This window comes from Prevotella sp. P3-122 (assembly GCF_002251365.1).
GTDB lineage: Bacteria > Bacteroidota > Bacteroidia > Bacteroidales > Bacteroidaceae > Prevotella.
On record NZ_NPJH01000079.1, the window covers coordinates 173,015 to 225,185 of the forward strand.

Below are 52,171 nucleotides of genomic sequence, written 5' to 3' on the forward strand. Positions count from 1 at the left end.
TTTCTTTCCCTTGAGGTCGAGGAGGTTTGGCGTCATCACAATCTGGTCGAAGAGGTTGTACGAGCCATTATACACCAAAGTACCCGTACCCTGTTTCGCCAAGAGGTTATACCACGGGTTGTACATGTCGCCATCCTTAACCTTCGCTATCTCTGGCTTTGCCGACAGGTCGCTGACCATGCTCTTGTTGTTCGGGTCATCGTTCATGTCACCCATGACGAATATCTTCCTCTCTGGATTTTCGGCCAGCAACTTGTCCTTGATGACCCTTACCTGCCTTGCAGCCGACTCTCTGTAGAACGAACCGCTGAAACGGCTTGGCCAGTGGCATACTATGATGACAACCGGCTCGTCGGCTATCTTGCCCTCCACGGTAAGAAATCCTCTTGTCTTGAACGCGCTGTCCTTCTCCAGTTCCTGTACATACTGGTACAAGGTGTCGCGCTCATACTTGAACAGGCTGGGATTGTAGAGCAGTGCGCAGTCCACACCACGCTTGTCCGGTCCCTCAATGTGTGCGAACTTGAAGTTGCGCGCCTTCAGCTCGGGCTGGTTGACGAGGTCGGTGAGAGCCTTGGCATTCTCTACCTCGCTTACTCCTATGACAGCGCACCCCACTCCGGGCAGCACGTCAGTGCCCATATCGGACAACGCACGGGCCATATTGTGCAACTTGTGCGAATACCTTATACCATCCCACCGGTAAGAGCCTGTTGGCAGGAACTCATAATCGTTCTTGCCCTCGTCATGGCATGTGTCGAAGAGGTTCTCAAGATTGTAGAACCCTACAGCATACACGGAATACTTCTTTTGCGCCTCAGCAAAGAAAGTCATCAGCAGCATGGCCGCTGTCAGCATTAGTACTTTTTTCATTCTTTATTTGTTTTACGCTGCAAATATCGGAATTAAATTTGAATAATGAGCAAGATTAACAAAAAAATAATATAAAAAGCTTTTCATTATCAAAATATTTTCGTTACTTTGCACCAAACATATAATACTACCAATTCCAATTTATAATTTATGAAAGAAAAGCTAACATTGGCTGTGATTGCTCTCAGCTACATCCCTTTGGCCTCTGCCCAAACCGACTCTATCGGCTCAGTGGGGGCTACCATGAGCGAGCAGGCTTTCACATTCACGGAGGCACAATTGGGAGAAGAGGACAACTTCGCACAGAACGTGACGATTATCAACTCCAACTCCAATATCTACGCCTCCGAGGTCGGTTACCTGTTCTCGCCCGTGAGGTTCAGGTACCGCGCGTTCAATCAGAAGTACAACGATGTCTACATCAACAGTGTGCCGATGAATGACATGGAGACCGGACAGTTCCGCTATTCTCTTGTCGGCGGACTCAACCAGCAGACACGTAACCTTGATTCGGCAATGCCATTCGAGGCCAACTCGTTCTCTATGTCCAACATGGGCGGAAGCAACAACTACGACTTCCGGCCTGCCAACATGGCTATCGGCCATAGGGTGACACTCAGTGGAGCTAACCGCAACTACACCCTCAGAGGCATGTACACGTACAACAGCGGACTCAACTCAAAAGGATGGGCAGTGAGCGCAAACGTCACCTACCGCTGGGCAAGCGAGGGATATGTGGAAGGCACATTCTACAATGCCCTGTCCTACTACCTTGGCGTACAAAAGCTCTTCGGCGACAACAACAACCACTCACTGACATTCGCTACATGGGGCAACCCTACGGAGAGAGCATCGCAGGGTGCGTCAACAGACGAGATGTACTGGATAGCAAACGACACACAGTACAACCCATACTGGGGCTACCAGAACGGAAAGAAGCGCAACTCACGCATAGTCAACGACTTCGCACCTACAGCCGTGCTGACTTGGGACTGGAACATCGATGACGACATGAAGCTCACTACATCACTCGGCGGCAAGTACGGATGGTACAGCTCTACAAAGCTCAACTACAACAACTCCGACAACCCACATCCGGACTACTGGAAAATGCTTCCCTCAAGCTTCTACGACGTATGGGGCGAGAACGAGCAGTTCATGACCGACCAGAGCCTGGCAGACTGGCAGACAGCCTACGACTATCTGACAGCGAGCAAGGCCAACAGGCAGATCAACTGGGACCGTCTGTACCACTCCAACCAGATGGCATCGCAGCAGGGCGCAGACGCCATGTACTATGTACAGAAGCGCCACAGCGACCAGAGCATGCTCACCCTGTCGTCGGTACTCAACGCACACCTTGACGAGCAGAGCAAATGGAACGTTGGAGTGGTGCTGGCAACAAGCAACACCAAGCACTACCAGACAATGGACGACCTGCTCGGAGCTACAACGTTCCACAACATCAATACATACGCCATAGGCACATACGCACCAGGTTCTGACGAGGTGCAGTACGACCTGAACAACCGCGATGCCCTTGTCGGAGAGGGTGACAAGTTTGGCTACGACTACAACGTCAATGTCAACAAGGCATTCGCCTGGACAAGCTACAGCCGCAACCTTGGACAAGTAAACGTCCTCGTTGCAGGCAGGATTGGCGGCACGTCAATGGAGCGCGACGGCAAGATGCGCAACGGTCTGTTCCCCAACAACTCCTTCGGCAAGAGCGGCAAGGCACGCTTCGGCGAGGGTGGCGGCAAGGCAGCCCTTACCTATTCACCGGGCAGAGGCCACACTATATCCATTGGTGCGGGCTACCAGTGGAACGCTCCTACGGCATCGGTGGCTTTCCAGGCTGCCGAAATGAACAACGACTTCGTCAACAACCTGAAGAACGAGCGCGTGTTCAGCAGCGAGTTCGGGTATCAGTACCAAGGGTCATGGCTCCACGCAAATGTCAACGCATACTACAGCCGTCTTGACGACGTTACGGAATGGACATGCTTCTATTTCGATGACATCAACTCGTTCTCGTATGTCTCTACAACAGACAACGCCAAGGAGTATTACGGCGTGGAGGCAGGTCTTGACTTCAAGGTGACATCTTTCCTTAATCTGAAGTTCATCGGAACCATCAGCGAGGCAAAATATGTCAACGATGCTACTGTGAGATACCTCAATTCTACACAGGGAACTTACAACGATGACATACTGCGCTGTACAGGCATGCGCGAGAGCGGCACACCTCTTACAGCCCTCAGCGGAGCTATCAGCTACCATCAGGGCGGATGGTTCATCGACCTCAACGGCAACTACTATGACCGCATATACCTCAGCTACTCTCCTTACTACAGAATGGACGGACCGTTGAGCAAGCTCAACGAGGAGCCTTCTCCACAGGATAAGGGCAACGGAGGCTTCATGCTCGACGGAAGCATCGGCAAGAGCATCCGACTGAAGAAAGGACAGCTGAGCATCAACTTCATGGTGACGAACATTCTGAACAACACACGCATCTGCACAGGCGGTTACGAACAGAGCCGCTCGGACTTCACATCGTCTGGCAACGCCCGCTCATACAGGTTCTCCAAGAACCCGAAGAAGTACTATGCTTACGGTACCAACGGAATGATTAACCTATCATACAGATTCTAAATCACTCTACGGCAATGAAAAATATCAAATATATACTGGTGGCTTTCGCCTGCTGCCTGTTCACGGGCTGCATGGACGAGGACTGGGACACTCCCGACACCACCGATGCCTTCGGCAACAAGAATATCGTCGAGACCAACGTCGTTACTATCAAAAGCCTGAAAGACAAGTACACCAGCGTCATCAACGCCTCGTCAAACTCATACCAGGAGATTACTGACGACATACAGATAAAGGGACGCGTTGTCGGCAACGACATACAGGGCAACATCTACAACGAGATTGCTCTCGACGACGGCACAAGCTCCATACTCATCTGCATCTCGCAGGGTGGCCTGTTCGCCTACCTGCCAGTGGGTCAGGAGATAATCGTTGACCTTAAGGGACTTTACATAGGCGGCTATGGTAAGCAGGCCGAGATAGGCACTCCATACACCAACGCACGCGGCAGCAGCTACGTTAGCCGTATGAGCAGAATCGTATGGAACCAGCACTTCAGGCTCCTTGGCACCGCAGACCCATCTTTGGTAAGCCCCGAGATTTTCGACGCCAGCAAGGTGAAGGACGCTACTTATCTCATAGAGAACAGCGGCAAACTGATGACTCTCAAGAATGTACAGTTCAAAAATGGTGACGGCATCACGACATACGCTCCCGAAGAGCTCAAGGATGCCGCAAACTGCGTAAGCCGAGAGATAACAGGCTTCTCGTCAAGCAACCTCGTGGTACGCACCAGCACATACGCTGACTTTGCCGCCAAGCCATTGCCTACAGGCAAATGCAACATCACAGGCATCTTCACCAGATACAACAACATCTGGCAGATACTCATACGAGAGGAAAGCGACGTGGAGGAGCTGTAACACCTTATTATATATATAAGCGAATACTATAACGATAACGAAAACAATAACGAAAACAATAACGAAAACAAAACAAAACAAATATGAAAAAACTGACATTATCATTGTTTGCCCTTGCCATGACGGCAATGACATTCACAAGCTGTGAAGATGTACCCGCTCCTTATGACTATCCTGGAACAGGCGGCAACGAAGGTGGTGGGGAACTTGCTGAAGGCGTTTATCTCGACCAGAACTTCAGTACAAGCCTTGGAGATTTCCAGTCTGTTGGTTCCAATCCCAATATTGCATGGGCTATCGACTATTCAAGTGCATGCATCACAGGTTACAAAGACTACAACGGTGATGGTACCAAGAGTAATGAAGCAGGCGTGACCTACCTTGTCAGCCCGGAAATTGACCTCACAGCAGCAACAAAGGCTCATGTAGAAATGAACCATGCCATGAGATATGAGCGTGCAGACATAAACACGAACAACAGTCTCCTCATTTGCAAGGATTATGCCGGCGACCCGACAACAGCAAATTGGGTTTCCATACCATATTCTACAGACGGCATAAACGGCACATCATTCGACTTCGTAGATGTATCGGCCAATATTCCAGACGAGTTCATCGGAAGCAAGGTAAGACTGGCTCTCCGCCACACATGTTCAGATGCACAATCTTCAACATGGGAGGTTAAGTCGTTGAGCGTCAAGGAAGGTGAAGCAGAAATCTCCGGCGGTGGTGAAGACACTCCTAACCCACCGGTAGAAGGGGAATACATAAACGAAACATTCGCCACATCGTTTGGCTCATTCACAGAAAAGACCGTCAAGGGAACTCCTTGGGTAATTGACTACAGCTGTGCAAAAGCCACGGGATATGACAACAGCAGCAAGACTACTACACCTTCAGAAAGCTATCTCGTTTCAAAAGCAATAGACCTTTCAGCTTCTAAGGGAGCAGTTGTCAACTTCGAATATATTTTACGCTATTACACCAACTACGGCGCAGCAAAGCCAGGTGTAGCAGACAAGGTGCTTATCACAGACAACTATACAGGAGATGTGACAACAACAAACTGGACAGACATCACAGGAAAACTTACAGAAGGTAGCGACTGGAATACATGGTATAAGTATTCCGTAAACATCCCTGCTAAACTGTTGGGCAAAAAGGCTGTGGTAATAGCCCTCTACTATGCTTGCCAAGACAACTCCGCTACATGGGAAGTCAAGAACTTCGTAGTAAAAGATGGAGAGGCGTCAAACGAAGGTGGAAACGAAGGCGGCAATGAAGGCGGCAATGAAGGCGGCAATGTTGCTCCTGCTGGTGATGGCATGACAATATCAAGCATAGAGGTTGGTCGCCAGGGTACAGTCGAACTGACATCTAACAATTACGGTACACAGGCAGTTGCCGACGCTTCTACATGGCTCACTTGGAACTACGACAACATCATCTTCAAGGGAGCGAAGGTTTGTGCTGCCACTGGTGACTTCACTGGTTGCATACAGGTTCAGGGCAATGCCTCTGATGTCGCAAAGCAGGGCTTCATCTTCAACGAGACAGCGTTCAGCAAAGATATAAAGAGCATTGTACTTGTTGTAAAGGGATTAGCAAAATATGAGACTCCAACCGTATTCAGCGTGTATGCCGGTTCTGAAGCTCATCCTGTAACCAATGCTATAGAGGCTACCACAAAGACGGAAACAGGCGCCACCCTCAACACTTTCACCATGACCTACGACTTCAGCAAAGGTAACTACAAGCACTTCACAATATGGAATAACGCCATAGGCGCATTGTATATAGAGAAGATTGTTATCAATCTGAAGTAAACGGAAAAGATAGAGAAGATAGATGAGATAGAAAAAATAGAGCAGATAGAGAAAATAGAGCAGATAGATGGAAAACCCTATCTCATCTATCACATCTATCTGCTCTATCTCATCTATCACATCTATCTCATCTATCTGCTCTATCTCATCTATCTTTAACCTTAAGAAAAAAACATTACCTATGGAAAAGAAATACGAATTCCTAAGAAAGAGCGCCAACTGGAAGAATCTGTATTTCTACCAGAAAGCAGAAACTCTCTACCAGCTCACTTTCGTATTTTGTGAACGTTTCTTGAATAAACATATAGACCGCACGGTAGACCAGATGGTACAGTCGGCACGCTCTGGCAAGCAGAATATCGTAGAAGGAAGTGAAGACGGCAAGACATCCACTGAGATGGAAGTCAGTTTGCTGAATGTCGCCCGAAGCAGTATAGGTGAGTTAAAGGAAGACTACAAAGATTTCATCACCTCACGCAAGATAACTTTATGGAATGAAAATCATCCTCGTTTTGCCAACATGCAGGAGTTCACCAAAAAGAACAACAGCCTTGAGCAATACGAGGATTACTTTTATAAGTGGACTGCTGAGGAAATGGCAAACATCGGCCTTACCCTCTGCTATCAGGTTGATGCCATGATGTTCAGCTACCTTAAGAAACTCGAGAGCGAGTTTGTTAGCCAAGGCGGCATAAAGGAAAGGATGCATGCCGCGCGTACCGGATATAGACAAGAACAGGATGACAAGATGAAAGCCCTTGAGAAGAAAGTGGCCGAACAGGAAAAAACGATAAACGACTATCAAGAAGCCAATGCCCAATGGCAAGCAAAATACGAGGAACTTCGCCAAAAAGCCACCGAGGCATATTCAGACTTGAGAAAACAGCTGGCAGAAGCAAAGAAAAGACTTGGAGAGGAATAGAGGGGATAGAGGAATAGAGGAGATAGAGAAGATAGAGAAGATAGAGAAGATAGAGAAGATAGAAGAAATAGAGAAGATAGCTGCTATTTTCCTATCTGCTCTATCACATCTATCTCCTCTATCTGCTCTATCACATCTATCTGCTCTATCCCCTCTATCACCTCTATCACCTCTATCACCTCTATCTCCCCAAAATTATCCATAATTATTTGGCAGAAAGAAAAAATGTTTGTAACTTTGCAGCCCAAAGTGGAAACAACATTTTTATAACATAACATTTAACAACGAAATGAAAAAAGGTATTCATCCCGAAAACTATCGCCCCGTCGTATTCAAGGATATGTCCAACGGCGATATGTTCCTTACAAAGTCTACATGCAAGACTAATGACACAGTAGAATTTGAAGGTGAAACTTACCCAGTGGTAAAAGTCGAAATCTCAAGCACCTCTCACCCATTCTACACTGGTAAGAGCAAGCTTGTCGATACAGCCGGTCGCGTTGACCGCTTCATGAACCGTTACGGTAAGCTTAAGAAGTAAGAACGATATCTTTTACAGATACAGTACAACAGAACAAAGTGCGGTCGAACGTAGTTGCATATGCGTTTCGGTCGCACTTTTTTTCTCCAACAATTATCACTCATGTCCAAGAAATTATTACTAAGCCTTCTTGCCGTGCTGGCTTTCACAGCATGCTCTGACGACGAAGAGAAAACAACATCCAACTCTAACCGTAACCCCACCTACGAGCACAATGAATATGGCAGGTATGAGTTCCCGCGAATCAGCGACCCTTCGGAAAACCTTATCCTCATACACAAGACCGCTAACGGCGAGGTGAACTATTCCGTGGAGTGGGACATCGAGAAGAAGTCGCAGCGATGGTCGTGCTACCAGATGTACAAGAGCAACATGGCACAAAACACTGGCAGGTATTATGCAGGTCCGGGTGAAGACCAATATCCTCAAGACCCATTGCTACCTGTACAGTACCGCTGGACAACCGACCCGTTCTATGGCTCGGGCTACGACCATGGACATATATGTCCTTCTGCCGACCGGCTGAACAGCGAGGAGTCAAACTACCAGACTTTCTACCTCACCAATATGCAGCCACAGAAGAACGGCTTCAACGCCAAGGTATGGGCAAACATGGAAGCAAAGGTAAGGAACTGGGCAAAACAGAACAACTATACCTTCTGCGACACCATGTATGTATGCAAGGGCGGCACCATCGACAACAAGAGCCAGATTATGAAAACACTGTCCAATGGTCTCATCGTGCCAAAATACTATTATATGGCTATACTCATCTCCAAGAAACAGTCGAACGGCACCATGAAGTATGACGCCATGGCATTCTGGATTGAGCACAAGGAGAGTTCTGACAACGGCACTGCCCTGGCAAAATACGTCATCACCATTGACGAGCTTGAGAGCAAGACCGGCATCGACTTCTTCTGCAACCTGCCTGACGACATAGAACGTCAAGTAGAGTCTACAGTAAACATGAAACTCTGGGGTTACAATTAAGTGTCACCCCAGAGTTTCTTCTTTTCATTCCTTATCTGCCCTATTGTGCTCCGACAGTTCTTCCGAACATTCTTACGGGCTTGTCCTGTCCGCTGTCCCCAGCATCGCTGTTAGCTCTTGAGCCCAGGTTGTCCTTCTTCGAGTAGTAATAGTCCCATCCCCAATAGAAATCGTTCCAGTTTGGCGACGAGGTATGCCTCATCTTGAAGTTCACCCTTTGGTCTCCATAGTATATGTTCCCAACAAAATAGTTGTCACTCAGCCTGTAGTCGTGTATCTGAACGTATGTTCCTTCCTCTACGAGGTACACATTGATTACTCCTCCGCTGACATTCCATTGTATGTGGTTGGCAACATAATTCCTCCCCCAAGGCCCGTAGTTGTAATAGTCTATCCAGTAGCCGGAACCGGAAGAATACCTGTACGGGTCGCGCGAGAAACACAACTCGGTATACGTTGCATCATACACCATTCCGTCGTACATCATACTTACATACATATTTCCCTCCCAGGTGCCCTCAAGGGTATATGCTATTTCATCGTCCTCGTCGCAAGCGGAGAATGTCATTGCGCAAAGTGCCGTCATGGCCATTGCAAGCATTGTCTTAATCTTCTTCATAATCGTATGGTTTTTGTTTGTTATTGTAATTCTGCTGCAAATATAGATACTTATTCTGTTTAACACAAGGTAAATTCCATATAAATTATGGGGGAAATCCCTAATTCGTAGAGAAAAATCCCTAAAATAAACATAATTATCTTGATGTATTACTCAAATATCAATTAAAATTGGTATTTTTGCATTGGTAAAAAGTACGAATTTAAAACATGAGAAAACAAGATGAGAACAGTATATGAATTCTCGGTAAAGGACCGGAAAGGTAAAGACGTAGCACTAAAAGAGTATTCCGACGAGGTACTTCTTATTGTCAACACCGCCACTAAGTGCGGCTTCACCCCTCAGTATGAGGAACTGGAGAAGCTATACGAGAAATATCACAGTCAGGGTTTCGAGATACTCGACTTCCCCTGTAACCAGTTTGGCAGTCAGGCTCCTGGTACCGACGAGTCAATCCACAGCTTCTGCAAGCTTACCTACGGCACCGAGTTTCCCCGTTTCAAGAAAGTTAAGGTAAACGGCCCTGACGCCGATGCCCTGTTCAAGTTCCTGAAGGAAGAGAAAGGCTTCGCAGGCTGGGATGAGAGCCACCCCATCTACCCCATCCTCGATAAGATGCTCTCCGAGGCCGACCCCAACTACAAGGACAGCCCGGACATCAAGTGGAACTTTACAAAATTCCTCACCAACAAGCGCGGACAGGTGGTAGCTCGCTTTGAGCCTACAGAGCCTATAGCAAACATCGCCGCAAAGATTGAGGAACTGCTTTAGAGAAGACAAAGAATAATAGAAATATCGAGAAACAGAAACAACAACAGATATTGGTATGGAAAAGACAAGATGCCTTATCATAGGCAGCGGCCCGGCTGGCTATACAGCCGCCATCTATGCAGGAAGAGCAAATCTTAGCCCCGTTTTATACTGCGGACTCCAAACAGGCGGGCAGCTAACACAAACCACTGAGGTAGAGAACTTCCCCGGCTACCCCGAGGGAGTAGACGGCAACCAGATGATGACGGACATCAGGCAGCAGGCCGAGCGCTTCGGTGCCGACCTTCGCGACGGCATTATCACGAAGGTTGATTTTGGCAAACGTCCCTTCACGCTTACCACCGACAGCGGTGATATCATAGAGGCCGACAGCGTGATCATTGCTACCGGAGCATCAGCAAAATATCTTGGACTCGACGACGAGAAGAAATACAACGGGCAGGGCGTGAGCGCATGCGCCACATGCGACGGTTTCTTCTATCGCAAGAAGACCGTTGCCGTTGTTGGTGGCGGCGACACCGCGTGCGAGGAAGCATCCTATCTGGCCGGACTGTGCAAGAAGGTGTACATGATAGTGCGCAAGCCTTATCTCCGTGCCTCTGACGTGATGAAAAAGCGTGTTGAGGAGAACGAGAAGATAGAGATACTCTATGAGCACAACACCCTTGGCCTGTATGGCGAGAACGGTGTTGAAGGAGCACACGTGGTGAAGCGCAAGGGCGAGGCAGACGAGGAACGCTACGACTTGCCTATTGACGGTTTCTTCCTTGCCATAGGCCATAAGCCCAACACTGATGTGTTCAAGCCATGGATAGACGTCGACGAGACAGGCTACATCAAGACCGTTGATGGTACCCCACGTACTAATATCGAGGGCGTGTTTGCAGCCGGCGACTGTGCAGACCCTACTTACCGTCAGGCCATCGTAGCAGCAGGCTCAGGATGCAAGGCTGCCCTTGAGGCTGAACGCTATCTGGCAGCAAAAGGACTGTAAAAAGTTAATATTCCTTAGGGGTTATATCTCAACCCCATCATATTATCCCAGAAAGGGCAAAAGCATGTTGGTGATATTACAACAAACATGTTTTTGCCCTTTCCGATTTCATTCCACACAGCTGCTACGAGTAATCCTCTCCGGTTTTTCCTGCCTTCAGGCTGGTAGCCCATAGTCCGATAAAGGTAAGCAGGCCATTCAGCATCAGCAGCTCATAACCGAAACGGTAGGAGGTGTAGTGACTGGTCAGCCAGTCTGCGGCAAAGCATATCACAGGCGAGGCAACGGCAATGGCTGGTACCACCCTGTCGTTGACACCACGCTTGGTTATCAGTGCATAGGCGAAAAGACCAAGCAGCGGCCCATAGGTGTAGCCGCAAAGGGTGTAGATGGCATCCAGTACGCTCTGGCTGTTAACAAGCTCAAAGAGCAACACGCACAGGATGAACACCACCGCCATGCACACATGCACCCTCTTCCGCAGCCGCTCGTCATCGGGCTTGCCACACATATCCACGCAGAAGCTTGTAGTCATGGCGGTGAGCGCGCTGTCGGCACTTGAGAACGATGCCGCCACGATACCTATGGTGAACAGCACCACTACTCCATTGCCAAGCATACCCGAGGCGGCGAACATGGGCAACAGGTCATCGCCCTTGGCAGGCATCTGCATGCCATACCGGCCAAGCATCATCATAAGCAATACTCCCAGAGCCAGAAACAGCAGGTTGGCGGGCACGAAGGCAAAACCATAAGTACACATGTCTTTCTTGGCATCGGCAAGCGACTTGCAGGTAAGGTTTTTCTGCATCATGTCCTGGTCGAGTCCCGTCATCACGATGACGATGAATATTCCGCTAAGGAACTGTTTCCAGAAATTCTGCCTCGACATCCAGTCATCGAATACGAACATCCTCGAATGGCTGTCAGCCACTATCGCCCTCACGGCCTCTCCTACGCTCATTCCCATATCGTCGACCACATTATATATTATAAGTACCAATGCGGCAAACATGCAGAGTGTCTGCAAGGAGTCTGTCCATACCAGAGTTTTTATACCGCTGCGGCGGGTGTAAAGCCAAATGAGCGCAACCATCGCCACGGCAGTAAGGGCAAACGGCACTCCCATGTCCGCAAACACAAACCGATGAAGAATGAAGCACACCACATAGAACCTTGCCGCCGCTCCCGTCATCTTCGACAATAGGAAGAATGTCGCTCCAGTCCTGTACGACCTGTTGCCGAGCCGCTTCTGCAGGAAAGAGTATATCGTCGTGAGGTTGTGCTTGTAGTAGACGGGCAGCAGGATGAATGCCACGGCGAAATATCCGAGTATGAAGCCCAGGCAAGTCTGCATGTATGTCATGTCGGCATTGGCAACCATACCGGGCACCGACACGAACGTTATACCGGATATTGACGCGCCAATCATTCCAAACGCCACCACATACCATGGTGAATGTCGGTTGCCACGATAGAAAGCGTCGTTGTCAGAGCGGCGGGACGTAAGCCTGCTCACAAGCATGAGCAGGGCAAAATATACAAATACTGTCAGTAACATCATATAGCCTTTGATAAAAAACCTGCGCAAAGGTAGTACTTTTTTTAGAAATAATGTTAAAAGACAAAGAAATAAGAAAAAAGAAGCCCTTCGGAAGTTAAGTTCCTGAAAAGTCCACGTATATTATACAGATGACACAGAAAGAGTTCGAACAGCTGATACCTGAGCTTCGGCATCTGATGCTGAAAGTGGGTAGCGACTTCTTTGGCTCCACCATGGATGCCGAGGATGTTGCACAGGAGAGCCTTGCCCGTCTGTGGCTCAACCTTGAGCGTCTCGACTCTTCGCGCGACCTCAGTTCCTTGGCTATCAAGGTAGCAAAGAACGTGTGCATAGACATATACCGAAGGCACGTGCGGCCCAAAGGAAAAATCCCTGACTCCCTGTCAGCTCCATTGTCAGACAACGCTGATGCCGGCATAGCCGCCGAGGAGTGTCTGGCAGACATCGAGTTTGCGCTCAACCTGCTCACACCCAGTGAACGCAGCCTTCTCAACTCCCGTGTAAACCAAGGTAAGAGCTCCAGTGATATCTCCGCAGAGACAGGCATACCAAAGGCATCTGTGATGAGCATCATCTCTAAGGCAAAGAAGAAAGTGAAAACAATAATCCGTAACAGAACATGAGGCAACAACATAACCACCAAACAAACAACCGCTACGGGAAGTTCATAACAGAACTTGAGGACGGTGTCGCCGAGTACGACCATCTGATGAGAGCGGGCAAGGCACCAGGCCAAAAGATCAAGGCACGCATGCGCGCTATCAGATATGCCTCTGCAGCCGCCTGCATCATAGGATTCACCCTGTTCTTATGCCTTATGCAGCCTGCTGGATCTGACGAGTCAGCCGAGAGTGTAATTGCCGTTACATCCAACAATAAAAATAACAATAAAGGTGATGTTAGGCCATCGGCTGAGAAGACATCAGCCTACAAGTCTGAAGCCAACAACCAAGAGCGCAGCAGCGTGTCAGACAAGATGTTGGAAGACCGCAGCAGCAGAGCGTCAGACAAGATGGTGACACAGAGACAGGCGCGCCACAACCATACAAGGCAAAGGCACGGCAGCAGCCACAAGGCATACATGCTGCCCGAGATTGTCATAACAGACACCCCTGACATGACATTCTTTCAAGTATCTGAAGAACAACTGCGAGAAGACACTTATGCCGTGCACGCCTATCAGTTTCCTGATATAGACAGCGATGGCAACAACCAGTGGGCCGAGAACACCCAGGAAAGACCTGTAGAGGTATTCGCCTATTCCCAGCCATACGGGAAAGACGTTTAAGGGCAGGTTCCATAAATTCCCACTTTAAGCAACAGATAATCACCAATAACTAAAACATAAACAACATGAAAAAAGCATTATTCACATCGTTATTGTTCCTCGTGTCTCTGCTGGCAGCAGCACATGACAAGGTATACGACGCGCCCGAGGTAGTGGCGGAATTTCCTGGTGGCACGTCTGCCTTGTGGAAGTTTATAGTCAACAACATCAAATACCCTGAAGACTGCCGCAAGGAAAACAAGGGTGGCCGTGTTGTCGTAATGTTCGTTATCGATGCACAGGGCAACGTCTCCGTTCCTGAGATAATAAAGTCACCCGACTCGCGACTTAGCAAGGAGGTTATGCGCGTGATACTCTTGATGCCCAGATGGAAGCCCGCCCAAGACAAGGGTGTCAACGTGAGCATGCGCTTCACCATACCCGTAACCTTCAATGCCAAGCAGACGCGCAGTGGAAAAGGTACTGGCAATATCTACAGCGAATATGCCAGACAGGACAACAATGGGACAGACAACCCCAGGGGACTGTTCCATCTGATGAGAACCCTCTATGAGGGCAACAGTTCCCATTACCAGGACTACAACCAGTACAAATACTGTACAGACAGTGCCACACTTCAGCTGAACATATATAAGGGATACAACGCTACTGACCCTATCCTCGACTACCATGTGATGTTATCCGACAACGACCATGCACCTTTCAACTATACAGGTATGAATGCAAATAAGGAAAAAAGGATATTCAACAGCAACAAGGACGGCTTTACCATGATGTGGTACCATCCAGACAGCGACCACTCGCCATACCCCGGTCAGCAATACATTACCGAGCTGTACGAGACATGCAACGACAGTATACCGCTTATGAGAAAAATCATCAGCATGATAAGCCGTAAGTCCGGTGGTAAGAACAAGTTTGCCGGATGCTGGTACCGCCTTGGAGTCTTAAAGGACATTGAGGGCATGGACATGCTGATTGAGGGACATCAGAAACTATACCAAATATTTGATGACACGCACTACCTGCACATCTACGACCTTGAGCGGAAACCGGATTCCCGGTTCTATTGCATCCTGCGCGACGTGACATACATCTCCGACAACGAAATATTACAATATGGCAGCAAAAACAAGATAACATGGGTTAGCGACAACTGCTTCAAGCTGACCTTCGACCGTGGCGACGGCATCATGGTGACAGAAGTGTGGCTCCGCTCCGGATTGCCAAGTGTCATACAGCATGCCGTTGGCACCCATGAGCCAATTGTAAGTATCAACAACCCACTTCCCAACTACTTCGGTCAATGACACAAGGTGAGGTCTAAAAAAATTCCCACCATAACATATATTAGGTTTTAGTAGTACACAACAATTGTCAAGCTAGACATTCCCGCCCGCCGCTCGTGAGAGCTGCAGGCGGGAACTTTCGTTATTCGGCCTCATTGCCGTCAGTAACAGAATTTAAGTTTCGCATGTGCTCCGCTCGGCTTTGCCGCTTCGCTTTGCGAAGAACTTTAGGAGTTAAAAGGAGTTATGAGAAGTTCTCTCTTAGGAGAGCGGCAGAGCCGAATCTCGCTCCCTTTAGTCGCTTATGTGTGGAGAAGAGAATGGAGACCTACAACCTGAAGCCCGACCGTGCCGACGTCATCGTGCCTGCGGCAAGCATATTCCTCATGGTTGCCGACCACTCCGGGGCACAACGCATCCTTGTGCCAAGCCTCGGCCTTGCCGACGGCATCATCAACGATCTGATGTAATGAGGCCGCGAGGCCATGCGGATAATAAATAAACGTTTTCTTCAATCTTCACGTCACCACTTCCGGTGACGTGAAGGTTGATTTTTTGTTGTATATACACATTATACAATAAAACAACACATGCTACGTTAATTTATGAAACAACATCATATCGAGATGCAGAAATGTAAAAAAAGAAGCCGCGAGGGAGAAATATATCATGTCACCATCATGGGAAGTCTCGTCAACGTGGCACTACTCATCATAAAGTTTGCGGCTGGCATCATAGGCAACTCCGCCGCCATGATAGCCGATGCCGTCCACTCTCTGTCCGACTTCGCCACTGACATCGTGGTACTGGTATTCGTGCGCATAGGAAACAAGCCCGAGGACGAGGACCATGACTATGGTCACGGCAAATACGAGACTCTTGCCTCAGCCATAATAGGCATGTCATTGCTCGTGGTCGGCGCCATGATCTGCTACAACGGCATCTACGACACATGCCTTGCCGTCATGGGCAAAGCTCTCCGCACACCCGGCTGGGTAGCCTTGGCGGCAGCCATGGCGAGCATACTGCTCAAGGAGTGGGCATACAGGTTTACCGTGGCTGTGGGCAAGCGTGTAGGCTCACAGGCCGTAGTGGCAAACGCCTGGCACCACCGTTCCGACTCGCTGTCGTCAGTAGGAACATTCCTTGGAGTCGGTGGAGCCATACTCCTTGGCAGCAACTGGGCCGTGCTCGACTCCATAGCCGCCATCATAGTGAGCTTCTTCATCATGGGGGCAGCACTGAAGCTCCTCAAACAGTCTACCGACGAGCTTATGGAAAAGAGCCTGCCACATGACATGGAAGAGGAAATAGAGAGCATCGTTGGCAAGGAGCCGTGCGTGAGCAGCATGCACCATCTGCGCACACGGCGCATAGGCAACAACATCGCCATATCAATGCACGTCAGGCTACCGGGCGAAACCACGCTATACCATGCCCATGAGCATGCGTCGAGCATAGAGCGCAAACTGCGCGAGCATTTCGGCGAAAGCACCTTCATAGCCCTGCATCTGGAACCTACCAAGGTAGACGGCAGATATGTAGAGCCGACGAAAACAAGATGTATGCTGCCCATACTGTTGATTGCCGCAGCTACGCTAACCATGACAACAGGATGCGGATGCTCAGACAACAATAAAGAGGAGGCAGACTCTGTAGTACATAGAAACAACATACCCGTAGACACCGCTCTGAGAAGCCGGCTGGCCGACTTTGCCAACAGCCCACGGCCACAAGGCGATTTCGCCTTCAAGGTATACGACCTTACAGCAGAGAAGACCGTCTACTCATACAACGAGAACATGGCTCTGCCCTCGGCGTCGTGCATGAAGCTGCTGTCGGGCATCGCTGGCCTGCACCTTCTGGGATGCGACTACCAATACGAGACCACGCTGGCTATGCGGGGAAATGTCGATGCCGAAGGTACGCTGAAGGGCGACATAGCCTTCAAGGCCGGACTGGATCCACAGCTTATGGAGGCCGACCTGCAGCCTTTTGCCAAAGCCCTGAAGGACAAGGGAGTGAAGGCCGTCTCCGGGAAGCTGATTGTCGACCTTGTTGTAGCTGAACCAGTGACAAGCGAGGAACACTGGTTTCCGTGGGACCTTACCTTCTCTAAGTACGGACTGCTGTACAAGGGTGACAAGAGGATTGTGAGGGCACTACGTGCTACTCTCCGTGGCCAAGGCATAGCCACCCGTGACAGCCAGATAGTGATGGCGCGCGTTCCCGAAGGTTTTACAACCGTATATACCTCCACACGCAGTATAGAGGACGTAGTGAAAAGAATGTGGAAAAACAGCTCTAACACCCAAGCCACAGCCATGCTCTATACCATAGGCCACCATTTCAGGCCTCAAAAGCATCCTGTTCCCTCAGGTGTGATATATCTAAAGAATTTCCTGCGCAGTAAACTTGGCCACCGCGACAGCCGTATTGTCATACACGACGGATGCGGCCTGTGCGTATACAACAGGTTGTCGCCAAACGCCCTTACGGCAATTCTGGAATATGGCTACAAGGACAAGGACATAAGAGGGATGCTCGAGCGCAACCTGTCCATAGCAGGCGTTGACGGCACCCTGGCACGCGAGATGTGCGGACAAAAAGTACGCGGCAAGGTCAAGGGCAAGACTGGCACCCTCTCCCACCCTTATGGCATCAGCTCGCTCGCCGGACTATGCGAGGGCTCCAACGGCCACATGCTTGCCTTCGCCATCATGGACAGCAGGATGTCGGTGCTCGACGCAAGGGTGCTGCAGCGGAAGCTGTGCGAGGCTATGGTGAAATAGGGCGGCCGAGGCACATTGCCCCGTAGCCTATGGTCAAGCAGACTTCATCGCCACGATGGCCTTCAGTATAGCCACGGCATCTGTCACTGACGCAACTTCTTTCACATGCATGAGCCTCTTGCCCCTTGTCTCCCTCAATTCGCAACGGCGTACGTTCATGGTGACATAGTTGATTATCTGCCCGAACGTGGAACTGCGGTAATACGGACTGTCGTTGTTCGACACGAACTGCATGTTCATTATTCCCTGCTTTAGAATAATCTTCTCGCATCCCAGCCTCTTGCCAAGCCTGCGGAGGAGCACCACCTGCATGAGTTCCTCTCCCTCCTTGGGCACTGGCCCGAAGCGGTCGACAAGCCGCTGCCTGTAGATGTCGAGATCGCGGTCCTCGACAATAGAGTCCAGCTCACGGTATAGGAGCATTCGCTCGGAGCTTCCCGGCACATAGGTCTCGGGGAAATACATCTCCAGGTCGCTCTCTATGGCACAGTCCTCTACGAAGTCCTCGCCGGAGAAGGCAGGAGCATTGCCGGCCGTAGCATCGTACAACTCAGCAAACTCGTCATTCCTCAGTTCGGTAACAGCCTGGCTGAGAATTTTCTGATAGGTCTCATATCCCAAGTCTTCCATAAATCCGCTCTGCTCTGCTCCAAGCAGGTTACCCGCACCACGTATGTCGAGGTCCTGCATGGCAAGGTTGAAGCCGCTGCCCAGCTCGGAGAAAGTCTCCAGAGCCTCGAGCCTGCGTCTTGCCTCGGGTCGAAGTACGCTCTTGGGCGGTGCGAGCAGATAGCAGAACGCCTTGCGGTTGCTGCGTCCCACGCGTCCGCGCATCTGATGCAAGTCGGAGAGTCCGAACTTATGCGCATCGTTGATGATGATGGTGTTGGCGTTGGGAATATCTATTCCGTTCTCGACAATAGTCGTCGAGAGCAGCACGTCATAGTCGTGGTTGACAAATCCCAATACGATATTCTCAAGTTGCTCTGGCGGCATCTGCCCGTGTCCGATGGCAATGCGGCAGTCAGGGACATATTTCAGAATAAGCCTTTCTATCTCCGTCAACGACGATATGCGGTCGTTGACAAAGAACACTTGTCCGTTGCGGCTCATCTCGAAGTTTATGGCATCGGCAATCACCTCATGTCCGTATGTGGAGAGCTGGGTATATATTGGATGGCGGTTGGGCGGCGGCGTGCGCATTATGCTCATGTCTCGCGCTCCCATAAGCGAGAACTGCAACGTCCTCGGTATCGGGGTTGCCGACATGGTGAGAGTGTCTATGTTTGATTTCAGCTTTCTGAGTTTTTCCTTTACAGCAACGCCGAATTTCTGCTCCTCGTCAATGATGAGCAGTCCTATGTCGTGCCATTTCACGTTCTTGCCAATAAGCTTGTGGGTACCCACGATGATGTCAATGCGCCCAGCCTCCAGGTCCTCGAGCACCTGCCGTGTCTGCTTGGCCGTGCGTGCCCTCGACAGATAGTCCACCCTGACGGGGAAGTCGCGCAGACGGTCGCGGAACGTCTGGTAATGCTGCAGCGCAAGCACCGTGGTAGGCACGAGGACCGCCACCTGCTTTGAGTCGCAGGCAGCCTTGAAGGCGGCCCTGACAGCCACCTCCGTCTTGCCAAATCCCACGTCACCACAGACAAGCCTGTCCATGGGTGCCGCCCGCTCCATGTCGGCCTTTACCTCCTGCGTAGCCTTCAGCTGGTCGGGAGTGTCCTCGTAGAGGAAGCTGGCCTCCAGCTCGTGCTGCATGAAGTTGTCCGCACTGAAGGCGAAGCCTTTCTCGTGACGGCGTTTGGCGTACAGTTTTATCAGGTCGCGGGCAATGTCCTTTATCCTGGTCTTGGCCTTTTGCTTGAGCCGTTCCCATGCGCCAGTGCCAAGAGTGCTCAGGCGTGGCGGCTCTCCGGTATCAGCCCGGCGGTACTTGGCAATCTTGTAGAGCGAGTGTATGGAGACATCCACCTTGTCGTTGTTCTGGTAGATAATGCGGATTACTTCCTGATAGCCGTCACCCGACGGCACTCTTATGAGTCCTCCGAACTTTCCTACCCCAAGGTCTACATGCACTATATAGTCGCCAGGCTCCATCTCCTGCAGCTCCTTCATGGTGAGCGCCATCTTTCCTGCTCTTGCCGAGTCGCTGCGCAGGCTGTACTTATGGAAGCGGTCGAAAATCTGATGGTCGGTGAAGAAACATGCGCGGAGGCTATTGTCGGCAAAGCCCTCGTGAAGCGCATGGTCGACAGGCTCGAAGCCAAGTCCCTCAGCCCCCATATTGGGGTTTGCCTGCATATTGTAGTCATCTCCGCTGATGGTCTGCGGAGACAGAATCTCCTTCAGTCTCTGCTGCTGCTTGCTGCTGTCTGCAAGTATATATAAGGTGTAGCCCACCTCGGCATACTGTGTGAGCGTCTGCCTGAGCATGTCGAAGTTCTTATGGAACAGCGGCTGTGGAGAGATATTGAATGAAAGGCTTGCCTGGGCAATATCCTCATCCCTGCCTCCTGCTGCCGACGGCGACAATACCACCCGCCTCATTCCCGACACGGAGCGCATGAATGCCGTTGCGCTAAGCAGAGAGAGCTGCTTGTCCATCTCTCTCATTATCTGCTGACGTTCCATCTCGGTAGCGTCTGCCAGACGGTCGGTATATGCCTGCGACGAGAAGCCCTCGTTCCAGATGCGGTCTATGGTATCGCTCACAAACGTGAGGTCACGGACAACAAGCAGCGTGTCAGCGGGCAGATAGTCAGTAAAAGGTATCTTCTCGGCATCGGCCAAGGCCAGCTCCGGGACTATCTCTATCTTCTGCTTCCTCTCGCGCGACAGCTGGTCTTGCACGTCGAAAGTGCGGATAGTGTCCACCTCGTCACCGAAGAAGTCTATGCGGAAAGGATATTCCGATGAGAACGAGAACACGTCGATGATGCTGCCTCGCTGTGCAAACTGTCCCGGCTCATAGACATAGTCCACTTCGGCAAAACCATACTCACGCAGGGTATGAGCCAATGACGTTGTGCCGAGCCGCTGTCCAACCTCTAATGTGAGCATCCGCTCATCCACAACCTTACGCCCGGCCACAAGCTCGGATAAAGCCTCGGGGCAGGTCACGATATATACGTTGTCGCCGGCAGAGAGCCTTGCCAGCACCTCTGTGCGTAGTATCTCGTTGGCAGCGTCGCGCTGGCCGTACTTTACCGCACGGCGATAGGAAGACGGGAAAAAGAGCGTGTGCTGCTGGCCAAGCATCTGCGAGAGGTCGTTATAGAAGTAGCCGGCCTCGTCGGGGTCGTTGAGGATAAATAGCACGGTGCGTGACATACGCTCGAAGAGCGACGCGAAAAATACTGGTGCAGACGACGCCACAAGTCCCTGCAACGCGACAGTCCTTACCTTTTCGTCGGCAAGAAGTTCAAGAAAGGCGGCGTACTGCGGCAATTTGCCGTAGAGCGTCGCCATTTGTCTTATCTCCATGGGGATATTGATTATTCCTGTTCGTAGAATGCCTGTTACCTTGTCACCTTTTTTAGAACAAACTATGCAGGCATGTGCGGATACTTGCGGAACCATCCGTCCAATCTCAGACGCATGACACCGAAGAACGCCTCACCGAAAATACCACCGCTCATCTTGCTCACACCCTCGCGGCGGTTGACGAATATCACTGGTACTTCCTTTATCTTAAATCCTATCTTGTAGGCGGTAAACTTCATCTCTATCTGGAAGCCATACCCCTTGAAGCGAACCTCGTCAAGCGGAATAGTCTCAAGCACCCGCCGGCGGTAGCACTTGAAGCCCGCCGTAGTGTCGTGTACCTTAAAGCCTGTGACGAAGCGTACGTACTTCGATGCGAAATAGCTCATGAGCACACGGCCTATAGGCCAATTGACAACATTGACGCCACTGACATACCTGCTGCCTATGGCAAGGTCGTATCCCTCATCATGGCAGGCTGCATAGAGCCTTGGCAGGTCGTTGGGGTCATGGCTGAAGTCGGCATCCATCTCGAAGATATAGTCGTAGCCGTGCTCCAAGGCCCACTTGAAGCCCTGTATGTAGGCGGTACCCAGACCAAGCTTGCCTGAGCGGTGGACGATGAAGAGCCGTCCTCCAAACTCCGTCTTTATGAGTCTCTCTACCTCGTCACCCGTCTTGTCGGGACTATTGTCATCGATAACAAGTATATGAAAGTTTTTCTCCAATCCCAACACGGCACGGATAATCTTCTCGATGTTCTCCATCTCGTTATAGGTTGGAATGATAACTATTGAATCACTTTCCTGCATGATATTCATCTATTGTTTGCTGCAAAGATATGCAAATTCTTTAATTTCACCAAGCCGAAGGCATTTTTTTTTACCCCTATGGCATATAAGGCAAGCAATATGCCCCATCACTGGTCAGGGTTCTCTACAAATCCGCGGTATTGCTCCTCCAATGCCGACATCACAACCTCATAGCTTTTCTCCTCAGCATTGGCAACATTATCCTTGCCCTGCCCTATTGGGTATATGGGCTTATGTATGGTTAGCGTCAGCGGATGCCACGTCACCCAGCGGAAGTCCCTCATGCGCGGCATGACATCAAACGAGCCGTTGATGGTAAGAGGAACCACGGGCAGCTGCAGCTCGTCGGCAAGCATGAAGGCTCCACGCCTGAACACTCCCATGTGTCCAGTAAACGTGCGGGCACCCTCGGGGAAGACCACCAGCGACATGCCCCCGCTCAGAGTCTTGCGGGCCTTGTCGTATGTCTCCTTAATCTTCTTGGGGCCGCGCTTGTCGACAAATATCTGGTGCGAATACTCGCATGCCATGCCTACGAAGGGCATGCTGCGCAGCTGGCGCTTCATCATCCACTTGAAGTTTCGCCCCAGGAAACCATAGACAAGGAATATGTCGAATGATCCCTGATGGTTGCTCACGAAAACATACGACTGGCCAGGCGACAGGTTCTCACGTCCCTCAACCCTTACGGGCAGAAGGAACAGCCTGACGGTGAACCACGACCATAGCTTGCCGGGATAGTAGCCCCAGAAATGACCGTTGCCAACACAGCAGCCCAAGATGGTCACAACCGATGTCAATACCGATGCCACAAGAAACAGTGGCAGACAGATAAACAATTGGTAGAGTCGATAAACGTACTTCATATCTCATTTTTTATTATTTCATTTATCTCCTTTTATCTTCACTTATCTCCTTTTATCTCCTTTTTACCACTTGCAAAAGTCGATTTATTCATAACGCCCGGCGCAACGTAATGACAGCAATCTCTGCTGTAGCCCCAAACCGCATGGCCAACACCCCAGCGAGTCCTGACGTGACGTAAAGTTGCCTGTTGCCGTCCATATACAGTCCATAGTCTTCCTTGGCAGTGAGCATGGTTGGTCGCAGGCCAAAGAGCGACACCTGCCCGGCATGGGTGTGGCCGCTCAGGGTCAGCTGCACGTGTGACGATGGCAATATCTGATTGCGCCATACCGACGGGTCGTGCTGAAGCATCACCACGAAGGCATCGTTGCCCACTCCCCTCAATGTCTTGCCAATATCGGCAAGGGCCGGCGACGGCTTGCGTCCTCCATTCTCCTCGCCCGCCACAACGAGCGAGTCTGTTCCACGCCTGATTACACGGTGCTCGTTGCGCAGGACATTCCATCCTGCCCTCTGCTGACGCGCTACAGTCTCTGCAATATTTGCCTGAGCCACAGCCGGAGGCACATGGGTGTAAATGCTATAGTCGTGATTGCCCAGCACGGAATATACTCCATCGGGAGCCTTGACCTGTGCAAGGATGTCCTGCACGGGATATATCTCCTGCGGCTTCATGTTCTGGATATCTCCTGTGAACACCACCATGTCGGCATGCTGCGCATTGATGCTGTCTACATCCCTTTGCAGCAGTTGGCGGCGGTCGTACTGGAATGTACCGACATGGGCATCCGAGAAATGGACGATGCGGTAGCCGTCGAACTCCTTCGGAAGATCGTCAAAGTAGAGGTCAAGATGCCGGACCTCCAGTTTCCCGAAGCCGAAGATGAAGCCATAGCATACTATGTATATCTGGAAAAGGGCTACGGGCAGCCACAGTATGTTACCCCAATTGGCGCGCCGGTGCCGAAGGCGGCACAAAAGATACCCTGCCGACGAGAACAGGGCGAAAATGGCCTTGGGCATAACGACAATGCCTACAAGCATCATGTAGACATTGATGAACACCATCTCGTCGGGCACGAAATCACGCGTCGAGGCAATTGCCACGCTGTAGGCAAGCATCAGCAGACTTGGCAACCACCACAATAGCCGCTTCCACCACACGTAGCTGCTGCGGTGGCGCAGATAGTGCACGTCGACATACAGGTCGGGAAGCACTATGAGCAATATGACGGGTATCAGTATTCTTGCTATCATATAATTGTTCTGAGGGGCTCACTGGTTGCGCCTCAGGAAACGTGACACCAGTTCCAACGGCAGCCCACGCCTTCGCGCATAGTCGCTCAGCTGGTCATTCCCTATGGGGCCAACATCGAAATACCGCGCCTTGGGATGCGCAAACATCAGTCCTGACACGGAAGCATGGGGCTGCATCATGCCACTCCCGGTGAGGCGTATGCCTATCTCGCCCATGCCCAGCACCTTGTCAATGACGAAATTGATGCTCATGTCGGGCAGCGAGGGATAGCCTGCCGCCGGCCTTATGCCCTGATAGCGGCCTGCGAGCATGTCTGCAATAGACAAATCCTCGTCGGGAGCATATCCCCAGTATTGTGTCCTGACGTAATGGTGCAGCTTCTCGGCTGCGGCCTCGGCCAGGCGGTCGGCAACGGTCTGCGCAAGCATCTTGTCGTAGCAGTCGCAGGAGCATCGGCTCACCATGGCCGCATCGACACTTGTGGCAAAAAATCCTACGCGGTCGGCAACGCCTTGCGACAGCGGACGCACGAAGTCTGCAAGGCAGAGATTAGGCTGTCCGCAGGCGGCAATGCCCTGCTGCCTGAGCATAGGAAGCCTTGTCCCGTCAGACAAGACAATGTCGTCGCCGTCGGAGTTGGCATCAGCTATCAGCACCTTGGCATGCACCTTGTAGCGTCCGTCCCACGAACGGGCAAGCGCAAGAGCTTCCTCACGCAGCCGCTCACGCTCGGGGCCGGCCTTGCCGGACATTCCCCACGAATGGTAGAAATACGGCCAGCTGATATAGTCTGTCAGCTCACATATATTATAATGTATTGTCATCAGTCCTGAATGTCAGTTCCTGTCCCAAAGTATCGTCTATGACATGGCCATCGGCATAGACGGTATGTCCGTTGCAGATGGTCCTCCTCACTCGCCAGTCGTAGCAGTGTCCTTCCATAGGGCTCCACTTGCACTTGCTCAGGATAATGTCTTTCCCTACAGTCCACGGCTCGCCCCTCTGCACAATGGCAATGTCGGCATGGTAGCCGGCGCGCAGGAAGCCTCGTCTGCTTATCGAGAACAGGCGGGCAGGATTGTGGCACATTAGCTCCACCAGCCGCTCCATCGTAACAACGCCCTTGTCGGCAAGCTCCAGCATGGTGAGGAGCGAGAACTGCACCATCGGCATACCCGATGTTGCCTTAGCCGCACCACCCTGCTTGTCGGCCAGCAGATGGGGGGCGTGGTCGGTACCAACCACACTGATGGTGCCATCGGCAATACCCCTCCTCAGTGCCTCACGGTCCTCGGGCCGCTTGATGGCAGGGTTGCATTTTATCAGACTGCCCTTCTGCGCATAGTCGGCACTGCTGAAGAACAGATGGGCCACCGTGGCCTCAAGGGTGACATTGTCGGCCGCCAATGCCAGCTCTCGCCCGGTGCTGACATGGGCTATGTGCAGGCGGGTGCCAAACTGGCGGGCAAGGGCAGCAGCCAACGCCGCCGACTCGAAGCAGGCTTCCTCGGAGCGTATCAGCGGATGGAGCATCACGTCGGGGTCATCGCCATACGCCTTCTTCATTTGCTCCATGTTGCGGTTTATTATGTCAGTATCCTCACAATGCGCCATGACGGGCAGTCCTAAGCGCGCAGCCTCGGCGAACACCTTCAGCAGCGAGCCATACTTGTCTACAAGCATGTTGCCGGTGCTGGAGCCCATGAAGAGCTTGATGCCTGGCACGGCATGGCGGTCGAGCGAGGCGAAGAGATCGGAGTTGCCATTGGTGGCGCCAAAGAAGAAGCCATAGTTGACAAGGCTCTTCCGCCTTGCCCTGTCGCGCTTGTCCTGAAGCGCCTCCAGGGTTGTTGTCTGTGGCACCGTATTGGGCATGTCCAGATATGATGTCACGCCACCGGCCGCAGCGGCTCTCGACTCGCTGGCCATGTCGGCCTTATGGGTGAGCCCCGGCTCACGGAAGTGTACGTGGTCGTCTATGATGCCCGGCAATACGAGACACCCCGTGGCGTCTACAGTCTCATCGTAGTCTCCACGGGGTGCCTCTCCTTTGCCAATACTCTTGATGCTGTCTCCCTCAATGACAACAAATCCGTCGAACGACTGTCCCTCGTTGACGATGCGGCCATTGGTTATTAAAGTTTGTCTCATAGTGTGTGCTATCGTTGTTGTTGCCGGAATACCGCTACCTGCCGTCGTCAGCCTCTGTCACCCTACTCTGCCGGTTTGGCAAGCTCGCTTGGGTTGGCAGCCTCCGGCACGGGAGCCGTGACAGGCGCGTCATCAACGTCCCTCATGCCATTCATGATTTGCTGGTTCTCGGTGGCCTTCTCGTAATATTCCTTAACAAGGGGATTACTCTTGAATTTGTCAGTAGCCTTGCTCATGATGTCCTCTATCCATGCGTCGAGCATCGGGTACTGGTAGCGTGTGGTGCAGGTGGTCATAAATACCCAGGGACCAAGCACATTGTCCATGTTGTCCTCAATGAACGTGGTGACAAGCTTGTCGAGCTTTGCGCTAATCTCCGCATCCTCTGCCTGCAGATCCCTCGTCACCGCCGCCATGTCCTTGCCGTCCATGATGGCCTGGTCGTGCTTGTGTACGAGGTCGGCACTGGCGCTGACGAGCTGCTGATACTTGGTGGCAAAGGCCGACAATTCCTCGTTGAGAGGAGTTCCGGTGACGCTCTGCTGCATGTTGTCTATCTTTATCGTGATGTTGCCACTCTCAAGCACTACAGGCAGGGCTGGTGTACCGTCGAGGAAGATGTTGGCAACCTGGGTGGAGTCAACGGTTCCGGAGAAGCGGAACTGTCCGTGTATGACATCGCAGGAGTCGACATCCCTGAACGCCGTATCGGCAAAGACCTTTAGATACAGTTTCTGCCCGTCGAGGTTCGACAGGCTTGACGTGCCTTCAATGTTGAAAGAGTTTGCACATGACGTCATGGCCAATACAGCGGCCACAGCATATATAATCTTGCTCATAAGTTGTAGTTGCTTTCCTTTGCGTGGACTATATCTGTCCGATATCTCATTTTTCGTAGTTATTGCAAAGATAATATCATTATGCGAAGCAGAGATAATATTTTTGCGCTATTTAAAGATAGTGCCTATTCTTTTAGGTTTTTTTTGGATAGTTCGTTGTTTATACGATGGGTTGTATACACCTCAAGCAGGGCCGCGACAAGCAACAGCACTACCCACTTATTGTACACTATCTCTATGTAATCTGTTATATTGTCGAACATCGGCCTGAAAAAACCATAGGCACTGTCGGCCATCAGCACTCCAGAGATGACAAACAGCAGGCTCGCCAGACCCTGTATGTTCTTCAGGCGGCGCAGTACCAGCTCGGTTCCAGTATACACCTGCATGGTCTGCATGAGGCTGAACATCACTGAGCCGACAAGGAATATCCAGCAGACCACACGCTGCTGCCACATCATGACATAGCAGCCGGCACCGGCTACCATGAGCATACCACCGAGAAGGAATATCACCGTCTGTACCCTATTTAACTGTCTCATCATTGCGGTCCTCCGTAAACTGTATGTCATCACTCAGGACAAAAACGTCCTCATCATCCGTTTTCATGAAATACTTCTCACGCGCTATCTTCTCTATAGCACGCGGATTGTGCTTCAGCTCCCTCAGAGCCTTGGCATCCTTCTCGTGTACCTTATTATATTGGGCTATCTGCTCTTTCAGGTCCTCTATCTCCATGTCGTACTTCACCCTCTGTACAAAACTGTTGTCGTCAACAAAGCCTACGACAACAATGCCCACCACAATGACAATGACATATTTGTAGCGGGCGAGAATGTTCCATACTATTCCTATTTTCTTACCCATAAGTATAATTTGTTGATACGATTGGCAAAGTTACGACTTTTTCACGAAATCCTAATATCTTTCACATAATTTATGATTGTGCTATTGAGAGCGAAGGGCGAAGGTCGAAGGACTGAGGGCAAAGGGCAAAGGGCAAAGGGCAAAGGAGTAATTATCGCGCTGTAAGCGCAAAAGCGCATAGCCCAGGGTAGAGCGTAGCGGCACCCTGGGTTATTTCATGTAGGTGATGGTCGCGCTGTAAGCGCAAAAGCGTAGATAACAGAAGGACAAATAACGCTTTTGCCCTTTGCCTTTCCTTGCAGCCGGCGACCTTTGGTTCAGGGCGTTGCTACTGATTTTTCTCACATCAAACTGTACACCCTAATTATTAAATGAAGTGGGTGAAACCGTTTGCCATAGGAGATGAATACGTTTGCATCCCTGATAAGGTTAATAACCTTACAGCCTTAAGGTTATTAACCTTGCAGGCGTAAGGTTATTAACCTTATCGGCAATTATATATATGCATTGACCACGCAACAATATATTGTCACTCGAGATATAGCATGAACCTTACGCCCGAAAGGTTATTAACCTTATCGGCAATTATATATATATGCATCGACCACGCAACAATATATTGTCACTCGAGATATAGCATGAACCGCAAATATGAATACGCCACAGACAAGATTTATAACCTTATCGGCAATGAAGGTAACAAATACAGACCACACTGCTATAAATGGTAATCACTCGAAATGTCAGATGACCCAAAATGCCTTTGACTTGCAACAAAGATTCAGTACCTTTGCATTCGAAAAGTAAACTCAGAAACAAATATTTGATATGCAAGAGGTTTTAAATCTTATCAATGAGATGTCTCCCTATCTTCTTTTGGGATTCTTTTTTGCAGGTATGATGCATGCTTTTGTTCCAGGCATGGTGTATAACCGCTATCTCGGTGGCAAAGGTTTCAAGTCCGTGTTCTATGGTGCCTTGTTCGGTATTCCGCTACCATTGTGCTCTTGTGGAGTGATACCAACAGCCATGTCGCTTAGAAAACAAGGGGCATCCAGGGGTGCTACGGCTTCTTTCCTCATTGCTACACCAGAAACGGGTGTTGACAGTATCATTGCCACTTACTCTATCCTTGGACTTCCGTTTGCCATTATCCGTCCTATTGCAGCTTTCTGCAATGCCATAATGGGTGGTTGGCTGATCAACAAATTTGGAGATAAGGAGGAAGTAGTTTCGGCTGATATATCGGCAAACACTTGTTGCTGTCAGCATGAGCACAGTCATGAAGAAAACACTTGCTCCTGTCATCACGTTCAAGGAGAGTCCCATCACGATGGCTTCCTTGGCAAGATGCGTGAAGCCCTGAGATTCGGATTTGTTGAGATGATGGAGGATATAGGCAAATGGCTTGTGGTGGGTCTTGTAATAGCAGGACTGATAACGGTGTTTGTGCCAGATGATTTCTTTGCCTTGTTTCGTGGCAACACCCAACTGAGCATGCTTCTCGTGCTTTGTATAGCCATTCCCATGTACATTTGTGCAACAGGCTCCATTCCGATTGCTGTTGCACTGATGATGAAGGGGCTTACGCCTGGAGCTGCACTTGTACTGCTCATGGCTGGTCCTGCATGCAATATGGCATCAATCCTGGTGATTAACAAGGCTTTAGGCCGCAAATCATTGGTGCTTTACCTCGTTTCTATCATCACCATGGCCATTCTCTGGGGACATGCAGTTGATTATCTGCTTCCTGCCGAGTGGTTCCATATATCATTGACTACCGGCAGTTGCGGTATGGAGGAAAGGGCTTCGTGGTTGAACTGGAGTAGCACCATAGCACTTGGCATATTGCTGCTCAATGCCCTTTGGCAACACTATCACAAACCGCATTGTCATTGACAGGATAAGAGGAAAGTTATGAATCAAAAATATGAAGAAATACTAAAACAGGCAGGCATTCGTATGACAGCGAATCGCCTGCTTGTGCTCCAAACCCTGCATGAAACCGTGCAAGGAACCTTTTCGTTTTCGGACATTCTGGCGAAGATACCTTATATGGATGAATCTTCTGTCTATCGTACACTGACATTGTTCGCAGAAAAACACATCCTTCACCATATTGATGATGGCTCTGGCAAACAGAAATATTGCCTGTGCCGATGCGAATTGAAAGAAGGCGGGCATGAACTCCATCATCGGGGACATGTTCACCTTACGTGCATCAAATGCCACAAGACCATCTGCCTTGATAACATCATGATTCCGCAAGTACCGATTCCAGACACCTTTACTGTTGTCGAGTCTGAATATGTCATAAAGGGATTGTGTGAGAAATGCAGAAAGAAACTTCTCCCAGCGATCAAAGGACGCAATTAGATTTCCGAAACAGGGTGAATATTACTTCCGAAACTTTTGTCAGTTAATAATTCATAAATGATTGTATTGTAAATTGTTGGTTATAAGCAATAGTTTCCTAAAGGTTACTAACTGCCTCGGCTGTTAGTTCTTGCTGGAATCAGGATAAACAAGTAACTTTGCAGCGTTAAAACAATAAAGGAATCAGTATTATGAACCAAGCAGAATTACAGACATCGTCAGAGGGCTATAGCATCGCCACTGTCGGAGACATTGCCTCTTTTGAGGGAAAAGCATTTGTGAAGGATATTCTTAACACAACATCCATGGAAGTGTCGTTCGGCACACTTGCACCGGGATGCACAGTACCGTTTTTCCATCATCACAAACAGAACGAGGAAGTATATGTGGTGTTGAGCGGAGAAGGCGCATTCATTCTTGACGGCAAGGAAGAACCTGTCGCTTCGGGCAGTATCGTCAGGGTTGCGCCATCTGTAAGCCGCAATACCAAATGCACGGGCAACGAACCTTTGGTATATATTTGCATCCAAGCAAAAGCCGGCTCACTCGAACAATATACCATGGGCGACGGTGTAGTGGAGCAATAACTCCCTTACAAAGAAATCAAAAACGTGAAAGACAATAATCCTGATGCCTTTCACGTTTTATGGTATATGGATAAAAACAACAATATCTGTCTGGGCGATACTTTATTCCCCGATTGTCCCGTACGCAACATTCTGGCGCGGATAGGCGACAAATGGTCACTCTTGCTGATGCACCAAATGATGCACCACCAAGAGCCTATGCGCTTCTCTGACATAAGGAAGGCCATTCCCGACATATCCCAGAAGGTGTTGACATCGACATTAAGAAACCTTGAAGCCGACGGTTTCCTCGTGCGTAAGGTTTATGCCGAAGTGCCGCCTCACACCGAATACACGCTTACTCCACGTGCCCATTCCTTTATGGCTGCCTGTCGTCCTATGGTGGATTGGGCTATCGACAATTTTGCGGCGATAATGAAAGACAGAATCAAAACTTCTGCTCGTCGGACACATTGCGAAGGTGCTTCAGCATAAGCAAGCCTGTCATCAGGCGGATTGGCTGGGAGGACAGCCGTTGTCCGTACAGAACAGCGGAGTGAAGGTGTTTTCGAAGAGTGACCAATCGACCATGTTTGCCAACTTGAACAGCGGATGCTTGGAATCCAGCATGACTACACAACCAATACAGTTCTACTTGTGCTGCTCAAATAGCCAGTCTTGCACTCCTTCAATACCGTATGCAACAAACCAGGTGGCACGATGGTTTCCACCTTACGTCCGTCGCCCAACACGCGACTAATTGCCGTGGCCGACTGCACATGTCCTTCTGTATTGGAGGTGTTTTGGGCATTTGCCATGCCGAGGAGTCCTGCCAGAACCATAGTGATAATCATTGTTTTTTTCAAAAATTGCAATGTTTTGTTCATCAACATCTCTGATTAATACCAGAGAGTCAATTTGTTGAATGAATCGACCCTGCAAAATTACTCATTCTAATGATTCATGCAAATTTTTCCTCCGCACTTTCACCACCAAAAATCAACTGTTTGCCACTATTTAATGCCACTATGCGCAATGCAAGGTACTATAAAGAACGATGTGAGGCGAAGGTTACACATAAGAATACATACAAAACGTTTTGACCATTTTTATTGTAAAAAATGGGAAATCCTTAGGGCTGCCATAATAGGAATTCTCATATTATCTTGTAGGGAAATTCCCTTGCACAATATGCCAACAGGAATTACCTTTGCAGAAAAACAAAAATGGCAATTATTATGAAAAGGAATCTGTTTGTTTTTCTGTTGCTCTCCTGTTTGACATTGGGAGCTGTTGACGTTCAGGCTCAGAGGCATAGACGTATGCATGCCCCAAGTGCGATGGTGGAACTTCGTCTCAGCGACGATAAGTTCGCTATATTATATAATAAGGTAAAAAACACCAGCTTCGATGACCGCAAGATGGATCTCATCGAGGTGGCCAGTCTTGGGGCGTTTTATTCCTGTGAGCAGTGTGCGACAATGATGAGTATATTCTCGTTTGGCGACAAGAAACTTGCGGCACTCAGACTCATGGCACCACGCATTGTCGATCCACATCGTGCCTACATCATATTCGACCAACTCTCATTCCAAAGTGAGAAAGATGAGGCGGCAAGGATTATTGGAGGTTGCAGGCGTTAGGATGATGTATAATTTTTCGGCGATAATGAAAGACAGGGTCAGAACCTCTGCTCGTCGATGACCTTGCCTTCATTATCCACTGCACGCCAATGCGTGATATTTCTAACCTCTGAGGAGATGGCAACTCCGCATTTTGTTATTGTGCGCCCGTCGGCTTCGTAGGGGATGGCGTATCACTTGGAATCTATATGAGCCAAGGCATTATCCCCAGAGTCGTCCACCTTCAGTTCGAGGACATAGATGTTGTCCTTGGTCTTTATGACCACATCGGCACGACCGAAAACACTTTTTACCTCTGTGTCCACCTTGCTGTTGAGCAACGAGAACACAACGTACATCAACAACTTATAAAATGTCTCCTTTTTCTTGGCTCAGTAGAAATTTCCTGTGGGCTAAGTTCCCCTAGGGTGAGTATTTTCCCACTTTTCTCTTATCCAGAATAGGTCAGATATTTCTGTGCCAGTTCAGCCCAACTCTCACGCAAAGCTTTGCAACTGCCCACGCAAAGCATTGCCTTCATTTAGGAGTCCCCATCCGTCACTCCATATTTCTGATGAACCGTTTTTTCACTGAGCCTTTTTCTTCTTCGCCATCCATTCCTTGCGGGTGATGATGTCGTAGGGCAAGGAAGCTATACACCATGCCTTGGCACACCTCGTAGTTGGGAAAGTGAAGTACATATACATCGTCCTCCTTATTATAATAATCTATAGTAAGATAGCCACTCTGATAAAGCATAGGGACAGGTGTCGAGGCATTCTCGCAAGGCACATTAAATTCCTCCAACGACAATTCCACACCGCAAAAATACGAAAAGAAACTGATATTGCAAATAGATAGAGAAGTAATATATCTATGAGATATGTTATTTGCAGAACGGCTTAAGAAGCTCTCGTCATTGTTAAGTAATCGTAATATTACGATGATTGTTTTGCGTAATTGAATATTATCGTTTACCTTTGCACAAGAATTAATTATTCATCATTGATTATGGCTGAAAAGAAAACATATTGTATCAAGACTGAGACATTGGCAAGGTTTGCCAAGGCTCTGGGACATCCTGCCCGCATTGCCATCATGAAATTCCTCGCCAAACAAGAGACTTGCTATTTCGGCGACATTCATGAGGAACTGCCCATAGCACAGGCCACGGTGAGCCAACATCTTAAGGAACTGAAAGATGCAGGACTTATACAAGGGGAGATTGAAACCCCCAAAGTAAAATACTGCATAGTGCGTGAAAACTGGGAGTATGCCAAGGAACTCTTTACCGAGTTCTTCCAGACGGAAATCTGCAAGGACAAGGATTGCTGCCAGTAAGACTAAGCGTATGCCTGAGCGAAAACAACGGCATACGCTATTATTTGGAGCTATATAATCGTTATTCTACGATAAACAATAAATAATAAACGAAAACGATAACGAAAACGATAACGAAAAACAATAAATATTCATTTATAAAAGACGTTTAATTTATGAAAGACGTAAAGGTTTTAGTAAGCAGCTGTGCCTGCAATCAGAAGTATCTCGCCCTTGTCGAGAAGGTAGTAAAAGAGAATGGCATCGACGCGAAGGTGTCGGCTGTGAGCGACATCATGGAGCAGATGCAGTATAACGTGATGTCGCTGCCAGCACTTGTGGTGGACGGCCAGGTTGTGGCGCGAGGTCAGAAGAGTGAGAAGGAACTTATACAACTATTGAAATAATCCGTATTACCATGAAAAGAGTATTGTTGTCAATGGTGGCTTGCATGATGGCACTCGTCATGCAGGCACAGCGTGTGGAGGTTCGCTATTTCCACGGCAAGCAGCGTTGCATCACATGCCGCAGCATAGAGAAATGTGCGAAGGAAGTGCTGGACGAGAGTTTTGCCTCCTGGCAGAAGAACAAGAAGATAGGTATGAAGGTCATTGATTTCTCAACAGAGCAAGGCAAACCTGTCGCTGCTGACCACAAGGTGAGTTTCTCTTCGCTCTTTATCGTGAAGATTGACAAGAATGGCAAGGAGACCCGCACCGACCTCACTCGCCAAGGCTTCCAATACGCCAAGAGAAATCCCGCAGAATTTAAGAAGATAGTGAAAGAAGAAATCACTAAAGCATTGAAATAATGGATTGGCTATATTCGTTACTCGACAGCAGTTCGGTGCCAGTGGTCACTGCCCTGATATTGGGGATTCTGACCGCAGTCAGTCCATGCCCGCTTGCCACCAATCTTACTGCGGTGGCCTATCTCGGACGAGAGATAGACAACCGACGGAAGGTCTTCTACTTAGGTTTGCTTTATACCTTAGGGAGAACTGTCGCCTATTCAGCCCTGGGTGCAGCCCTGATATTCCTCATCCGCAAGGGCAAGGATGCCTTTGGCATTCAGGATGCGATAAGCACCATCGGAGAATGGATTCTTGGACCGGCCCTTGTTCTCATCGGCCTGTTCATGCTGTTTGGTCATCTGCTCCATTTGCCGAAGTTCGGCTTTTCGGGTCAGGCATCAGGCAGTTGGACACAAGGAGCATTGGGTGCCTTCATCCTCGGTGTGCTCTTTGCCATGGCTTTCTGCCCCACCAGCGGCATGCTCTATTTCGGCATGCTCATCCCCATGTCGGCAGTAGAGTCAGGCGGTTACTTATTGCCCGTGGTCTATGCCATTGCCACCTCCCTTCCTGTGCTTGTGGCAGCATGGATTATCGCTTACAGCATGCAGTCGTTAGGCAGGGTGATGGGCAAGATAGCCATTTTCCAGCGTTGGTTCAACCGTCTCGTAGCCATCCTCTTCATCCTTGTAGGCTTATATTATACTGTCACGATTATTTTATAGTATTTATCAAACAAGACTTATGATACAGCAATTCGCCGATTGGCTTATATATGATATATGTGGCATAGATGCCACCACTCATCTGGGAGAGGCACTGAACTTCTTTGTGTATGACACATTGAAGATTGTCATTCTGTTGTTTGTAATCAGCATCATAATGGGCATTGTCAATGCCTTTTTCCCAGTGGAAAGACTGCGCAACTTCCTCACATCAAGGAAGCTCTATGGGATGCAGTATCTGCTTGCCTCGCTGTTTGGAGCCATCACTCCCTTCTGTTCCTGTTCAAGCATACCGTTGTTCATCGGATTTGTCAAGGGAGGCATCCCCTTGGGCGTGACCTTCTCTTTCCTCATCACTTCGCCTCTTGTCAACGAGGTGGCAGTGGCAATGTTTGCTGGCACTTTCGGATGGAAGGTCACCACGGTTTACGTCGTCAGCGGAATATGCCTTGGCATGATTGGCGGTTATGTTCTGGGGAAGATGAAATTGGAGAAACATCTTAGTCCCTGGGTACAGCAGATGCTACAGATGAACAATATCCCGCAGGAGGAAATGGAAACGTCGCAATCTTCCATTATCGGACGATTGCCTCAAATTGCCAAGGAAGCATTGGGAATAGTACGCGGTGTACTCCTCTATGTCATCATTGGCATAGGCATCGGGGCCGCCATACATGGTTATGTACCAAGTGGATTCTTTGAAGCCTATCTGAGCGGCGAACATTGGTATGCCGTCCCATTAGCAGTCGTGCTTGCCGTTCCGATGTATGCCAATGCCGCTGGCATCGTACCTGTAGTGCAGGTATTTGTAGCCAAAGGGGTTGCATTGGGCACAGCCTTGGCGTTCATGATGTCGGTAGTAGGTCTCTCCCTGCCAGAAGCCACCATGCTCAAGAAAGTGATGAACATGAGGCTCATAGGCATCTTCTTCGGCACCATTGCCCTGTTCATCATCCTGCTGGGATGGTTGTTCAATATGGTATTGTAGTTGATTCAGATAATGAATATACTGATTGCAAATAACACACGAAGCTGGTTTCCTGCTACGAAGTCAGGTAATCCGCCTTGCAATTGTCCTGTACATTGACCCGTCCCCTGTCCTTTTGCCATCGCCCCCTAACGTACTATAAAAACTTTAATGTTTGAAAGAAATTAAAGTCTTTTCTTGGACATATTGAAATCCACGTCACGTCCCTCCTATGACGACTTCCTTGCTGTAGGCATAAAGGCGAAGATTCCCCCCAGCCCGTTGCCGTGAGTTATCCCCTATTTCGCCACTCCAGTCTCCGTGTCCTTCAAAGAGTTGGTGTCGCGGTCGATGCCTTTGAAGTTGCGGCCTTTCGACAATTTCCACGTCAGTTTTATGCCGATGGCATTTGACGTGTCGCGGTTGCGGGCTACAAGGAGCTTGTGGGCGAGGTGGTTGTGGTTTTCCACTTCTTCAATCTTGGCATTACGCTTGAACAGGTTTTGGCAGAAGAGACCTGCCGTGATATTCTTATATTTATAAGAAACACTTACAAAGTCGGAGAAGATGTTGCGGCTCTCGTATTCGTTTTCCATGAAATGATAACCGTTGTCCATAGTTGCCATTATCGTCCAATTGCCAAGCCAGGCAGTGAGACCTATGTTGAAGTTGAACGACGTGAGGCGGTGGCTATAGTCCTGTCCGTCATTCCAGATGTTCAACATTTCTGCTGATATATAGGCATTGAGATGCTGTGGAATGATGTCGTAGTTGGTGTAGCTCTGCAGCATGAGCATGTCAATGCGTCTGCCTTCAAGGAAGGTCTTGGCGAAGCGTCCGTCCTCCGTGCGAAGTACGTGTTGCATGGCGGGATGGTCGCAGTGGCGATAGAATGACATCAGTTGGGTATATAGGCGTGGCGACTGATAGCTGAGGGTTAGCGTGTGGTCGTCGCGCCTTTCCATAATCAGTTCAGGATTACCCTCTGAATATTCCATACCATTGGTTATGATGGACATTCCGCTCATGTTCTGCAGTTTTGACGAGGCAGGCGCGGAGGTGAGGGTGTAGTTGAGCCTAATATGTTGGGAAAGAGGTAGGGAAAGGTTCAGTTTCGGACGAAGCCACACTCTGTCATACATGGTCTCTCCTTGGCGATAATATTCACGACTAAGCCCGAGTCCCACCATATAACCGATTTTCCACAATGAGCCTTGGATTTGCGAGAAGGCATAGATATTGCTTGAATGAATTTGTGACACGAGAGTGGCATCGCCCGAATAGTCGTTGTCGATAGATTTCTGGGCATAGCGAAGTCCAGCTGAGAGGGTGAAGGGCTTCATGCGGTTTTCGTATATCGCCTCCGACTTGAGCGACCAAGCCTTTCCGAGTGTGTTGTAGCCAAAAGAAGTATCGTCGGATGTAAACAGATATGCATAATCGGTATGTGTGTATAAGCCTGTCGCATTGGCGATGAGGCTTTGGTTATTGCCAATTTTAGTTGAAAAATACAGGTCGAGCAGAGGGCTTAAGGTCTTCTCGCTTTTGTCGGTGGTTTCTGTCGCGTTTCTCCCATTGGAATATGCAACATCAGTTTTGTTCAAGTCTCGAGGATTGTTGTCAATGGATGTAGATAGAGTCGTGAGGAATGCTGTGCCTTCGGCGTTTATCCAACTGTATCTTGCCTGTATATCATGCATTGTGTTTCTGTTGATGATGTCGTTGGTATTTCTTTCCACCTTATTATATGTATTGTCCGACATGAGATAATCGGCATTTTCCACTGTACTCATTCCGTTGGAGTGGTTGTAATATCCGGAATAGTTTATCGATAACTCGTTATATCCGTTGTTTATCTTGGTATAGGCATTGCCCTTAACCATATCAGCCTTTGGGACGAGAGTGCCGCTTGCCCCTACTACATATCCACTTGTGACCTTTCGTGTTATGATATTCAAGACAATGCCTACATTCTCCCCATACCTAACTCCAGGTCGATCGATTAGTTCCACCTTCTCCACCTCTTTCGGTTGCAGCGACTGCATATCGGCAGTAGTGGCTTCCACGTCATTGATTCTCACTTGCACATTGCCCATAAGAGAGTTGGCGGCGGATACGGTCTCGTTGATGTCGTCAACTTTCACGTTTGGCAGAGGCAACATCTTCAAGAGGGTGTAGCCTGAGGATGCGGACTTGGTCATTTCCTCGGATGGGAAAATCAGTTTGCCGTCGGTGCGATTTACAACCCTTGCTCCCTTTATCACCACTTCCTCAAGTTGCACGCTGTCGTTAGGGGCATCTGTCTGCGCTTTTAGCTCAGGCGATGTCCACATTGTCAATAATACGAAGATTAATGTACTTTTCATCTTTTGCATTCCTTTTTTACATTAGCGAGGAACCTTCCACGCTTTCGGAATGCAAAAGTAGTAAGTATTGCTAAAAACAAAAGATTTTTCATGCTGACAATTGTCTGACAAATAATCTGTCAGAAAGTCAACTCTCTGATTTTCTCCGCTTTAGGATATAAGCCCTACCTCGGTCTGATATGATGTCGAAACTGCTTGTCTTGTCCAATTCGCGTTTCAATCTGCTTATCAAGGCATATAATGTCTCGCTGGCATCGTCCTTCTTTGGCCAGAGAGCATCACATATTTCATGCTTTGACAGGCGGTGGGAGCCGGAGGCGACAAACATCTCCATGAGTTGGCGCTGCATGGGAGTGAGATGGGTTGCACTGAAACTATCCATCGTGATTGGTTGGCTTTGCCTTCTGCCCCTGAACGACAAGGCGAGCGAAAGCAATGCCATGACGGTGAGCCATGCAGATAGCCTTTGGTCTGACAGGCTCCATATCATGGCAGCAGAGCACTTAGCCTCGGTATTGAACGTCACCTTCCATCGTCCTCTTTCGCGTCCTACGGTATAGGTGATAAAAGCCATCTCGCCCAACTGCTGATTACGAAGATGTCTGCGCAAAGTTTCGTCACCCACAGCGATAGTCATCATCTCTCCCTCTGTGCGGGCAATGCTTCGATAGGCGCGTATAGAGTCTTGGCGCATTGTTTCCACACCCTTCTCGTTGATGGTCTTGGCGAGAGCCTGTTGCAGGTCACTCTCGATGTTTCTCTGTGCCTTGCGATAGCTCCCATAGCTTGTTGCCACGGCAGTGAGGCAAAGCACTATAAATATAAGTATCGGCAGTTTCTTCATATTGTTATATCCTATAAATCAGATGTCATTCATACTTCTGCTCGTCGATGACCTTGCCTTCATTATCCACCGCACGCCAATGCACAATGTTTCGAGCCTCTGATGAAATAGTCACTCCGCATTTTGTTATTGTGCGTCCGTCGGCTTCGTAGGGAATGGCATAGCCCTTGGAGTCTATCTGGGCCAAGGCATTATCTATGGTGTCATCGACTTTCAGTTCGAGGACATAGATGTCGTTCTTGGTCTTTATTACCACATCGGCTCTACCGAGCACGCTCTTTACCTCAGTGTCCACCTTGCTGTTGAGCAAAGAGAACACCACATACATCAGCAACTTGTAAAATGCCTCCTTTTTCTTCTTCGCCATCCACTCCTTGCGGGTGATGATGTCATAGGGCAAGGAGGCTATGTAGGAGCGGAGTTCGGTAAGTGCCGATGGCAGGTCGCCTTTTACCAAAGCACGGGCCATATCAAGGATGGTGGCATTCCTGTCCCAATCGGAGATATCCATCAAATAGCTTGTCAAACTATACACCATGCCCTGACGCACCTCGTAGTTGGGGAAGTGAAGTGTGTAGGAATCCAGCAGCTTATCATAAGATGCAATGGTAAGATAGCCGCTCTGATAAAGCATCGGAACAGGAGTCGAAGCGCTTTCACATGGCACATTGAAATCCTCCAACGACATCTCCACCCCATCGAAATCGAGAGGGTTAAAGTTGGGGAAGTGTTTAAGATGTTCAATGAGCGATGCCGATGTACCCGACTCAAACCAGTAGTGTCTTGTAGCCTTGTCGTTGAGTGCATTCAAAAGACTGTATGGGGCATATACATCCTGACTGTTTTCTGAGAAATGATATCCGTCATAGTTCTTTTTGAGCACGGCGTATGCCTCGCGGGCGCTAATGCCAAGACCTTCGGCATATTCCTCAACGCAAGGACGCAAGACGGTGTTGAGTTCTTCCTGGGTAATTCCACACAGACCTGAATACTCATCAAACATAGAAACTTGTTTCAAGTTGTTAAGCTCCGAGAAGATGCTCATCTGAGAAAACTTCGTTACTCCAGTGATAAAAACAAACTTAAGATATGCGCCCTCATCCTTCAGCACCTGGTAGAACTCACGTAGCATCATGCGCATTTCTTCCATTTGTTTTGTGTCGTAGAGCAATCGCATAACGGGAGCGTCGTATTCGTCGAGGATGACCACGACACGCTCGCCTGTCTTTTCACAAGCCCTATGAATCAAGCCACGGAAGCGGGCTCCTGGAGTTTCCTCCTCCGTATTACGCCCATAAAGTCTTTCGTAGTCGGCAATAAAGTTTTCCAATTTTGATTTCGCCTCGCTCACTTTAAGATTCTTCAGTCCGCTCATTGTGAAATGCAGCACGGGATATGTCTTCCACTCCTTTTCCATGTCCATAATATTCAGCCCCTCAAACAGTTCTTTCTTGCCTTGGAAATAAGCCTTGAAGGTGTTGCATAACAACGACTTGCCGAAACGGCGGGGACGGGCAAGAAAGACATATTTATATTTATCGACAAGGTCAAACATTATGTCTGTCTTGTCAACATACACTAAACCCTTTTGGCGAATCTCGGCAAACTGGTCGGTATCTACAGGGTACTTGAATTTGCTCATATCATCTGCATTTTATCAAACAAACATTTTCATGCTGCAAAAAAACGAATTTATTATGGAATACGCAAGTATAATATCCTAAAATATGTCAACAATGCGCAAGTTTGAAGAACCTCATCTTTCATTCCTATATGCAGACGGAGTCTTACCGGTATGCGACTTGAAGAAACGGACGAAATGCTGGGGATATTCAAAGCCGAGACGACTGCTGATAATTGTAATGGTCAGCGCCTCATCATTAAGGAGTTGTTTGGCATAGGCAAGAACATGATCAGAGATGATGTCCTTGGCAGTACGCCCCGTTTCCACACGCACCAGATTGCCGAAATAGCCGTTAGACAGGCAGCATTTGTCTGCAAAATAAGCTACCGTTGGCAAACCGTCATGCAGGGCTTTTGTGGAGATATAATCGTCAAGTAGTTCTATGAATTTCTTTACCACAGAATGGTTTATCTCCTCGCGGGTTATGAACTGGCGGTCGTAGAAGCGGAGGCAATAGTTCAGCAGCAATTCTATGTTGGAGACGATAAGTTCGCGTGTATGCTTGTCGATGGCTCGGTGCAGTTCCTGCTCTATCATCGCAAGCACACCCCGAAAGACTTCCACTTCCTGGGCGGAGAGATGTAAAGCCTCGGTACTGGAATAGCCGAAGAACTCGTAGCGGTTGATCTGCCTGCCTAATGCGGTGCGGTTGAGAAGGTCGGGATGGAACACCAAGGCCGTGAACTTGGCAAAAGGCACATCGGGGTTTGGTTCCACATTAACCACCTGCCCTGGGGCAAAGCTGGTCACGGTCATCTCGTCGAAGTCGTAGGGTGTGCGACCGTAAGAGAGCTTGCATCCCTTGTTCTCCTTGAGATAGATGGCATAAACGCCATAGTGCATCACACACTCCTTGATGTGCTCCGTATTCTCCACATGCACCACGCTCACCAAGGGATGAAGTGTCTCCACCCCCTGATAGTCGTTGAAGTCTTGTATGGTATTGATAAAAATCTCTTCCATATTATTTTATTGTTTCTGAAACCCAAGCTTCCATCTCTTTCTCACTGACATGATTCAGCAGCTTACCTGTCTGCCACTTGATGTTTGGATAAGACTGTTTCAGTACGGCAACACTGTTGGCGATGGTGCTGCTTCCGGACGTTGCAAAAGGAATCACAGTCTTGCCTGCCAAGTTTGCTGTTTCAATGAATGTGTTGACTGTTCTTGGTGCGAGGTCCCACCATATAGGATAGCCCAGAAAGACGTAGTCATACTTACTCACATCCACAGAAACGGCTTTTATTTCAGGCCGCGCCTTAGGATTATTCATCTCTACCGAACTACGCGACTGTTTGTTTGTCCAGTCGAGGTCGGCACTGGAATATGGTTTCGCCGAAGCTATCTCACAGATGTCGGCATCAGCGATTTTTGCAATTTGCTTTGCCACTTGCCTTGTTGTTCCCGTTGCCGAGAAATACACTACCAATACTTTTTTCTTTTCCATGATGTTTTGGGATTTGTTTTGTGAACAAGCCGATGCCGCAAACACTGTCAGCACAGCCAAAAGCAAGTATTTCAGATGATTCATAATGCAAAGTTATCGTGATTATTTTCCTTTGACCTTCTCATACTCAGCGTCGGATACCGGTTCCAGCCACTCATTGGATGCGTTCTCTCCCTCTATCTCAAAGGCGAGATGAGCGAACCAACTGTCGGCAGCGGCTCCATGCCAATGCTTCACGCCGGCAGGGATGTGAATGACCGTCCCCGGGAGAATCTCCTGTGCAGGCTTTCCCCATTCCTGATACCAACCACGTCCAGCCACACCGATAAGCATCTGTCCTCCGCCTTTTGTGGCATGGTGGATGTGCCAGTTGTTGCGGCAACCAGGTTCGAAGGTGACATTGGCAATGGGAACCTGCTCGCCGGAAATACGTGCCAGATAACTGTTGCCCTTGAAATACTGGGCATAGGCAGTGTTGGGTTCGCCAATGGGGAAAATCATCTCTTGTTGGAAACGAGTCTTCGCATCTTCCAGCGAGGTGTCTTCTTTCCAGACATCCTTAGCCTGACGAAAAGCCGCCCATGCCTTGGGCCATCCTGCATAGAAAGCGATATGTGTGATGATTTCCGATATTTCCGTTCTTGTGATGCCGTTCTTCTTCGCCTCCTGCAAGTGGTAGGTTAGTGATGAGTCGGTGATGCCCTGACTAATTAGTGAGGTGAGAGTGACAAGGCTGCGGTCGCGAAGGCTTAGCAGGTCGTTGCGGCTCCACACTTCGCCAAAGAGAATGTCGTCGTTGAGCCGGGCAAACTCAGGGGCAAACTCGCCCAACTGCGTGCGGCCTGCCGTCTGTACTATTTTCTTCTGTGCCATAACGTTTAGTGTCGTTATTGTTATGAATGATATGAATATGATAAAACGTGTCATTCGCATACTGTAATAATCCCCCCTCGCTGTCAGACCCCTTTACCCATTTCATAGGCCTGCATCAGGCTGGCGTTGCCTTCAATATCTCTCGCATCGGTTACGCCTCCGCAGAAGAGATGTCCCTTGAGTGAAGACTTGCCGTAGCAGTCAATCCAACCTGTCAGACCAATCTCGGCACGTCGGGGAGTATCCTCTTCAGCTTCGGCAGCTGTGGTGAGCAGATAGATGTCGCGGAAACGGTAGTTTTTCCGGTACATAGCATTCATGCGGTCGATGAGAGTCTTCATCTGTCCGCTCATCTCATAATAGTATATAGGTGTTGCCCAGCAGACCACATCGGCATTCAGCACCTTCGCCATAATGTCAGGCACATCGTCCTTGAACACACATGCACCCGTTTTCTGACAACTCAGGCAACCCACACAAAACTTGATTTCCTTTCCACGAAGGGAAATCTTCTCTACCTCATTGCCCGATGCCTTGGCACCTTCAGCAAACTTTTCTGCCAGCATATCGCTGTTAGACCCAGCACGAAGGCTGGTGGAAATAACTATTACCTTTTTCATCTTTTGCTTATGCTAAAATTTATATAACCATTACCATTCACTCTTCTTTCATTACTTTTTATCGGATAATCTTTAAAACATCCTCTACGATTTGCTCATCCAGCAGACGATTGTCGCTGAGTAATTGTTGCAGGTCGAAGCGGTCGTAGAGATCTTTCTTGATGCCACCAACCAGCACTTTCATGTCGGATGTGCTGTAATAAGAGGCGATGCGTTCACCGAATCCGCCATCCTTCGAGCCGTCTTCAAGAGTCACAACAAGCCTGTGGCTTGCCTTGAGAGCCTCCAGTGTGCCGGCATCTACTGCATTCAGGTAACGAGGATTGATAAGCGTAGCATCGATGCCTTGCTCTGACAGCAGACGAGCCACATTCTCACCCTTCTGATAGAATGATCCGGCAGCAATGATTGCCACTTCAGAACCTTTATGCATCACTTTATAGCGTGACTCATAACAATACTCCGTATCAACCGTTTCGGTAGTGTGAACTACGCCATTGCTTGGGACACGGATGGCGATAGGTTTCTTGTCCTGAATGATGGCCCAGCGAAGCATGGCAAAGTATTCCTCACAGGTGGTCGGGGCAAGATATATAAGTCCTGGAATACTGCACAGCATAGGTATATCGAACAGACAGATGTGGGTGATGTCATTCATCGTACCTGCACCTCCCCAAACCACATTGATTACAGCAGGATTGGAGTTGATGCAAAGGTCTTGCGCTATCTGGTCGTATGTGCGCTGGATGAAGGTGCTGTAAACCGTCCAGACGGGACGAAGACCACCCTTTGCCATACCGCTTGCCATGGCGCAAGCCTGTTCCTCGGCAATGCCCATGTCGATGTGTTGCTTGCCTGCCTCTTTACGCTTGTCTGGAGAAAAGCCTGCGGCTGCAGGAGTTCCTGCTGTGACTGCGATGAGTGTAGGATCGTTCTTCATCTCACGGAGCATCCAGTTGCTGTAGAGTTCTTCATAGCTCTCTGCACTATTAGCACTATTTGAACTTCTTGAACCATCTTCTACGTTGAATGGCGCACCCCAATGCCATGCTTCCTTATTATCGATAGCAGGTTGGAAACCATGTCCTTTCTCCGTATGAATGTGTACGACCGTTGGCTTGTCTGTATCCTTGACCGACTGGAACACCTCGATCAGTTTCTGCAGGTCATTGCCTTCTTCCAGGTATTTGTATTCAAATCCCCACGCCTTGAACCAGTTGTGCTGGCACTCTCCATTGCTTTCCCTAAGGGCACGAAGATTCTTGTAGATGCCACCATGATTCTCTGCAATTGACATCTCGTTGTCATTCACCACGATGATGATGCCTGTGCCCAATTCCGATGCCTCATCAATCCCCTCAAGAGCCTCGCCGCCTGAGAGCGAACCGTCACCTATGATGGCAATGATGTTCTCACTGGTTCCCTTGATGTCGCGAGCCTTCTGCAAGCCTGTAGCCAGACTTACGGATGTGGAAGTATGACCCACTTCAAAGTTGTCATACACAGGACTTTCGGCTGGCGAAGAATATCCGCTGATGGCGTTCATGTCGTCCACGTCGCCCAGAAAACCCGATGCACGACCAGTAAGCACCTTGTGAGGATAGCATTGGTGTGAAACGTCAAACACAAACTTGTCCTCTGGTGCGTTGAATACATAATGCAGAGCCACCGTTGCCTCCACGAAACCCAGGTTAGGTCCTACATGTCCACCATGCTTACTAACACGGTTCAATACGGCAGTACGTGTCTCTTCTGCCACAACTTTCAATGCCTCCAAATCCAGCTGTTTCAAGTCGGCTGGCGACTGTATCTTTTCTATATACATTGTATTTTGTTTTAAATTCGAGTACAAAGGTACTCACATTATTTATATTCTGACATACCTGATTTTGGGGAGTTATAACCATTTTTTAGGTTTTCATCGCCGTCGTTGCTATGAGGAATTACGTCTGCTATACTCTGTCTGTAATCAGAAATGAATTAAGCAGACCCTAATTTAATATTATGAAACACCCCCAAATTCCACTATTCAGTCTCTTTTTATTACAGAGAAGTGGTATTTCCCGGATTGAAGTTCAAGCATAGCATAGCCTCTATCAAATTTTATATCAACAATACCTTTTGATCCTTTACCAATTATTCGGCCTCCTTCACAAATATCTTTTAGTCGATGTGCAGGGAGAATCAATGTTGTGGTTGTATTTGAAGGTACTGTTATTTCATATTCTGTTCGACCGGACTCAACAGTCCATCCACTCTCTATTCTTCCATACGGTGAGTCGTAGTGACCTTTTGCATATTTTAGTTTTCCTGTTGGGTCAACCTCCGGTTTAATTATAAAGTGCTTGAATCCTGGCGAAGTTTCATCACGTCTTATACCAAGAGAATAGTTGATTAACCAAGCCCCAACGGCTCCAAAAGAATAGTGATTGAATGAGTTCATGCGATTGTTCCCGCCAAACCCGTTGGAGTGAGTGTATGAATTCAACCTTTCCCAAATTGTCGTAGCACCTTGCTTCACTGGGTAGAGCCAGGAAGGATACTGCTCGTTGAGGAGAAGATTATAAGCGATGTCACTCCTTCCACCGTCAGACAGGGCCTTGCTAATCCATGCAGTACCGATAAATCCTGTCAACAAAGCGTATGGAGCGCATACAGAACCATTATCCATGGTGCCTTGCCGTTCAATAGTTTCTGCCAGGTTAGAGACACAATTGTTGTAAGTTTTTCCATCCAACACACCAAGGGCGATAGGCAATACATACGATGTCTGTGTATCGACAAGTTGTCCCTTTCTCCTTCCTCCAAATCCAGAAGATATTGTTTTTCCTGTTGCCTGTTCAAGGTATGTGTTGTTAAAGAACGCTATTCTTTCCTGTCGCTTGTCCGCAAAGTATTTCTCGTCGTCTGCTTTCCCAAGGAGAGCCGCGGTTTTTCGCATTATGTCCAAGTCATATATCAAGTATGCTTCCCAAAACAGCGACTTGTCGTTTTTCTCGTCTTCAAGCCCCAGCCAGTCGCCGAGATCGCCCCATGCGTTGTCCTGTACGATAATGTTGGTTTGGGGGTCTATTGTCTTTTTAAATATAAAATCAATGTATTTCTTCATCGCGTCATAATGTTCTTCCAGCATCCTTTTGTCATTGTATTGCTGATAGCTCTCCCAGGCTACTGTTATGGCCGCACTTCCCCAAAGAAGCCCACCAAATCCTCCACCAAGAGGAGCTATGTCGGGCATTCGTCCGTCCGCACGCTGCACGTCCCTCATGGATTGCAGATACCTGCGCAGAAACTGGGGAATGGATGCCATATAGGAAGCAGTTCGTGAGAATACAGAAATGTCGCCTGCCCATCCAAGCCTTTCGTTTCGTTGTGGGCAGTCTGTTGGTATTGAGACGAAATTTCCGAGTGTTGACCACGTTATGTTGCTCCACAACTTGTTGACGAGCTCCGACGATGTTTCATATTGAGCATCTATGCCTTTGATTGAACTGAGCACTATCCCCTCTACATTGTCCAAGGGAAGTTCTTCTTCTATGCCTGAAATTTCAATGTATCTGTAGCCATGATTGGTAAATAACGGTTTAAATGTTTCTTCTCCACCTTTAGCAATATAAATATCCTGCGCCATGGCCGCCCTGATATTCTCAAGCATTAATGTACCTTCCTTTCCTTCATATTCAGGCAGTTCGGGATATAATATCTCCGCGTAGCGGAAACGTATTTTTGTGCCTGGCGTAAGCCCTGAAAACTTTATCTGCGGAACACCCACCATGTTCTGACCCATATCATATATGAACGATTTCGGCGTTGTCCTCTTTACTGCTTGTGCCCTGATGGTTCTGTTTTTGCTTATTGTCTGGCCATACTGGGCAACAAGTCTAAAATGACTGTAATCATCAACAGCAGGCCCATTGCCCCAACCCGTCGAACTGACATGCCCTATGGTAGGAATCACTACTGCTTGTTTCCATGTGGCGTCAGCATAGCCTGATGTGGTCCAGAGGGAATCGTCTTTCCTTGCATCATACACCTCACCTTGAAACAAACTACTGTAAATCAAAGCACCATCAACAGAATATTTCCAGCTATGCGGATCAGTAACAATGTTTTCAACACTTCCGTCCTTGTAATATATTGTCAACTTTGCCAATAGTGACAAACGGTCGCCGAAATAGTTCCAATTCTGACCTTCGAATGTAGCGCCTCCGCTCCACCATCCTTCGCCCAAAATAGCTCCGATGGCGTTCTCCCCCACCTTCAGCATGGGGGTGACATCGTAAATCTGATAAAGATGTGTCCTGTTGTACTGTGTTATACCTGGATTAAGCCAATCGTCACCAACCCTTTGTCCATTGACATAAAACTCATATACGCCTCTTGACGTAACATAAAGTCTCGCCTTGGCTATTTCCTGGTGTATCGTAAGGGCTCTTCTCAGTCGTGGCATTGTATGAATAGAAGGGTCAGTCATTACAAACAATCCTACTCCACATGTGTCGAGGCTTGCGACCTTTCCGATCTTCCCCGATGGCGAACGATAATTAGATATTACAAAATCTGAAAACCTTGCCTTTTGTCCTTTCTCTAAATATACTCCAACTTCGCCAAGAACGGGAAAGGCAATAAAATCTCCTCCCTGTCCCAACGGATTCAGGTTGGCACGTCCTAAATGTTTACCATCTATCTTGATGTTTGTGTCACCAAGATTTGACGACAGTTCTATTCTGTGTGAACCAAAGACATTGTCATTGTTCACAATCCCGTCAGGTATTTCCACCGACCATATTCTTTTTTCGCCTGTTTCTTTGTCGCCATATCCTTTGCGAAAGATGTTCAGATGCGCCAGTTCTCCATTTTCAACTCTTGAAGCATCAAGTTCAACCCTAATATAAGTTGAATCTATCTTGTTCTTGATTCCCATAATATTGAGGTGCGAATCGAGCAGTCTTTCGTCGTTACCACCATAAAGAATTGAGGCCTTTGTCGAATGGCGCTGTTTGTCAAGAGTTACAGAACATCCTATACTAAAGACAGGCAAATACTGAGAATAAAGAAACTGGTCATCGTCATCTGTACCAATCCATTGTGCTCCATTCCAGATGGCATCATTCTCATCATTTGCCATCAATCCCGTTTCAAAGGTCGATGAAGCCGTATGCACATTGTCCTTATTATCCCAGACCTCAACGGCCCAAGTGTAACTTGTGGCTGGAGCAAGTTTCTCACCGCCAAAAACGATGTTGAGCGACTCGTCCGACTCAACCTTGCCACTGTCCCATACTCTCTTACCATATTCATCTTCAACAACGATTCTGTATGCCTTCTGACATTGTCCCTTACTATGATCCTTGTCAGCCATCTGCCAAGAAAAGCGCGGTCGTAGTGTCTCAATGCCCATCGGTCTTTGTTCGTATTCAACCAACAGATTTCTTATTGTTACGTCTTCAGCAACAGCCAATGACATATTGGCTGTTATGAATAATAAAGCGGTAAGAATTTTTTTATATGTATTCATAAGGATAAAAATATGACACACATAACTACTGGTCTATGTGATTAACAATCTTGTTTGCAGAATTTGTGACTTTCGCTTCTTGGCGCATACTACACGAAAGAAAAAGGAAAACAAATAGGATGAGCGCTACTGTATTTCTCATTTCATGTTCTTTTTGATGAAATCAACTAGCTTGTCCCAAGGAATCCTATTTTTTGCCATGCCCTTACCTTCCAGTTCGGTGTAGCCTCCATCGTAGAGGTCGCAATGGCTGGCATCGGGGATGATGAGCAACTCCTTGTTCCCTGGCACAGGATTTGGCTTGCGGACTGCATCATATCCAGTGGCTTTACCCTCTACCATATACTTGTAAGCAGCCTCGCCGAAGTAACGGGAATGGGCTTTCTCGCCATGCATGATGAGCACCGCCGAACGTATCTCATTGATATAATAGAGGAAGCGCGCATTGGAATAGGCCTGACAGCCAAAGGTATGCCAACCGTCGTTGCTGTTGCCCGAATGAGGATGGTAGCCACGACTCGTCTTGTAGTAGTCATAATAGTCCTTGACAAACTGCGGGGCATCGGCAGGCAACGGATCTACCACTCCACCTCCTTGCGTCAACTTGCCCGTACGTGCAGCCTTTGTGCGTTCGGCAGCCATGGCCTTGCGTGCGGCATAACGGGCTTCCTCGCTGTCGTTCTCATCAAAATAGCCGTTGCCGTTCACTCGACACATGTCATACATAGTGCTCGCCACCGTGACTTTGATGCGAGGGTCAACGGCAGCCGCATTAAGCGCTATGCCGCCCCATCCGCAAATACCGATGATGCCTATCTTCTCCTCGTCCACATCTGGAAGGCAGGAAAGAAAATCCACCGCTGCCAAGAAATCTTCGGTATTGATGTCAGGTGAAGAAGTGCGCCGGGGCTCACCGCCACTTTCCCCTGTAAAGGAAGGGTCGAAAGCACAAGCGACAAATCCTCGTTCCGCCATCCTCATGGCATAGAGTCCACTCGACTGCTCCTTTGATGCTCCGAAAGGTCCGCACACAGCAAGCGCCATTCCGTTACCTCCACTTTTGGGTGTGTATAGGTCTCCCACAAGTGTGATGCCATATTGATTCTTGAACTCCACCTTCCGGTGATTGACTGTCTCGCTCAACGGGAACACCTTGTCCCATTTTTCTTCTGTTCTTTTGTCCTGCACATCCTGTGCCGATGCATTGGTTGTAATTGCCATCGCCATCGAAATTAATAATATAAATACGTTCTTTTTCATAATCACTTGGTGAATAACTTTTCGGTTGCTTCTTCGCAACCGGGAATAGGGCTTGTCATGATGATGCGGAGCGGAGCGTAACATCGGCATGGTGCCTGTCTCTGATTCCCGGTTGCTTCTTCGCAACCGGGAATAGGGCTTGTCATGATGATGCGGAGCGGAGCGTCGCATCGGCATGGTGCCCGTCTCTGATTCCCGGTTGCAAAATTACAACAAACGGATCAAAGAAGCAATACCTGAATCGTGGAAATGATTACCATTAGTCATGTTTTGCTCAAAAGTCATTTTCATTGGTTTTTTATGGTCGTACGACATGGGGTGCTGTGGACGTACGTTAAAAGGGGCTATGGACGTACGGTGTTAGGGGGTAAGGACATATGCATGGTTTCTGAACAGTTCTTGAACGGGAATGAATAGGCTTAAGATCGCTTGTCTTATGTGGAATCTTTGCATCAGAAATAAGAGATAAACGGTATCTAATGAGGTCTTTGACTTACTGCAACATTGATTGTTTTTGTGAACAGCAATTAACATAAATGTACCAGCAATTATCAAAAAAATATTTTCTTTAATTGCTGATTAATTGCTGGGAATTGCTGTTCCAGCATAATAACTACTCTTAACTTGTTTTCTTTTGAACAGCAATTTACAGCAATTGGACGGCAATTTTCAAAAATTATTGTTCATCCGACATTTCGAGTGATTACCATTTATAGCAGTGTGCTCTGTATTTGATACCTTCATTGCCGATAAGGTTATAAATCTTGTCTGTGGCGTATTCATATTGGCGGTTCATGCTATATCTCGAGTGACAATATATTGTTGCGTGGTCTATGCATATATATATCATTGCCGATAAGGTTAATAACCTTACGCCTGCAAGGTTAATAACCTTAAGGCCGTAAGGTTATTGT

Annotated in this window: 46 protein-coding genes and 4 pseudogenes (1 of these 50 only partly in view); 24 read left to right on the top strand and 26 right to left on the bottom strand. The window is 48.7% G+C overall.

Going from position 1 to position 52,171, the window contains the following annotated elements; all coding sequences use genetic code 11:
- Positions 1-873, bottom strand: partial view of an endonuclease/exonuclease/phosphatase family protein gene (locus tag CIL02_RS12680; RefSeq protein ID WP_094402228.1) — the 5' portion only. It extends 174 nt beyond the left edge of the window; the window shows 873 of its 1,047 coding nt (coding positions 1-873); it begins with the start codon at positions 871-873; its stop codon lies off the left edge, out of view.
- 150 nt (positions 874-1,023) lie between these two features.
- Here CIL02_RS12680 and CIL02_RS12685 point away from each other — a divergent pair, with 150 nt between their 5' ends.
- From CIL02_RS12685 to CIL02_RS12715, 6 genes are all read left to right on the top strand, one after another.
- Positions 1,024-3,531: a TonB-dependent receptor domain-containing protein gene (locus CIL02_RS12685; RefSeq protein ID WP_094402230.1), complete on the top strand. Its 2,508-nt coding sequence runs from the start codon at positions 1,024-1,026 to the stop codon at positions 3,529-3,531.
- A 14-nt stretch (positions 3,532-3,545) separates the two neighbouring features.
- Entirely contained in the window at positions 3,546-4,394 is an 849-nt protein-coding gene (locus CIL02_RS12690; RefSeq protein WP_094402232.1) for a DUF5689 domain-containing protein, read from the top strand.
- An 83-nt stretch (positions 4,395-4,477) separates the two neighbouring features.
- Positions 4,478-6,220 (top strand): hypothetical protein, encoded by a 1,743-nt coding sequence (locus CIL02_RS12695; RefSeq protein WP_094402234.1) that lies wholly within the window; start codon positions 4,478-4,480, stop codon positions 6,218-6,220.
- Between the two features lie 181 nt (positions 6,221-6,401).
- Positions 6,402-7,142, top strand: coding sequence for a four helix bundle suffix domain-containing protein (locus tag CIL02_RS12700; RefSeq protein ID WP_094402235.1), 741 nt, complete (start codon positions 6,402-6,404; stop codon positions 7,140-7,142).
- Positions 7,143-7,431: 289 nt separating this feature from the next.
- Positions 7,432-7,683, top strand: a complete 252-nt coding sequence (locus CIL02_RS12710; protein ID WP_004369923.1) for a type B 50S ribosomal protein L31 — start codon at positions 7,432-7,434, stop codon at positions 7,681-7,683.
- A gap of 102 nt (positions 7,684-7,785) precedes the next feature.
- Positions 7,786-8,676 carry a DNA/RNA non-specific endonuclease gene (locus CIL02_RS12715; protein ID WP_094402237.1) on the top strand — a complete coding sequence of 297 codons (891 nt, stop codon included), beginning with the start codon at positions 7,786-7,788 and terminating at the stop codon, positions 8,674-8,676.
- Positions 8,677-8,716: 40 nt separating this feature from the next.
- Here CIL02_RS12715 and CIL02_RS12720 read toward each other — a convergent pair whose 3' ends face one another.
- Entirely contained in the window at positions 8,717-9,295 is a 579-nt protein-coding gene (locus tag CIL02_RS12720; protein ID WP_206073504.1) for a hepatitis A virus cellular receptor 1, read from the bottom strand.
- Positions 9,296-9,517: 222 nt separating this feature from the next.
- Here CIL02_RS12720 and CIL02_RS12725 point away from each other — a divergent pair, with 222 nt between their 5' ends.
- Both CIL02_RS12725 and trxB read left to right on the top strand, forming a co-directional pair.
- Positions 9,518-10,066 (top strand): glutathione peroxidase, encoded by a 549-nt coding sequence (locus tag CIL02_RS12725; protein WP_094402239.1) that lies wholly within the window; start codon positions 9,518-9,520, stop codon positions 10,064-10,066.
- Between the two features lie 55 nt (positions 10,067-10,121).
- Positions 10,122-11,060: a thioredoxin-disulfide reductase gene (gene trxB / locus CIL02_RS12730; RefSeq protein ID WP_094402240.1), complete on the top strand. Its 939-nt coding sequence runs from the start codon at positions 10,122-10,124 to the stop codon at positions 11,058-11,060.
- A gap of 124 nt (positions 11,061-11,184) precedes the next feature.
- Here trxB and CIL02_RS12735 read toward each other — a convergent pair whose 3' ends face one another.
- Positions 11,185-12,624, bottom strand: a complete 1,440-nt coding sequence (locus CIL02_RS12735) for a sodium:solute symporter (RefSeq protein ID WP_094402319.1) — start codon at positions 12,622-12,624, stop codon at positions 11,185-11,187.
- Between the two features lie 128 nt (positions 12,625-12,752).
- On the opposite strand from CIL02_RS12735, the gene CIL02_RS12740 reads away from it, so the two are divergent.
- From CIL02_RS12740 to CIL02_RS16760, 6 genes and pseudogenes are all read left to right on the top strand, one after another.
- A complete protein-coding gene (locus tag CIL02_RS12740) occupies positions 12,753-13,247 on the top strand; it encodes an RNA polymerase sigma factor (RefSeq protein ID WP_094402242.1) in 495 nt (164 codons plus the stop codon).
- Entirely contained in the window at positions 13,244-13,912 is a 669-nt protein-coding gene (locus tag CIL02_RS12745) for a hypothetical protein (protein WP_094402243.1), read from the top strand. The genes CIL02_RS12740 and CIL02_RS12745 overlap by 4 nt, the downstream gene beginning before the upstream one ends.
- Before the next feature lie 65 nt (positions 13,913-13,977).
- Positions 13,978-15,222, top strand: coding sequence for an energy transducer TonB (locus CIL02_RS12750; protein ID WP_094402245.1), 1,245 nt, complete (start codon positions 13,978-13,980; stop codon positions 15,220-15,222).
- Positions 15,223-15,503: 281 nt separating this feature from the next.
- Positions 15,504-15,671, top strand: a pseudogene (locus CIL02_RS16420) (Ppx/GppA family phosphatase); the annotation flags it as partial.
- A 156-nt stretch (positions 15,672-15,827) separates the two neighbouring features.
- Positions 15,828-16,727 (top strand): annotated as a pseudogene (locus CIL02_RS16755) (cation diffusion facilitator family transporter); the annotation flags it as partial.
- Positions 16,728-16,805: 78 nt separating this feature from the next.
- Positions 16,806-17,993 carry a D-alanyl-D-alanine carboxypeptidase/D-alanyl-D-alanine-endopeptidase gene (locus CIL02_RS16760; RefSeq protein WP_240513694.1) on the top strand — a complete coding sequence of 396 codons (1,188 nt, stop codon included), beginning with the start codon at positions 16,806-16,808 and terminating at the stop codon, positions 17,991-17,993.
- A gap of 33 nt (positions 17,994-18,026) precedes the next feature.
- Here CIL02_RS16760 and mfd read toward each other — a convergent pair whose 3' ends face one another.
- From mfd to CIL02_RS12800, 9 genes are all read right to left on the bottom strand, one after another.
- Positions 18,027-21,482, bottom strand: coding sequence for a transcription-repair coupling factor (mfd, locus tag CIL02_RS12760; protein WP_094402248.1), 3,456 nt, complete (start codon positions 21,480-21,482; stop codon positions 18,027-18,029).
- 62 nt (positions 21,483-21,544) lie between these two features.
- Positions 21,545-22,294, bottom strand: coding sequence for a polyprenol monophosphomannose synthase (locus tag CIL02_RS12765; RefSeq protein WP_094402321.1), 750 nt, complete (start codon positions 22,292-22,294; stop codon positions 21,545-21,547).
- Positions 22,295-22,401: 107 nt separating this feature from the next.
- Entirely contained in the window at positions 22,402-23,160 is a 759-nt protein-coding gene (locus CIL02_RS12770; protein ID WP_094402250.1) for a 1-acyl-sn-glycerol-3-phosphate acyltransferase, read from the bottom strand.
- An 88-nt stretch (positions 23,161-23,248) separates the two neighbouring features.
- Complete coding sequence (locus CIL02_RS12775) at positions 23,249-24,418, bottom strand: metallophosphoesterase (protein WP_094402252.1); 1,170 nt, start codon at positions 24,416-24,418, stop codon at positions 23,249-23,251.
- An 18-nt stretch (positions 24,419-24,436) separates the two neighbouring features.
- Positions 24,437-25,243 (bottom strand): vitamin B12 dependent-methionine synthase activation domain-containing protein, encoded by an 807-nt coding sequence (locus CIL02_RS12780; RefSeq protein ID WP_094402254.1) that lies wholly within the window; start codon positions 25,241-25,243, stop codon positions 24,437-24,439.
- Positions 25,227-26,570, bottom strand: coding sequence for a dihydroorotase (locus tag CIL02_RS12785; RefSeq protein WP_094402255.1), 1,344 nt, complete (start codon positions 26,568-26,570; stop codon positions 25,227-25,229). Before CIL02_RS12785 ends, CIL02_RS12780 begins: the two co-directional genes overlap by 17 nt.
- A 62-nt stretch (positions 26,571-26,632) precedes the next feature.
- Positions 26,633-27,409, bottom strand: coding sequence for a DUF4369 domain-containing protein (locus tag CIL02_RS12790; RefSeq protein ID WP_094402257.1), 777 nt, complete (start codon positions 27,407-27,409; stop codon positions 26,633-26,635).
- Positions 27,410-27,534: 125 nt separating this feature from the next.
- Entirely contained in the window at positions 27,535-27,951 is a 417-nt protein-coding gene (locus tag CIL02_RS12795; RefSeq protein ID WP_094402259.1) for a hypothetical protein, read from the bottom strand.
- Complete coding sequence (locus CIL02_RS12800) at positions 27,935-28,276, bottom strand: septum formation initiator family protein (RefSeq protein ID WP_094402260.1); 342 nt, start codon at positions 28,274-28,276, stop codon at positions 27,935-27,937. Before CIL02_RS12800 ends, CIL02_RS12795 begins: the two co-directional genes overlap by 17 nt.
- 828 nt (positions 28,277-29,104) lie before the next feature.
- Between CIL02_RS12800 and CIL02_RS12805 the strand changes: the two genes are divergently transcribed.
- From CIL02_RS12805 to CIL02_RS12820, 4 genes are all read left to right on the top strand, one after another.
- Complete coding sequence (locus CIL02_RS12805; RefSeq protein ID WP_094402262.1) at positions 29,105-30,175, top strand: SO_0444 family Cu/Zn efflux transporter; 1,071 nt, start codon at positions 29,105-29,107, stop codon at positions 30,173-30,175.
- Between the two features lie 18 nt (positions 30,176-30,193).
- Entirely contained in the window at positions 30,194-30,652 is a 459-nt protein-coding gene (locus CIL02_RS12810; RefSeq protein ID WP_094402263.1) for a Fur family transcriptional regulator, read from the top strand.
- Between the two features lie 191 nt (positions 30,653-30,843).
- On the top strand, positions 30,844-31,239 hold the full coding sequence (locus CIL02_RS12815) for a cupin domain-containing protein (RefSeq protein ID WP_094402265.1): 396 nt from the start codon (positions 30,844-30,846) through the stop codon (positions 31,237-31,239).
- 66 nt (positions 31,240-31,305) lie between these two features.
- Positions 31,306-31,713, top strand: coding sequence for a helix-turn-helix domain-containing protein (locus CIL02_RS12820; RefSeq protein ID WP_094402323.1), 408 nt, complete (start codon positions 31,306-31,308; stop codon positions 31,711-31,713).
- Here the strand turns inward: CIL02_RS12820 and CIL02_RS16765 are convergent.
- Together CIL02_RS16765 and CIL02_RS12825 are read right to left on the bottom strand one after the other, a co-directional pair.
- A pseudogene (locus CIL02_RS16765) lies at positions 31,679-31,848 on the bottom strand (IS5/IS1182 family transposase); the annotation flags it as partial. The gene CIL02_RS12820 and the pseudogene CIL02_RS16765 sit on opposite strands and share 35 nt — an antisense overlap.
- A gap of 2 nt (positions 31,849-31,850) precedes the next feature.
- Entirely contained in the window at positions 31,851-32,072 is a 222-nt protein-coding gene (locus CIL02_RS12825; RefSeq protein ID WP_170935090.1) for a hypothetical protein, read from the bottom strand.
- Positions 32,073-32,456: 384 nt separating this feature from the next.
- Between CIL02_RS12825 and CIL02_RS12830 the strand changes: the two genes are divergently transcribed.
- Positions 32,457-32,861 carry a DUF4476 domain-containing protein gene (locus CIL02_RS12830; protein ID WP_170935099.1) on the top strand — a complete coding sequence of 135 codons (405 nt, stop codon included), beginning with the start codon at positions 32,457-32,459 and terminating at the stop codon, positions 32,859-32,861.
- A 173-nt stretch (positions 32,862-33,034) separates the two neighbouring features.
- Here the strand turns inward: CIL02_RS12830 and CIL02_RS12835 are convergent.
- Positions 33,035-33,214, bottom strand: a pseudogene (locus CIL02_RS12835) (PD-(D/E)XK nuclease domain-containing protein); the annotation flags it as partial.
- Positions 33,215-33,398: 184 nt separating this feature from the next.
- On the bottom strand, positions 33,399-33,659 hold the full coding sequence (locus tag CIL02_RS12840; RefSeq protein WP_141210230.1) for a hypothetical protein: 261 nt from the start codon (positions 33,657-33,659) through the stop codon (positions 33,399-33,401).
- A gap of 192 nt (positions 33,660-33,851) precedes the next feature.
- Between CIL02_RS12840 and CIL02_RS12845 the strand changes: the two genes are divergently transcribed.
- The 5 genes from CIL02_RS12845 to CIL02_RS12865 all read left to right on the top strand — a co-directional run bounded on the left by CIL02_RS12845 (position 33,852) and on the right by CIL02_RS12865 (position 36,666).
- Positions 33,852-34,181: a helix-turn-helix transcriptional regulator gene (locus tag CIL02_RS12845; RefSeq protein WP_094402276.1), complete on the top strand. Its 330-nt coding sequence runs from the start codon at positions 33,852-33,854 to the stop codon at positions 34,179-34,181.
- A 155-nt stretch (positions 34,182-34,336) separates the two neighbouring features.
- A complete protein-coding gene (locus CIL02_RS12850) occupies positions 34,337-34,567 on the top strand; it encodes a thioredoxin family protein (protein ID WP_094402278.1) in 231 nt (76 codons plus the stop codon).
- An 11-nt stretch (positions 34,568-34,578) separates the two neighbouring features.
- Entirely contained in the window at positions 34,579-34,971 is a 393-nt protein-coding gene (locus CIL02_RS12855; protein WP_141210231.1) for a nitrophenyl compound nitroreductase subunit ArsF family protein, read from the top strand.
- A complete protein-coding gene (locus CIL02_RS12860) occupies positions 34,971-35,678 on the top strand; it encodes an aromatic aminobenezylarsenical efflux permease ArsG family transporter (RefSeq protein ID WP_094402282.1) in 708 nt (235 codons plus the stop codon). Before CIL02_RS12855 ends, CIL02_RS12860 begins: the two co-directional genes overlap by 1 nt.
- A gap of 19 nt (positions 35,679-35,697) precedes the next feature.
- Entirely contained in the window at positions 35,698-36,666 is a 969-nt protein-coding gene (locus tag CIL02_RS12865; RefSeq protein ID WP_094402284.1) for a permease, read from the top strand.
- A 278-nt stretch (positions 36,667-36,944) separates the two neighbouring features.
- Here CIL02_RS12865 and CIL02_RS12870 read toward each other — a convergent pair whose 3' ends face one another.
- From CIL02_RS12870 to CIL02_RS12915, 10 genes are all read right to left on the bottom strand, one after another.
- A complete protein-coding gene (locus CIL02_RS12870) occupies positions 36,945-39,011 on the bottom strand; it encodes a hypothetical protein (RefSeq protein WP_141210232.1) in 2,067 nt (688 codons plus the stop codon).
- A gap of 127 nt (positions 39,012-39,138) precedes the next feature.
- A complete protein-coding gene (locus CIL02_RS12875) occupies positions 39,139-39,855 on the bottom strand; it encodes a helix-turn-helix domain-containing protein (protein ID WP_094402288.1) in 717 nt (238 codons plus the stop codon).
- 25 nt (positions 39,856-39,880) lie between these two features.
- Positions 39,881-41,497 carry an ATP-binding protein gene (locus tag CIL02_RS12880; RefSeq protein WP_094402290.1) on the bottom strand — a complete coding sequence of 539 codons (1,617 nt, stop codon included), beginning with the start codon at positions 41,495-41,497 and terminating at the stop codon, positions 39,881-39,883.
- A 114-nt stretch (positions 41,498-41,611) separates the two neighbouring features.
- Positions 41,612-42,502, bottom strand: coding sequence for an AraC family transcriptional regulator (locus CIL02_RS12885; protein ID WP_094402292.1), 891 nt, complete (start codon positions 42,500-42,502; stop codon positions 41,612-41,614).
- 1 nt (position 42,503) lies between these two features.
- Complete coding sequence (locus CIL02_RS12890) at positions 42,504-43,070, bottom strand: flavodoxin (protein WP_094402294.1); 567 nt, start codon at positions 43,068-43,070, stop codon at positions 42,504-42,506.
- An 18-nt stretch (positions 43,071-43,088) separates the two neighbouring features.
- Positions 43,089-43,913, bottom strand: a complete 825-nt coding sequence (locus CIL02_RS12895) for a carboxymuconolactone decarboxylase family protein (protein WP_094402296.1) — start codon at positions 43,911-43,913, stop codon at positions 43,089-43,091.
- A gap of 29 nt (positions 43,914-43,942) precedes the next feature.
- Positions 43,943-44,479: a flavodoxin family protein gene (locus tag CIL02_RS12900; RefSeq protein ID WP_094402298.1), complete on the bottom strand. Its 537-nt coding sequence runs from the start codon at positions 44,477-44,479 to the stop codon at positions 43,943-43,945.
- 58 nt (positions 44,480-44,537) lie between these two features.
- A complete protein-coding gene (locus CIL02_RS12905; protein WP_094402300.1) occupies positions 44,538-46,304 on the bottom strand; it encodes a 1-deoxy-D-xylulose-5-phosphate synthase in 1,767 nt (588 codons plus the stop codon).
- A 204-nt stretch (positions 46,305-46,508) separates the two neighbouring features.
- The gene (locus tag CIL02_RS12910; RefSeq protein WP_094402325.1) at positions 46,509-49,997 is read right to left on the bottom strand and encodes an alpha-L-rhamnosidase; all 3,489 of its coding nucleotides are present in this window, start codon (positions 49,995-49,997) and stop codon (positions 46,509-46,511) included.
- 138 nt (positions 49,998-50,135) lie between these two features.
- On the bottom strand, positions 50,136-51,257 hold the full coding sequence (locus CIL02_RS12915) for an alpha/beta hydrolase (RefSeq protein ID WP_141210233.1): 1,122 nt from the start codon (positions 51,255-51,257) through the stop codon (positions 50,136-50,138).
- Positions 51,258-52,171 lie beyond the last annotated feature (914 nt).

Excerpts from the sequence above, each read along its gene's own strand:
- CIL02_RS12880 (WP_094402290.1), bottom strand. The coding sequence starts at position 41,497 with ATGAGCAAATTCAAGTACCCTGTAGATACCGACCAGTTTGCCGAGATT.
- CIL02_RS12845 (WP_094402276.1), top strand. The coding sequence starts at position 33,852 with ATGGCTGAAAAGAAAACATATTGTATCAAGACTGAGACATTGGCAAGG.
- CIL02_RS12685 (WP_094402230.1), top strand. The coding sequence starts at position 1,024 with ATGAAAGAAAAGCTAACATTGGCTGTGATTGCTCTCAGCTACATCCCT.
- CIL02_RS12765 (WP_094402321.1), bottom strand. The coding sequence starts at position 22,294 with ATGCAGGAAAGTGATTCAATAGTTATCATTCCAACCTATAACGAGATG.
- CIL02_RS12800 (WP_094402260.1), bottom strand. The coding sequence starts at position 28,276 with ATGGGTAAGAAAATAGGAATAGTATGGAACATTCTCGCCCGCTACAAA.
- mfd (WP_094402248.1), bottom strand. The coding sequence starts at position 21,482 with ATGGAGATAAGACAAATGGCGACGCTCTACGGCAAATTGCCGCAGTAC.
- CIL02_RS16760 (WP_240513694.1), top strand. The coding sequence starts at position 16,806 with ATGACAACAGGATGCGGATGCTCAGACAACAATAAAGAGGAGGCAGAC.
- trxB (WP_094402240.1), top strand. The coding sequence starts at position 10,122 with ATGGAAAAGACAAGATGCCTTATCATAGGCAGCGGCCCGGCTGGCTAT.
- CIL02_RS12775 (WP_094402252.1), bottom strand. The coding sequence starts at position 24,418 with ATGATAGCAAGAATACTGATACCCGTCATATTGCTCATAGTGCTTCCC.
- CIL02_RS12790 (WP_094402257.1), bottom strand. The coding sequence starts at position 27,409 with ATGAGCAAGATTATATATGCTGTGGCCGCTGTATTGGCCATGACGTCA.
- CIL02_RS12805 (WP_094402262.1), top strand. The coding sequence starts at position 29,105 with ATGCAAGAGGTTTTAAATCTTATCAATGAGATGTCTCCCTATCTTCTT.
- CIL02_RS12745 (WP_094402243.1), top strand. The coding sequence starts at position 13,244 with ATGAGGCAACAACATAACCACCAAACAAACAACCGCTACGGGAAGTTC.
- CIL02_RS12895 (WP_094402296.1), bottom strand. The coding sequence starts at position 43,913 with ATGACACGTTTTATCATATTCATATCATTCATAACAATAACGACACTA.
- CIL02_RS12860 (WP_094402282.1), top strand. The coding sequence starts at position 34,971 with ATGGATTGGCTATATTCGTTACTCGACAGCAGTTCGGTGCCAGTGGTC.
- CIL02_RS12720 (WP_206073504.1), bottom strand. The coding sequence starts at position 9,295 with ATGAAGAAGATTAAGACAATGCTTGCAATGGCCATGACGGCACTTTGC.
- CIL02_RS12815 (WP_094402265.1), top strand. The coding sequence starts at position 30,844 with ATGAACCAAGCAGAATTACAGACATCGTCAGAGGGCTATAGCATCGCC.
- CIL02_RS12875 (WP_094402288.1), bottom strand. The coding sequence starts at position 39,855 with ATGAAGAAACTGCCGATACTTATATTTATAGTGCTTTGCCTCACTGCC.
- CIL02_RS12915 (WP_141210233.1), bottom strand. The coding sequence starts at position 51,257 with ATGAAAAAGAACGTATTTATATTATTAATTTCGATGGCGATGGCAATT.
- CIL02_RS12715 (WP_094402237.1), top strand. The coding sequence starts at position 7,786 with ATGTCCAAGAAATTATTACTAAGCCTTCTTGCCGTGCTGGCTTTCACA.
- CIL02_RS12780 (WP_094402254.1), bottom strand. The coding sequence starts at position 25,243 with ATGACAATACATTATAATATATGTGAGCTGACAGACTATATCAGCTGG.
- CIL02_RS12795 (WP_094402259.1), bottom strand. The coding sequence starts at position 27,951 with ATGAGACAGTTAAATAGGGTACAGACGGTGATATTCCTTCTCGGTGGT.
- CIL02_RS12890 (WP_094402294.1), bottom strand. The coding sequence starts at position 43,070 with ATGAATCATCTGAAATACTTGCTTTTGGCTGTGCTGACAGTGTTTGCG.
- CIL02_RS12830 (WP_170935099.1), top strand. The coding sequence starts at position 32,457 with ATGAAAAGGAATCTGTTTGTTTTTCTGTTGCTCTCCTGTTTGACATTG.
- CIL02_RS12825 (WP_170935090.1), bottom strand. The coding sequence starts at position 32,072 with ATGATTATCACTATGGTTCTGGCAGGACTCCTCGGCATGGCAAATGCC.
- CIL02_RS12735 (WP_094402319.1), bottom strand. The coding sequence starts at position 12,624 with ATGATGTTACTGACAGTATTTGTATATTTTGCCCTGCTCATGCTTGTG.
- CIL02_RS12725 (WP_094402239.1), top strand. The coding sequence starts at position 9,518 with ATGAGAACAGTATATGAATTCTCGGTAAAGGACCGGAAAGGTAAAGAC.
- CIL02_RS12710 (WP_004369923.1), top strand. The coding sequence starts at position 7,432 with ATGAAAAAAGGTATTCATCCCGAAAACTATCGCCCCGTCGTATTCAAG.
- CIL02_RS12820 (WP_094402323.1), top strand. The coding sequence starts at position 31,306 with ATGGATAAAAACAACAATATCTGTCTGGGCGATACTTTATTCCCCGAT.
- CIL02_RS12910 (WP_094402325.1), bottom strand. The coding sequence starts at position 49,997 with ATGAATACATATAAAAAAATTCTTACCGCTTTATTATTCATAACAGCC.
- CIL02_RS12740 (WP_094402242.1), top strand. The coding sequence starts at position 12,753 with ATGACACAGAAAGAGTTCGAACAGCTGATACCTGAGCTTCGGCATCTG.
- CIL02_RS12865 (WP_094402284.1), top strand. The coding sequence starts at position 35,698 with ATGATACAGCAATTCGCCGATTGGCTTATATATGATATATGTGGCATA.
- CIL02_RS12885 (WP_094402292.1), bottom strand. The coding sequence starts at position 42,502 with ATGGAAGAGATTTTTATCAATACCATACAAGACTTCAACGACTATCAG.
- CIL02_RS12810 (WP_094402263.1), top strand. The coding sequence starts at position 30,194 with ATGAATCAAAAATATGAAGAAATACTAAAACAGGCAGGCATTCGTATG.
- CIL02_RS12700 (WP_094402235.1), top strand. The coding sequence starts at position 6,402 with ATGGAAAAGAAATACGAATTCCTAAGAAAGAGCGCCAACTGGAAGAAT.
- CIL02_RS12695 (WP_094402234.1), top strand. The coding sequence starts at position 4,478 with ATGAAAAAACTGACATTATCATTGTTTGCCCTTGCCATGACGGCAATG.
- CIL02_RS12855 (WP_141210231.1), top strand. The coding sequence starts at position 34,579 with ATGAAAAGAGTATTGTTGTCAATGGTGGCTTGCATGATGGCACTCGTC.
- CIL02_RS12770 (WP_094402250.1), bottom strand. The coding sequence starts at position 23,160 with ATGAAGTACGTTTATCGACTCTACCAATTGTTTATCTGTCTGCCACTG.
- CIL02_RS12900 (WP_094402298.1), bottom strand. The coding sequence starts at position 44,479 with ATGAAAAAGGTAATAGTTATTTCCACCAGCCTTCGTGCTGGGTCTAAC.
- CIL02_RS12785 (WP_094402255.1), bottom strand. The coding sequence starts at position 26,570 with ATGAGACAAACTTTAATAACCAATGGCCGCATCGTCAACGAGGGACAG.
- CIL02_RS12690 (WP_094402232.1), top strand. The coding sequence starts at position 3,546 with ATGAAAAATATCAAATATATACTGGTGGCTTTCGCCTGCTGCCTGTTC.
- CIL02_RS12750 (WP_094402245.1), top strand. The coding sequence starts at position 13,978 with ATGAAAAAAGCATTATTCACATCGTTATTGTTCCTCGTGTCTCTGCTG.
- CIL02_RS12850 (WP_094402278.1), top strand. The coding sequence starts at position 34,337 with ATGAAAGACGTAAAGGTTTTAGTAAGCAGCTGTGCCTGCAATCAGAAG.
- CIL02_RS12905 (WP_094402300.1), bottom strand. The coding sequence starts at position 46,304 with ATGTATATAGAAAAGATACAGTCGCCAGCCGACTTGAAACAGCTGGAT.
- CIL02_RS12870 (WP_141210232.1), bottom strand. The coding sequence starts at position 39,011 with ATGAAAAGTACATTAATCTTCGTATTATTGACAATGTGGACATCGCCT.